Genomic DNA, 41889 nt, shown 5'->3' with positions numbered 1-41889 from the left:
GCCTTGTTGATGCGCAGGCCGGACGAGAGACGCTCGAACGAGCTCGCCTGGTTGGCCTGGTTGGTCGCCAGGTTGTTGTACGCGTTGAGCGCGGCGACGTTGGTGTTGATGCGAAGACTCATGGTGTTTGCCTCCCAAACTTGAGTCTCAGGTGCCCGGGGTTGGGCTGACCGACCCTTCCTTGGGTCGGACGTCTATTGAATCGGCAGAGCGGCGGCTGACTTGAGCGGTTATGAGCTCGAATGTCAGCGGCTCAGCCCGCCGAGACGGCGCGCAGGACGACGGGGACGCGGGTCTCACCCAGCGCCGTCGTGGCCTGCAGCCGGTGGGCCAGCGTCGATCGCGAGGCGACCGCCGCGGTGTAGGCCTCGCGCGCCGCGGTGGCGCGCTTGCGCTGCTGCGGAACCTCGACGCGGGCCGGCAGCTCGCCGCTGTCGTGGCCGCGCATGCCGTCACGCAGGTAGGCGAGGGCCTCGGAGCGCAGCTGCGACACCCGCGACTCGGTGACCCCGAGCTCGGCGGCGATGTCGGCCATCTTGCGCTCGGCGAAGAAGTACTGCTCGACGACGGTGCGCAGCCGCTCGGGCAGTTCGGCGACGGCGTCACGCAGGTAGCCGATCTGCTCGCGGCGGACGAGCAGGCCCTCGGGGCCCTCGTTCGCGGAGGGCAGCAGGCCGGCGTCGTCGTCGGTCGTGAGACCCTGCAGGCTCAGCACGGACGCGCGCTGGACATCGGCGTCGACGTGGTCGAGATCCTCGACCGTGACGCCCATCGCCGAGGCGATCTCGCTCTTGTCGGGGGTGCGGCCGAGGCGGGCGGCCATCGTGTTGCGGACGCTCTCGACCTCGCGGGCCTTGCCCCGGACGGCGCGGCTGGCCCAGTCCATCGTGCGGAGCTGGTCGGTCAGCGCGCCACGGATGCGGAAGGCGGCGAAGCGGGCGAAGGGAACACCGCGCTCGGGGTCGAAGCTGCGGGCGCTCAGCACGAGGGCGAGCATGCCGGCCGACACCAGGTCGTCGCGGTTGACGTGCGAGGGAAGCCGGTTCATCAGCTCGCGGACGAGGTGCCCGACGAGCGGGATGTGCGACTCGACGAGAGCGTCGTCGTTCGCGACCTCGGTGGCGATCGTTGCTGCGGTCACGGGGAACCTCCGGGCAATGAGCCGCCCGGGATCCGAGGGCCGGACCGGGCTGCGTGTGATCCCCCACGGACCAGTGCAAGTGGTGCTGGTGCTGCGCCCGGCACCCCTGCCGAACCCGCCGTGTGAAGCTGGCGTGAGGTAATAAGTACACGAGTCTCGAATGACTTGACAAGAACTTCACAGAGGTCGGGACCTTGGTCCCGAACCGGACTCCGGACTCGGTCGTTGGCGAGCACGACCCCTACGTCCGCATTCGTCGTCCGCCACCGGCCGCCGGACTCTGTATCTCCCCGACGCGCGCGCGTGACGGTCAGGTTTCTAAGGTCGCCCGCCTTCGTGCCGATTACTGGGGCATGCGACAGCTGGTTCGAGGAGTCCCGATGGCAGATGTATCGGCGATGTGCGCGGCGGTGTCCGCAACGCTGTGGCTGCAACGCGAGAGCCTCGAGGAGCTGCTGTTCAAACTCGTCGAGGAGCAGCTCGTCGTGTCGACCGGCGCCACGCGCTGGCTGCACCGCGCGGACGGCGAAGTGAGGGCCAGCATGGAGCGCATGCAGTCGGGCGAGGTGATGCGTGCGGTCGAGGTGCAGGTGCTGACCGCCTCCCTGGAGCTCGACGACGACGCCAGCCTGGCGGACATCGCCGACGCCGCCCCCGAGCCGTGGTCGACGCTGCTGCACGAGCACCGCGCCGCCCTGCGCGACCTCGCCTTCGAGGTGAAGGGCGTGGCGGCCGAGAACAGTCGGCTGCTTGAGGCCGGCGCCAAGGCGGTGCGCCAGACGCTCGACACCATCACCTCGACGGTCACCACGTACGACCGCGCCGGCGGCAGCGTGCGGAACCTGCGCGGGCCGATCCTCCTGGACGAGCAGGCGTAGGCATGGGCTCGACCTTCGGCGGGATCAGCAACGCGTCGACCGCGATGGGCGTCGCCCGGTACGGGCTCGACGTCATCCAGCAGAACATCTCCAACGCCACGACCCCCGGCTACACCCGCCAGAGCGCGCAGCAGGCGACGGTGGACTCCGCGACGGGCGTGCCGAGCATCTTCACCAAGCCGGCCGGCATGGGTGGGGTCATGATCAGCGGGACGGCTCGCATGATGGACCCGGTCATGACCGCCCGCGCTCGCACCGAGCAGGCCCGCAGCGCGCAGGCCGACACGACGGCCGGCGGCCTGTCCAACATCGAGAACCTGTTCCCCGAACCGAGCAACACCGGACTGTCCGAGCAGCTCAACGACTTCTGGAACGCGTGGGGCACCGTCTCGAGCAATCCCGGCGCCGTTGCTCCGCGCGCGGTGCTCCTCAACAAGGCGGCGACGGTCGCCTCGACCCTGAATGCCGTGAGCACCTCGCTGTCCGGGCTGGCGGCGAGCACGACGCAGTCGCTCACCAACGACGTCACCTCGGCGAACACCGCAGCGACGCAACTGGCCACCATCAACGGCCAGATCGCCATCGCCAGCGCCACCGGGGCGAGCGCCAATGCGCTGCTCGATCAGCGCGACGCCCTGCTGACGAGTCTGAGCACCCTCGTCGGCGGAGTCGCCACGATCAACGTCAACGGCACGGCCGACGTCCTCGTCGGCGGCCAGTCGCTCGTCGCCGGGGTGACCACGACCCCGATGAGCGTCGGCGCCGGTCCGGTCCTGTCGGTGGGCGCGACCGCGGTCGCCCTCACCGGCGGCAGCGCGGCCGCCGAGGTCACCTCGCTCACCACGACGATCCCGAACGTGCAGGCCCAGCTCGACGCCGTCGCCAACCGGCTGTCGGCCACGGTCAACAGCGGCCAGGCCGCCGCGTTCGACCTGTACGGCAACCCCGGCGCCGTGATGTTCAGCGGCACCGGCGCGGCCGGGCTCACCGTGGCCATCACCGACCCGAAGACGATCGCCGCGGCGGCGACCCCGGGCACCACCCTCGACGGAACGGCGGCCCTCACGATGTCCGGATCCGGCAGGCAGGCCGGGGGGCCGGACTCGCTGTACACCACCCTCGTCGCCGGCGTCGGCTCGGCCAGCGCGCTCGCCCAGCAGCAGCAGACGACGCAGGACGCGGTCACCAGCAACGTGCTGCAGTTGCAGAACTCCGTCTCCGGCGTGAACACCGACGAGGAAGTCAGCAACATGCTGACCTACCAGCACGCCTACAGCGCCGCGTCCCGCGTGCTGACGACGCTCGACAGCATGCTGGACACCCTGATCAACCACACCGGATTGGTGGGGCAGGCATGAGCATGCGCGTCACCGACACCTCGGCGAGCCTGCGCTCGCTGGCGAACCTGCAGTCGACCGGCTCGCGGCTGGCCGACCTGCAGGCGCAGATGTCCTCGGGCAACCAGATCACCAAGCCGTCGGACAACCCGTCCGGCACGGTGCGGGCGCTGGAACTGCGCGGCGACCTGAAGCGGAACACCCAGTACAACGCCGCGGCCACCGACGCGATCGGGTGGCTGTCGGCGGCCGACGCCGCGTACTCCCAGGTCGTCAACCTGACGCAGAACGCGCGCACCCTTGTCGTCAAGGGGTTGAACAACGGCGCGAGCACCGGCACCTCGGCCGGCGCGCTGGCCGACCAGATCGACGCCATCCGGACCTCACTGATCAGCATCGCGAACACCGCCTACAACGGCCGGCCGGTCTTCGGCGGGACCACGACGGGCGCGATCGCGTACGACCCGGCCGGGAACTACGTCGGCGACAACGGAACCGTCTCGCGCACGGTCGGTGACCAGAACACCGTCCAGATCAACCAGAACGGTCCCTCGATCTTCGGTCCACCCGGCAACGACCTGTTCGCCCGGCTCGCCACCATTTCGACGACCCTGCGCACCAACCCGTCCGCCCTCGGGCCGCAGCTCTCCGCGCTCGACACGGCCCTGTCGTCCATCAGCGACGCGCAGGCGGTCGAGGGCGCCACCTACCAGCGGGTGCAGATCGCCCAGTCGACGCAGCAGTCGACCTCGACGGCGCTGCAGACCCAGCTCTCCGGCATCCAGGACATCGACCTGGCCGACATGGCGATCAAGGTCTCGACCGCGAACGTCACCTACCAGGCCGCCCTGCAGACGACGGCGAGCATCCGCCAGATGTCGCTGCTGAACTTCCTCCGCTGAACCCGCACCGAACCAAGGGAACCCGATGAGTGTCATGACCCAGACCGACCAGCGCATCCGCCTCGTCGAGCCGCTGCCCGGATTCAGCGACGAGACCGACTACACCCTGGACCCGATCGACGAGGCCGGCCTGTTGTGGTCGATGCGCTCCGTCCACGACCCGGGCCTGCGCTTCGTGCTCACCCCGGCCGCGGTGTTCTTCCCCGACTACCTGCCCGATCTCGCCGGCGCGCTGGAGAACACGCTCGGTAGCGACGAGGTCGACCTGCTGCTCGTCCTGACCGTCGGTTCGACCCTGTCGGACGCCACCGCGAACCTGCGCGCACCCATCGTCTTCGCCCCGCGGACGCGCCGCGCCGTGCAGGTCGTTCTCGACGACGCCAGCCTGTCGATGCGCCAACCCCTGGTGACTCTCTAGTCTTTGCTGGTGCTGATCCTCACTCGCCGCGTGGGCGAGAACGTCATCGTCGGCGACGACATCGTGATCTCGGTGCTCGAGGTCCGCGGCGATGCCGTGCGCCTCGGCATCCAGGCGCCCCGTTCGGTGGCCGTGCATCGCGAAGAGGTGTGGCTGGAGCTCCAGCAGGCGAACGCCCGATCGGCCTCGCCGGCCGACGCCGCCGTCACCGAGCTCGGGGCCGCCGTCGGCGATCTCGTCCCGAAGAAGCCACGCCCGCAGACCGACCCTCCGGCTGAGAACCAGGAGTGAGGGTGGTGCGCTCGCACCATTGCCCGACACTGCCGCTGATGTAAAGTCTCCGTATGGCGGGGGATACGCCTCTCGAAGGGACCCCCCGTGCCTCTCAGTTCCCGAACCGCCCGCGTGGCCGTGGCCGCGAGCACCTCGCTCGCCCTGGCCCTGACCGCGCCCGTCGCCGCCGAGGCCGCGCGGCGCCCGTCGCACCACCCGGCCACCCGCACCTTCGTCGCCCACGGTGTCGTCGTGAGGCACACCGGCGCGACGATGACCGTGCTGGCCACCGACGTCCGCTCCGGACGCAGCGTCGTGCGCAACCGCACCCTCACCGTCAGCCTGCCCTCGCGCGCCAGCACCGCCGGCCGCCTGGTCGCCCGCAAGATGCGCGGCCTGGCCAACGGCGACCGGGTCACCGTCACCGGAGTCGTCACGGGACAGGGCCGCAGCACCCGCTTCCAGGTCGGCGACATGGGCCACCTGGCCTCGGCCTTCCACTCCTACATCGGCGTCATCAGCGCGGTCTCCGGCAGCCTGCTGACCGTGCACAAGGGCACCGTCCCGAGCGACGACGCCAACGAGAACGACAACGGCTCGTTCACCGTCGACGACTCCACCGCGAACGTCCTCGTCGACCTCGCCGCCGGCACCCCGGCCGTCGGCCAGTCGGTGCTCGTGCTCGGCTCCTCGGTGAACGACGTCGTCGTCGCCACCTCGGTCTTCGCCTTCTCGACCCCGCCGGACGTGCTGCGCGGCCGCGTCTCGGCCGTCAACGGCACGACGGTGACGGTCGGTGGCGAGGAGGATGCCCAGACCCAGGTCGACCTGAGCTCGACCACCCTCATCGTCGACGGCGTCTCGAACAGCACGCCCGCCCAGGTGACGGTCGGCGCGAAGCTCGTCGCCCTCGGCTGGACCAACGACGCCGGCGTGTTCGTCCCCGTGCTGGCGGTGGCCTTCAGCCACACCTGCGACAGCCACCACCACGGCGACGGCGGGCACAGCGAGGACGGCCCCGGTTCGCCCGGTGACGGCGGCTCGGGCAGCGGCGGCTCGGGCAGCGGCGGCTCGCCCGGCGCCTGACACGACGCACGACGAGGGCACCGTCCGGTTCGCCGGGCGGTGCCCTCCGGCGTGTCCTGGCGCCGCACCTCGGCACCCCCGCGTCGTCCGGGCGGTCGTGGGGTATCGGGGTCACCTCACAGCCCGCTGCCGGGCGCCGGGGTTATCGCTGCGCGGAGGACGGGAACAGTTCAGGTGTCATCCCTGCACTCCCCCGGTGCACTCCCGTCCTTGGAGCCCTTCGATGAAATGCCGTTACTGTCGCCGGACTCTTCGCCTCATCCCTCATTCCGCGGTCGAGATCGAGCCGCACTGCGAGCGTCGCGGTTGCGTCTGGTGCGGTGAGTGCGCGCGCGGCGAGACGTCGTTGTCGCCCGTTCGGGCGACCGGTCGCGGTCGACGCGCCGCCTGACTCAGGTGCGGGCGGGCCGCCGATCGCCGTCCACGTAGTCGCGCAACCGCTGCGGCACCCCCAGCACCACACTGTTCGACCCGCGGGAGAGCTGCACGCCCCGCTCCACCCAGTCCAGCGCCCAGCCGTGCAGATCGATGAGGTGGCTCAGCGCCATGAGGATCGCGGTCTCGCGCTCGTCGCGTGACCAGTCGAGCCGGTCGCTCTCCAGTTCTACGCGCTTCGCGAGTTCCACCGGGTCGAGCGCGGAGTACTCGCGGATCCGTTCGTCGAGCGCGAGCACCACCGGCGCCAGGTAGAGGTCGGACAGGTCGCGCGGAACCGTGGCCATGGCGGGCTCCCCTCTGAACCGGGTCGGCTGACCCCCTCCACCGTCGCGCGGCGCCGGTCCGGGGTGCAGGGCTGAACGGCCCGACCGCCCCGGTACCAACGGATGGGTTTGTAGGGTTCGCCCATGCTGCTGCGTGACATCCCCGTCCCGACGACGCCGGCGGCCACGGCGGCCGTCGAGGTCGTGACCCGCTTCTCGCCGCCGGCCCTCGTCCACCACTGCCGCCGCTCCTACGTCTTCGCCGCCGCTCTGGGAGCGCAGCGCGGCGTCGCGCTCGACCACGAGTTGCTCTTCGTGGCGACGATGCTGCACGACCTCGGGCTCGAGGCGCCGTTCGACAGCCACACCCTTCCGTTCGAGCGGGCCGGCGGCGACCTCGCGTGGGTCTTCACAGCGGGGGCCGGTTGGCCCGACGAGCGCCGGGCGCGCGCCGGGGAGATCATCGTCGACCACATGCGCGACGACGTCGATCCCGCGGTCGACCCCGAGGGTCAACTGCTCGCCCTCGCGACGGGCCTCGACATCTCCGGCCGCGCCCCCGAACTGTGGCCGGAGGAGTTGCTGGCCGAGGCGGTCGCGACGTGGCCGCGGCTCGATCTCGCCGCCCGCTTCACCGCCTGCTTCACCGACCAGGCCGCGCGCAAGCCCGACAGTGCCGCCGGCGCCTCGGTGCGCAGCGGTATCGCCGAGCGGATGGCGACGAACCCCCTGGAAGCGCGGTGAACCACCAGTTCACGACCCAGACGGTGTGGACGGGGAACACCGGCAGCGGCACCTCGACCTACCGCGCCTACGAGCGCAGTCACGAGGTCACCAGCGGGAGCAAGGCGGCGATCGCCGGCTCGTCCGCCCCCGCGTTCCGCGGCGACGCCGCGCGCTGGAATCCCGAGGAGCTCGTGACCGCGGCCCTCGCGAACTGCCACATGCTGGCGTTCCTGCACCTGGCCGCCGACGCCGGCGTGGTCGTCGTCGCCTATCGCGACGAAGCGAGCGGATCGATGACGCAGACGCCGGGCGGCGGCGGGCACATGACCGAGGTCGTGCTGCGCCCTGAGGTCACCGTCCGCGACGCCGAGAGCGTCGACCACTGCGCCGCCCTGCACGACAAGGCGCACGAGCTGTGCTTCGTCGCCGCGTCGGTGGCGTTCCCGGTGCGGCACGAGGCCACGGTGCGGGTCAGAGGCTGACCGCGCACGCGTCGAAGAAGTCGTCGCCGGTCGTGAGCGCCGTCAGCACCTGGGCCGGCACCGGCGCGTCGGTGGTCACGATCATGACCGCGCTCTCGTCGACGTCGTCGTCGCGCCGCCGCCCGACCGCGGCCGACACGATGTTGACGCCGGCGTCGCCGACGGCCATCCCGACGCGGCCGAGCATGCCGGGGCGGTCGAGATAGCGGAACACCGCGAGGTGCCGTTCGAGCTGGACGTTGAACCGCGCGCCCCACGCCTCGAGCAGGTGCGGGCGGTTGCGCCGGCCGAGCACCGTGCCCACGACCCGCGTCGTCTCGTCACCGCTGCGCAACGACACCCGGACGAGGTCGGTGAAATCGTGCGCCACCGGGATGTTGCGCTCGCTGACGACGATGCCGCGTTCGTGGGCCAGGGTCAGCGCGTTGACGTCGTTGACCGCCTCCTCGGTGTGCCCGCCGAGCAGGCCCTTGACGACCTGGATGGTCAGCAGCCGGCTGTCCCGCTCGGCGATGCGGCCGAGGTACTCGACCTCGACCGCGTCGACCGACGTGCCGGGCGCGGTGGCGGCGACGATGCGGCCCAGGCTGACGCACAGGCCGACGAACGGCCCGAGCGCGGCGAGGTCGTCGGCCTTGATCGCCGGCACGTTCACCGCGGTGGTGACCGCGCCGCCGGTGAGCGCGGCGACGAGCTGCTCGGCGGCCTGGTAGCCGGCGCGGTCGGTGGCCTCGGCCGTCGAGGCGCCCAGGTGGGGCGTGACGACCACGTTCGGGTAGCCGAACAACGGGTGGTCGGTGACCGGCTCGCGGCGGAACACGTCGAGGGCGGCCCCGGCGACCTTGCCCGAGTCGAGCGCGGCCTGCAGGTCGGCGTCGACGACCAGCGGGCCGCGGGCGACGTTGAGGATGCGCACGCCGTCCTTCATCCGGGCGAACGCCGCGGCGTCGAGGAACCCCTCCGTCTCGACCGTCTTCGGCAGGTGCACGGTGATGAAGTCGGCGGCGGCGTAGACCTGTTCGGGCGTCGCGGCCCGCTCGACGCCGAGCTCGCGGAAACGCTCCTCGCTCAGGTAGACGTCGAAGGCGACCACCTTCATCCCGAAACCGCGGGCGCGCTGCGCGACGAGCTGCCCGATGCGGCCGAAACCGAGGATGCCGAGCGTCTTCTCGTGCAGCTCGACGCCGCTGAACTTCGCGCGCTCCCACCGGCCGCCGATGAGCGAGGCGTGCGCCTGCGGCACGTTGCGGGCGAGCGCGAGCAGCAGCGCCATGGTGTGCTCGGCCGCGGTGATCACGTTCGACTGCGGCGCGTTCGCGACGACGACGCCCTGCCGCGTCGCGGCGTCGGCGTCGACGTTGTCGACGCCCACCCCGGCGCGGGCGACGGCCTTGAGCCGGTCGGCCTTGGCCAGCAGGTCGGCATCGACCTGGGTCGCCGAGCGGATCAGGATGCCGTCGAAGTCGGCGATGCGCCGCTCGAGCTCGGCGCGGTCCCAGCCCGTCCCGACCTCGACGTCGAGACCGGCCGCGCGCAGCAGCTCGACACCGGGGTCACCGATCTCCTCCGCGACCAGCACCCTCATGAGGTGGCGGCCACGATCCAGTCGATGCACGCGGTCAGGGCCTCGACGTCGGCCGGCTCGATCGCCGGGAACATCCCGATGCGCAGCTGGTTGCGACCGAGCTTGCGGTACGGCTCGGTGTCGACGATCCCGTTGGCCCGCAAGGTCTTGGCGATCGCGGCCGCGTCCACGCCCTCGTCGAAGTCGATGGTGCCGACGACGAGCGAGCGGTGCGCAGGTGCGGCGACGAACGGCGTCGCGAACTCCGACGCCTCGGCCCAGCCGTAGAGGTGGTCGGACGACGCCCGGGTGCGGCCGACGCAGAAGTCGAGCCCGCCGTTGGTCAGCATCCAGTCGAGCTGGTCGGCCAGCAGCAGCAGCGTGGCGAGCGCGGGCGTGTTGTAGGTCTGGTCGAGGCGGGAGTTGTCGAGCGCGGTCGTGAGCGCCATCGACTGCGGGATCCACCGGTCGATCGCGGCGCCGACCTCGGCGATCCGCTCGAGGGCGGCCGGGCTCGCCATCGCCAGCCACAGCCCGCCGTCGGAGCCGAACGACTTCTGCGGCGCGAAGTAGTAGACGTCGGACTGCGCGAGGTCGACCGGCAGGCCGCCGGCGCCGGACGTCGCGTCGATGAGGACGAGCGCGTCGCCGGCGTCGGCGGGGCGCCGGACGTCGATCATCACGCCGGTCGAGGTCTCGTTGTGCGGCCAGGCGATCGCGTCGACGTCCGGGTCACCGACCGGAACCGGGGCCGTCCCCGGCTCGGACTTCACCACGATCGGGTCGTCGAGGAACGGCGCACCGGCCGTGACGCTCGCGAACTTCTGGGAGAACTCGCCGCACGTGACGTGCAGGGAGCGGCGGCGCACCAGCCCGGCCGCCGCGGCGTCCCAGAAGCCGGTCGAGCCGCCGTTGCCGAGCAGCACCTCGTAACCGTCCGGCGCCGAGAAGAGGTCGCGCAGCCCGTCCCGCACCCGGCGCACGACCGCGCGCACCGGGGCCTGCCGGTGCGAGGTGCCCATCAGGTCGTGGCGGGCGGCGAGGCGCTCGAGGGCCTCGGGCCGCACCTTCGACGGTCCGCAGCCGAAGCGGCCGTCGGCCGGCTTCAGGTGTTCGGGGATCTGCAGGGTGGTGTCGATCAGGGTCACGGGGCGAGCTCTCTACGCGTCGGACTCGGGACGACGCCCACCGTAGACGACCCGGGGCGCCGCGCTCATCGCAGTTCAGTCGAGCAGCGCGCGCAACTCGGCCATCGCCACCGCGGGATCGACCACCTTGACCGTGGCCAGGCCGAGGGCCCGCGCCGGTTTGAGATTGATACCGAGATCGTCGAGCAGCACGGTCGCGTCCGGCGCCGTCCCGAGGCGGGCGCAGGCGAGCGGGTAGATCTCCGGGTCGGGCTTGCGCACCCCGAGGACACACGACTCGAGCACCACGTCGAACTCGTCGTGGACCCAGGCGTTGCCCGGCCGCGAGTCCATCGGTGCGATGTTGTTGGTCAGCAGCCCGACGCGCCGGCCCTCGGCCCGGCACGCCCGCACAGCGGCCAGCACCTCCGGCCGCGCATCGTCGATGGTCGACGGCAGGTCGCGCAACGACTGGAGGACGGCCGCGGCGTCGACGGCGTGCCCGAGATCGTCGCCCTCCGCGGCGAATCGCTCGACGAACTCGTCGAGGTCGATGTGGCCGCGCTCGAGCCGGGCCCACGCGTTCGTGTCCGGGTCGCGGGAGTTGATCGCGCGCACCGCACCGGCCATGGAGGCGAAGGCGGCGAAGGGCGAGTCGACGACGACTCCCCCGAAGTCGAACAGCACTCCGTCGATGCGCGTCATGGGGCCAGCCTGTCAGGTCCGTACGATCCGGGCAGTGACCGACTACACGAGCATCACCTACGACGTCAGCGACCGCATCCTCACCATCACCCTGGATCGGCCGGACGCGCTGAACGCCTTCACCGTGACGATGGCCGAGGAGCTGATCGACGCGTTCCGCCGGGCGAGCGGTGACGACGAGGTCGGCGCCGTCGTCGTCACCGGCGCGGGCCGGGCGTTCTGCGCCGGCATGGACCTCACCGCCGAGGGCAACGTGTTCGGGCTGGACGAGACGCTCGAACCGACGCTCGACGACATGGCGGTCGAGCGCCTCGACGACCCGGTCATCCGCGACGGCCTGCGCGACACCGGCGGGCGCGTCACCCTGGCGATCTACGACTGCACCAAGCCGGTCATCGCCGCGATCAACGGCGCCGCCGTCGGCATCGGCGCGACGATGACCCTGGCCATGGATGTGCGGCTCGCGTCGGAGAGGGCTCGGATCGGCTTCGTGTTCGGCCGCATCGGCATCACGCCCGAGGCCTGCTCGACCTGGTTCCTGCCCCGCATCGTCGGCATCTCGCAGGCGCTCGAGTGGACCTACACGGCCGACATCCTGAGCGCCGACGAGGCGCTCGCCGGCCGTCTGGTGAAGTCGGTTCACGCCCCTGACGAACTGCTGCCGGCTGCCTACGCGTTGGCGCACCGCTTCGTCGACGGCCGCTCGGCGGTGGGCATCGCCCTGACCCGGCAGATGATGTACCGCAACAGCGCCGCCGCCCACCCACTGGTCGCCCACCAGGTCGACTCCCTCGCGATCTACTACCAGAGCCGGCAGGACGGCCGCGAGGGCGTGCAGGCCTTCCGCGAGAAGCGCCCGGCCGAGTTCACGTCCCGCGTCTCGACCGACCTGCCGCCGTTCTACCCCTGGCAGCCACCGTCGCCGTAGAACCCGTCGGCGCCGGCTTCGTCCCGCGTTCACCGGCGGGCCACCGAACCCACTCGCCCAACGACTTCACTGGCGGCCGGATCGTGCCGATACGTCAGTGGTGAGCCGAGGGTTGCAGTGGTCATGACCAGGGTGCGGCGCGGGATCGCTCGCGCCGCGGCGCTGACGTTCGTCGCGACGACCTCGCTCGTCCTCATGGCGACCGCCGCCGGTGCCCGCAGCGGCACCTGGGGCGCGGCCCACTCGGCCTATCTCGACGGGCTCGTCTGCTCGGCGGGCATCCGGACCGCGCCGCTGGCGGCCTGGGACTTCGGCACCGGCGCGCCGGCATTCCTCACCACACCGGTCACGTCCGACGGCGTCACCGATTCCGCCGCCCTGCCCTTCGCCTCGCCCGGCCCGCAGGACGTCTCACCCGTGCTGCCGGGCGACCTCGGCTTCACCACCGCGTCCGACATCGCGACGTACGCCCGGCTGCTCGACCGCTTCGGCACCGGCCCGGCCGGTCAGGTCGCGGGCGTGGCCCGCGCGGTCATGGTGCACACCGCGACCGACGCCCCGGACTGTGCCGGCACCGCCGACGCGGCCGGCCTGCTCGACCGGGCCGGGGCGGCCGCCGGTCCCTACTCGATCGCGGTGACGACCACGCCCCGGCTGGTCGTGCCGGGCACCACGGCCACCATCACCGCGACGGTGACGGGTGGCTCCGGGGCACCCGCCCCGGGGATCCCGGTGACGTTCGCCGCGACCGGCCTCACCCTCGACGGGCGGCCCGCCGTCACCGACCCCGCCGGGCAGGCCCACGTGTCGGTCACCACCCCGACCGGCAGCGGCAGCAGCGGCCCGTTCGACGTCACGGCCTCGGTCCGGGCACCGGTCGGCCTCGTCCGCATCAGCACGACCACGGCCCCCACCGCCACCGACCCCGGCGGCGCCACCGCCGAGGCGATCGCCCCGGCCGCCCCCGAGACGGTGGCCGCGCACGGCAGCGTGGCCGTTGATCCCAGCGCCGACCCGACGATCACGGCCGGCTTCGACGCCGGGGCGGTCGCCGTCGGCCACCCGGTGATCCCGCACGCCGTCGTGCACGGCCTGCGCGGGCACACCGGCACCGTCGATCTCACCGTGCTGGGGCCGGTGCCGCCCGACGCGCACGGGCAGTGCGGCGCGGCGACGTTCGACGCGTCCTCGCCGGCCGCCTACACCACCGACCCGATCGCAACCGTCGGCGACCGCACCGTCAACGGCACGCCCTGGACCCCCGAGCAGCCCGGCTGCTACGCCGCGCGGGCCGTCGTCACCACCGTCGACGCCGTCCCCGAGGTCACCGCCACGTCGAAGGCGGCCGGTGCCGCGCTGGCCGTCATCGCCGCCACGCTCACCCTCGCCCCGCCGCACCCGGTCGTCGGCGCCGGACCGGCGACGGTCGTGGCCACGGCGGCCCGGGTCGGCGACGCCGGCCACCAGCTGTGGGCCCGTCTCGACGGCCCGGTCACGCCCGGCGCCGGCGGCTCGTGCGCAACGGTCGGCTGGAGCGGCGCCACCCGCTCGGCCCGCATCGACGCGGTCGCCACCGGCACGCAGCCGGCAACGCTGCAGAGCGCCCCGATGAGCACCCCGGGCTGCTACCGCTGGATCGCCACCCTGCTGGTCGACCTCGACAGCACGACGGTGCCGGTCGACGCGGTGTCGCCGGGGGTTCTGCTGGTGCGCCCGCAGCTCGCGGTCACCAGCGATCGCACGTGGACGGTCAGCCCGGGTGCCGTCGCCGCGCACGTCTCGGTCACGGGCACCTATGGACGGCCGGTGCACGTGAGCGTGCAGCTGCGTTACGCGGCCCGCCCCGACACCGGCTGCCGCGCCGCCACGTGGAACCAGGCGCCGCTCAGCCGCCCCGGTACGGCCTACGCGGTCTCGGCGGTCGGGCTGCCGGTCGCGGTCGAGTCCGGGCCGACGTCACGCACCGGCTGCTACCTGCCGGTGGCGACCCTCGTGCTCGACGCCAACCCCGCCGTGACGGTCACCAGCACGCCGGCCCCGGCCGACAACGCCGTGCTCGCCGGGCTCGGCGACCAGCAGCGGGCGGCGCTGGTGACCTACCGGCTGCGGCCGACGTCCTCGAGCCCGCTGCTCGTGACCGGCGCCGTCGTCGCGATCGTCCAGCTGGTCGTCATCGTCGCGATCGTCGTCGTGGCCCGCGCGTGGCACGTTCGCGACGAGCGCGACTGAGCTTCAGCCGAGCTGCCAGCTCCGCTTGGACAGCCCGAACCAGAACCCGTCCACGACCGAGTCGACCTCGGCCGCGTCGCCGGCCGCGCCGAGCGACACGAACAGCGGGGCGAAGTGCTCGGTGCGCGGGTGGGCGAGGTGCCCGGCCGGCGCCTTGTCGAGGAAGTCGACGAGCGCGTCGAGATCGCGTCGGGCCATCGTCTCGGCCGCCCACGCGTCGAACTCGGTCGACCAGCTCGGCGGGTCGTAGTCCGGTCCGAGCGAGGGGTTGAACGCCGCGAGGTTGTGCGTGGTGAATCCGCTGCCGACGATCAGCACGCCCTCCTCCCGCAGCGGGGCGAGCCGGCGGCCGAGCCCGACGAGCGTGGCGGGGTCGAGCGTCGGCAGGGAGAGCTGCAGCACCGGCACGTCGGCCTCGGGGTACATCTCGACGAGCGGGACGTACGCGCCGTGGTCGAGCCCGCGGTCGGCGTGCTGGTGCACCGGCCGGCCCGGGGCGTCGAGCAGCTTCGCCACCGATGCAGCCAGCTCGGGCGCCCCCGGGGCGGCGTAGGTGACGTCGTAGTACCGCTTCGGGAAGCCCCAGAAGTCGTGGACGAGCGGCACCGGGGTCGTGGCGCTGACCGACACCGGCGCCTCCTCCCAGTGCGCCGACACCATCAGGATCGAGCGCGGCTTCGGCAGCGCGGCCGACCAGTCCGCGAGCTGGCGGGTCCAGCGGCGGTCGTCGGCGAGCGGCGGGGCACCGTGGCTCAGGTAGAGCACGGGCATCGTGGTCATACCGGCTGCTCCTCGGTCGTGGGGTCGTCGGCGACCCGGTGGGCGACCGTCCCGAGCCACGTGGCGAGCACCCGGGCCGTGGCGGGCGAGAGCGCGTGCCCCGCCTGGTCGCGGTGCGCGGTGGTCGTGGCCCCGGAGGGTCCGGTCAGATAACGCCAGGTGGCGTCGAGAAGTTCAGCCGGGATGACGGTGTCGTGCTCGCCCTGGGCGACCAGGACGGGCACGCCCGCGAGGCGGGCCCGCGTCGTCGGCACGCCGGCGTCGAAGGGCAGCGTGCCGTAGAGGATCGCCGCACCGGCGAAGCGGAGCGGATCGGCCGGCACCAGGCCGCCGGCGAAGGCGGCGCCGCCGCTGAAGCCGACCAGGATCACCCGGCGACCCAGCGGGGCGACGGTGTCGAGCCAGCGGTGGAACCAGGCCATGGTCGCGGCGAGCGACGCGGCGACCGGCCGGCCGATGCCGCGGTTGGCGAACCAGGCGTACCCGCTGCCCTCGCTGATCGGGGCCCGCACGGCGGCCCAGGCCACGCTCTCGGGCAGCAGGGCCGACAGCCCGGCGATCCCGTTCTCGTCGGCCCCGCGACCGTGCAGCAGCACGACGAGCGGGGCATCCGGGTGGGGGGATCCGCCGGTGCGAACCACCGGCGAACCGAACGTGGGATCAGGCATGACGACTCCATCTCGTGACGACGGGGTCGAGCCTACTCGATTTGGTTGAACTCTCAACCAAATGTGATGCGGTCGGTCAGCGGGGGTGCTCCGCCGCCGTGACCTCGGCGGCGTGCTCGACGACGGCCGGGTCGGCCGGGCGGGCCTGGCCGTAGAGGTACCAGTAGGCGCCGGCGACGAACAGCCCGGCGCCGACGGCGTTGCCCAGGAAGGCGAAGACCAGGTTGAGCACCATCTGTGTGGCCGTCGTGCCGCCGGCGTGCTCGAACATGGCGAGCGGCAGGAAGAACATGTTGGCGACGACGTGGTCGAAGCCGAGGGCGACGAAGGCGGTGATCGGGAACAGGATCGCCAGGATCTTGCCCGACACCGACGTGGCGGCGAGGGCGAGCCAGATGGCGAGGCAGACCAGCCAGTTGCAGCCGATCGCGCGCAGGAACTGTTCCATGTGCGTCTCGGTCGCCGACTTGCCGAGCGCGATGGCGTCGAGGCGCGTCCACGCGGCACCGGCCGTGCCCTTGGCCCCCTCCTTGATGACGCCGGTCTTGTCGGCGAGCACGTAGGCGACGAACAGGGAGCCGGCGAAGTTGCCGATCGTGACCCAGAGCCAGTTCACCAGCATCTTCGCGGCCGTCACCTTCTTGGCGAAGACGGCCAGCGGCACGAGGGCCATGTTGCCGGTGAGCAGTTCGGCGCCGCCGATGACGACCAGGATGAGTCCGAGGCTGAACACCAGCCCGGTGAACAGCGTGGTGAGGCCACCCCACGTCTTCGGGTCGAGGCCGGACGACACGACGATGGCCATCAGGCCACCGAAGGCGATGTAGGCGCCGGCGAGGAAGCCGCCGACCAGGGCCTTCCCGGGGCCGAGCCCGGCCTTCAGGGTGCCGGCGGCCACGGCTGCCTCGGCGATCTCCGGCGGGGTCTTCACGGTCATGATCGTCTCCCGGGCACTCGGCGCAAGGTCACGACCCACGGACGGACCACGTCATCGCGACATTCCGTACCCGATCCGACACCCTGTGAAACGCCGAAGTGCGCCCAACCCGCGCTTAGATGATCGGATGGGCGTCGAGGAGTGGCTGCTGACCCCGGCGGGACGCGACAACCCCGCGACGAGGGTGGATCGACGGCACCGCGACGGGCGGGCGTTCACCGCCGGCAACGACGTCCGCCCGCTCGTCCACGGCGGCAGCTACTTCCCGGAGCTGTTGCGGTGCGTGCGCCAGCAGCGAGCCGGCGACCTGCTCGTGTTCACCGACTGGCGGGGCGACCCCGACGAGCGCCTGCTCGGGGCCGGCACGGAGATTTCGGCCGTGTTCGCCGAGGCGGCGTCCCGAGGTGTGATCGTCAAGGGGCTCATCTGGCGATCGCACCTCGATCGTCTCGCGTTCAGCGAGCAGCAGAACCGTCACCTCGGTGAGGAGATCGAGGCGCACGGCGGCGAGTGCCTGCTCGACATGCGGGTCCGCGCGGGCGGGTCGCACCATCAGAAGTTCGTCGTGCTGCGTCACCCCGGCCGGCCCGAGCTCGACGTCGCGTTCGTGGGGGGCATCGACCTGTGCCACAGCCGCAACGACACGGCAGCGCACCACGGCGATCCGCAGCCGCAACCGATCGCCCCGGTCTACGGCCCGACGCCGGCCTGGCACGACATCCAGCTGGCCGTGCGCGGGCCGGCGGTCGGTGACCTGGAGACGGTGTTCCGCGAGCGGTGGGAGGATCCGCAGCCGCTGACCCGCAATCCGGTCGACCGGCTGAGCGAGCTGGCGCGCCGCGACGACCACCGGGCCGGACCGCTGCCGGAGCAGCTGCCCGATCCCGCGCCCCGCGGCACCTCCCTCGTGCAGGTGCTGCGCACCTATCCGCGGCTCGGGCTCGGCCGGGCGTACCCGTTCGCCCCGAACGGCGAGCGCAGCGTCGCCCGCGCCTACACGCGGGTGCTCGAGCGGGCCCACGGCCTGGTGTACGTCGAGGACCAGTACTTCTGGTCCTCGGAGGTCGTGGGGTGTTTTGCCCGAGCCCTGGCCGCCGATCCGCAGCTGCGGCTGATCGTGGTCATCCCCCACCATCCGGATCAGAGCGGTCGCTTGGCCTTGCCGATGAACCTCGTCGGACGCCAGGACGCCCTCGACGACGTTCGCGCCGCGGGCGGTGACCGGGTCGCGGTGTACGGGGTGGAGAACCACGCCGGTACCCCGGTCTACGTGCACGCCAAGGTCTGCGTGGTCGACGACGTGTGGGCGTCGGTGGGCTCGGACAACATCAACCGGCGCTCGTGGACGCACGATTCCGAGCTGTCGTGCGCCGTGATCGACGAGGAGTTCGACGACCGCGAACCTCGCGTGGTCGACCGTTTCGACCACGGCGCCCGCCGCTTCGCCCGCGACCTGCGGCTGCAGCTCGCCCGCGAGCACCTGGACCGCGCGCCGGACGACGACGGCGATCTCGTCGGACCGGTCGACGCATTCCGCGCCTTCGCCGAGAGTGCGGCCCGCCTGCAGGCCTGGTACGACGCCGGACGCCGCGGCGATCGGCCGCCCGGACGTCTGCGCCCCTACGTACTCCCCCGGCTGTCGCGAGCGACCCGGAGCTGGGCCCGTCCGCTGTACCGGGCCCTGGCCGACCCGGACGGCCGGCCCCGCGGGTTGCGGCACGGAGACCGGTTCTGACCATGCCGCCGGCCGCGTGATCGTCCCGCCGTTTGCGGGCGGCTACCGGCGGCTGAGCAGCATGACCGGGATGACGCGCTCGGTCTGCTGCTCGTACTCGGCGAAGCCGGGGTAGCGCTTCTTCTGCTCCTCCCACACCGGCTCCCGCTCCCCGGCGGCGAGCTCGCGGGCCTCGACGTCGATGTGCTCGGTGCCGATCTCGATCGACGCCTCGGGGTTCGCGACGAGGTTGTGGTACCAGGCCGGATGGATGTCGCGGCCGGCGTAGGAGGCGAAGACGGCCCAGCTGCCGCCGACCTGCAGGTACATCATCGGGCTGACGCGTTCCTGCCCGCTCTTCGCGCCGGTGCTGTGCAGCAGGAGCAGGGGGGCGCCTTCGAAGTTGCCGCCGACCCGGCCCTCGTTCGCACGGAACTCGGCGATGATCTTGTCGTTCCAGTTGTCCGCCATGAACGGCATCGTAGGTGTGATTGCATTCCGGAGTGGCTGCGACCGATCGTCCGAACGTGCTGATCTACACCGACGGCGCGTGCAAGGGCAATCCCGGCCCGGGCGGCTGGGGCGTCTGGCTGCGCAGCGGCGACCACGCCCGCGAGCTGTCCGGCGGCGAGCTGCTGACGACGAACCAGCGCATGGAGCTCACCGCCGCGATCCAGGCCCTGACCGCGCTCACCCGGCCCTGCGACGTCGTGCTCTACACCGACAGCACCTACGTGCTGAAGGGCATCACCGAATGGATCCACGGGTGGAAGCGCAACGGCTGGAAGAACTCGGCCAAGAAGCCGGTCGCCAACGCCGACCTCTGGCAGGCCCTCGACGCCGCCCGCACGCCGCACGACATCGACTGGCGCTGGGTCAAGGGCCACTCGGGCGACGAGGGCAACGAGCGGGCCGACGAGCTCGCCAATGCCGGCGTCGCGGCCGCGCTCGCCGGCGCGAGCTGATCAGAGCCCGGCCGCGCGCAGCAGGGCGTCCGGGGCGCGCTGCGCCGGGTCCTCGGGGACGAGCACGAAGCGCAGGCCGAGGGCGGTGGCACCGCCGTCGTTCACCTCGTTGTCCCCGACCATGACCGTGCCGCCGGCCGCGACGCCGAGCTCGTCGAGGGCGAGCCGGAAGATGGCCGGGTCGGGTTTGAGGACCCCCCGCTCGTCGGAGAGCACGAGCACGTCGATCAGGTCGGCGACGCCGTGGTGCGCGAGCACCGGCCGCGGGTTCCAGCCGATGTTGCTCACCACCGCGACCGGCACGCCGCGCTGGCGCAGGCGGCGCAGCACCGGCACCGTGTCGGGATAGGGACTCCACGCCTCGGCCGCGACTCCGCGCTCGTACAGGGCGTGGGCCTGCTCCTCGCTCAGCCCGGCGTGGCGGGCCATCCCCGAGTACGCGGCCCGGTGGGCGGCGGCCGACAGGTCACGCCGCTCCCAGACGTCGCGCATCGCCTCGGGCAGGCCGTCCGGCACACCGCTGCCGTTGATCGCGCCCCAGCGCGCGAGGTCGGGCGCGCGGTGCAGGTGCTCGACGCCCAGCGCGGCCCGCACCGCCTCGGCGGCCGACTCGACGTGGAACAGCGTCCCGGAGAAGTCGAACAGCACGGCGGTCGGGGCATCCACGCGCCCGACCCTATGCGGCGTCGCGTAACCGCTGGCGCCGCCTCGATAGGTTGGGCCGGTGAACCGAGTCCTCCCCGTCACGCTGTCCGGTACCCGAGTCGAGCTGCGCCCGCTGGAGGCCGACGACCGCGACGGCCTCGCGGCGGCGTCGAGCGACGGCGAGCTGTGGAATCTGCAGTACACCAAGGTGCCGCACCCCGACGGCATGGCCGAGGCGATCGGTCGGTACCACGCGATGCGCGACGCCGGCACGATGGTGCCGTTCACGGTGCGGCGCCGCGACACCGGCGCGATCGTCGGCATCACGACCTACTGCAACATCGACCAGCTGACGCCCCGCGTCGAGATCGGCTACACCTGGTACGCGACATCGGTGCAGCGCACCGGCATCAACGCCGAGTGCAAGCGCCTGCTCCTCGCGCACGCCTTCGAGTCGCTGGGCTGCATCGCCGTCGAGTTCCGCACCCACTGGCTCAACCACCGGTCCCGCGGCGCCATCGCCCGGCTCGGGGCCAAGCAGGACGGCGTGCTGCGCAGCCATCAGCTGATGGAGGACGGCGCGCTGCGCGACACGGTCGTGTTCTCGATCATCGCCTGCGAATGGCCGGCCGTGCGGGCCGAGCTGGATCGCCGCCTCTCCCGTTGACGGCCGACCGAAAAGCGAAAGATCATCGTCGGCGCGCGACAAATGACCCCGCGAACGTCATGATGAGTCGATGACGGGGGCGCTGGACACCGACGGTGCCGGTGCCGCGGCGCCGATCCGCATCCTCATCGTTGACGACCACGAGATGTTCGCGTCAAGCCTGTCGAAGATGCTCAGCGACGAGGACGACCTCGACGTCGTCGGCGAGGTCGGCACGCTGAAGGCGGCGCTGGATCTCGCCGCGGTCACCAAGCCCGACGTGATCCTGCTCGACCACCGGCTGCCCGACGGCGACGGCATCGGCATCATCGGCGACCTTCTCGAGCTCGACCCGGCCCCCCAAGTCGTGATGCTCACCGCAAGCACCGCCGATCACGTGCTCATCGCGGCCATGGAAGGCGGCGCGGCCGGCTTCATCGACAAGACCCGCTCCCTGTCGGACGTCATGGCCGCCGTGCGCTCGGCCGCCGCGGGCGAGGCGCTGGTCAGCCCGCGCCTGCTGGCCCGGCTGCTCCCCCGGCTGCGGCGCCACGAGGCCGACCCGATGTGGTCGCTGACCGAGCGCGAGCGCGAGGTGCTCAAGTGCCTGGCCGAGGGCCAGTCCAACGCCGAGATCGCGCGGACCCTGACCCTGAGCGTGCACACCGTGCGCAACCACGTGGCCAACCTGTCGACCAAGCTCGGCGCGCACAGCAAGCTCGAGGTGCTGGCGATCGCGATCCGCGAAGGACTCGTCACCACCTGAGCGCGGCGGGTCGCCGACCGCGCTCCCGGGCCGGGATGATGCACTGGCGGAAACGGGATCATCCTCAGGTCGGAGAGAGCAGATGCACCACAGGCTCGCGGTCATCGTGGCGACGACAGCGCTGCTCGGGGGTGCGCTCGTCGCGGTACCGCCGGCGACCGCAGCGGCCCCGACCCCGACGGTCACGTCGGTCGCACCCCGGCACGGCTCGCTCGCCGGCGGCACGCGGGTGCGTATCACCGGCTCCGCGTTCTCGGCCGCGTCGCAGGTGATGTTCGGCTCGCTCGCCGCCGCCTCGGTGCACGTCTCGTCCAGCACGCTGCTCTACGCGGTGACGCCGGCCCACCGGTCGAGCCGGGTCGACGTGCGGGTCCGCACGGCCGGCGGCCTCTCCGCCCCGCACTACGCCGACAGTTTCTTCTACTCGCCGGCGCCGCAGGTGGTGCTCGATCCCGGCCACGACGGCGGCAACGCGTCCCACCCGTCGATCGTCAACCGCCTTGTCTATGCCGGGTACGGCCGCTACAAGGCGTGCAACACCTCCGGCACCGCCACCGACGCGGGTTACCCCGAGCACGCCTTCACCTGGGACGTGACCCTCCGGGTGCGCCGGATCCTGCTCGCGCACGGCATCGAGGTCGTACTGACGCGCAGCACCGACACCGGGGTCGGGCCGTGTGTCAACGTCCGTGCCGCCATCGAGAGCCGGCGGGGCACCGCGGTCTCGGTCGCCATCCACGCCGACGGCGCTCCGTCGTCCGGGCACGGTTTCCACGTGAACGAGGACAGCCGCCTGCCCGAGCACGCCACGACGTCGACCCGTACGCACTCGCGCTGGGTGTCGGAGTTCCTGCACGACGCGCTCGTCCGCGGCTCCGGGCTCGTGCCGTCGACCTACCTCGGCACCAACGGCTACGTGTACCGCAGCGACCTTGCCGGGCTGAACCTGACGACCTCGCCCACCGCCTTCCTCGAGCTCGGCAACATGCGCAACCCCGGCGACGCCGCCCGCCTGTCGTCCCCCACCGGACGCCAGCGCATCGCGAGCGCGGTGGCCACCGGCCTGCTCGCCTACCTCGGGTGGTGAGAGTGGCCGATCCCCGGTTCGTGCGCCGTCACCGGCGCCGCGCCACGGCCGCGCTGACCTCCACGCTGCTCGGTGGCGCCGCGGCCCTGGCCGTCGCGCCGCCGGCCGGCGCCGCGACCATCCTCGACAACGTCACCGCCGCCGTCCGCTACGCGACGGCTGCGGGCATGTCGACCGGGATCGCCGTCCTCGACACGCGGACCGGACGCACGTACAGCGCCGGCAATGCGACGAAGCGCTACTCCGGCGCCTCGGTCGTCAAGACCCTCATTGCCACCCGCCTGCTGCTGACCGGCCGGATGAGCGGCCCGAACGCCTCGCTGGCCTGGCGGATGATCACGCGCTCGGACAACGACGCGGCGTGGGACCTCTACCCCACGGTCGGCGGCGACGCCCTGCTGCCGTGGCTCGCCGCGCACTACCGCATCGCCGGGCTCGGCGCCCGGCCGACGATGCCGGGCACCTGGGGCAGCACCCAGCTGACCGCGATCGGGGTGGCCCGCTTCTACGCCGCGGTGGTGAAGGACCGCAGGGTCTGGCCGTGGCTCGGGTCGGCGATGCACCACTACGCCGCCCGCTCCAGCGAGGGCGAGCCGAACGCGTGGGGCCTGGCCGTGGCCGCACCCTCCGTCGCGCTGAAGAACGGGTGGGCGACGAACCGCGACGTACTGCACCCGTCCAACGCCAACATCAACTCCACCGGGGTCGTGCAGGGCGACCGGTTCGCGGTCGCGCTCCTCGCCGAGGGACCGCCCGCGATGTACTACGCCAAGGGCGAGGCGGTCGTCAGCCGGGCGGCCCAGCTGCTCATGCCGGGCGGCCGCCTCGATCCCCCGCCGGTGGTCAGCGGGCTGTCCACCCACTCGGGCAACGCGCTCGGGCACACCCCCGTCACCATCGCCGGCACCGGCTTCGCCCACGTGGCCGAGGTCGTGTTCGGCGGGGTGCGGGCGCCGTCGCTCACCGTGGTGTCGTCGACCCGCATCGTGGTGACGACGCCGCCGCACGCCGCCGGCCCGGTCTACGTCCAGGTCGTGTCGGCCCAGGGCAGCTCGCTGCCCGACCCGGCCGGCCGCTTCACCTTCGTTTCCCCGACCAACCCCTGACATCGCCCCACCCAACCCTGACGGAGGCCCCCATGCCCGACGAGAGCCCGATCGACGAGTTCCTGGCGACGGTGCGCCGCTTCATCCGGGGTCAGGTCGTGCCCCTGGAGGCGCAGATCGACGAGACCGACGAGATTCCCGAGTCGATCCGCAAGACCGTCCGCGACCTGGGTCTGTACGGCTTCGCCATCCCCGAGGAGCACGGCGGCCTCGGGCTGTCGATGGTCGACGAGGTGCGGCTGGTCTTCGAACTGGGGTACACGACCCCGGCCCTGCGCTCGCTCGTCGGCACCAACAACGGCATCGCCGGCCACACCCTGATGACCGGCGGGTCGGACGAGCAGCGGGCCGAGTGGCTGCCCAAGCTCGCCTCGGGCGAGATCGTCGCGTCCTTCGCGTTGACCGAGGAGAGCGCCGGCTCCGACCCGTCCCGGCTGCGGACGGCGGCCCGGCGGGACGGCGACGGGTGGGTGATCAACGGTGCGAAGCGCTACATCACCAACGCGCCGAGCGCCGACGTGTTCATGGTCTACGCGCGCACCGATCCCGACGCCGCTCCGGCCAAGGGCATCTCGACCTTCCTGGTGCCGAGCAGCACGCCCGGGCTGACCGTCGGGCCGCGGGACCACAAGATGGGTCAGCTCGGCGCGTGGACGGCCGACGTCCACCTCGACGACGTCCGGGTGCCCGACTCGGCGATGATCGGCGGCCCGGCCGGGCTCGACTCCGGCTACCTGACCGCAATGCAGAGCCTGGCCCACGGTCGCATCGGCATCGCGGCGCTGTGCGTCGGCATGGCCGAGCGGCTCGTGGACGAGACGGTGTCCTACGCCGCCACCCGCGAGCAGGGCGGCAGCGTCATCGGCGAGTACCAGCTGATCCAGGGCCTGGTCGCCGACACCGTCACCGACTACCGCGCCGCTCGCAGCCTCGTCCTCGACGTCGCCCGCGACTTCGACGCCGGCACCGACCAGCGCATGGGACCGGCCTGCGCGAAGCTGTTCGCCTCCGAGGCGGTCGGGCGCATCGCCGACCGGGCCGTGCAGGTGCACGGCGGGGCGGGCTACATGCGGGGCGTGGCCGTCGAGCGGTTCTACCGCGACGCCCGGCTGTTCCGCATCTACGAGGGGACGAGCCAGATCCAGCAGGTGATCATCGCGAAGCAGGCGCTGCGCGGCGCGCGCTGAGCCGCCGCCACACCGGCGGCGCGGCGCTGAGCAGCAGGACGAGCACCACGGCGGCGACGATGCCCTGCCACGGCTCGGGGAAGATCGACCGGCCGGCCAGCCCGATCGCGGCGTAGACGGCCGCCCACAGCGCCGCCGCGGCGAGATCGGCGCTGACGTAGCGCCGGAACGAGTACCCGCCGAGCGCGGCGCCGAGCAGCACCGGCACGCGCCCCCCGGGCACCAGCCGGGACAGCAGCAGGGTTCGCAGTTCGCGCTGCTCGATCTGCAACCGGAACCGGTCGAGCGCGTCGGCCCGCGCGTCGTCGCGCAGCCACCGCACCCGGCGGGCCAGACCGTCACCGGCCAGACGCAGGACGGCGTAGGTGACGAGGTCGCCGACGTAGGCGCCGGCCGCACCGACGAGCACGACGACCGGCAGCAGCACGAGGTGGTCCGACGAGGCGAGCACCGCGGCGACGCTCACCGCCGCCCCGGTCGGCACCACCGGCACGACCGCCCCGAACGCGACCACGCCGAACAGCCCGGCCAGGTAGGCGATGTCGAAGCCGTTCACAGCGTGACCGCCCTGCCCGGGGCGAGCACGTGCGCGATCGCGTCGACGTCCGATTGCCGCAGGGCCGTGGCGAAGCGGTCGCCGGGGCGGCGGAACTTGTGCTCGAACTGACCGGTCGACAGGTGCCGCAGCCCGGCCGGCCAGAACGTGCCGTAGTGCACCGGCACGGCGTCGTGGGCGCCGACGCGGCCCACGGCCTCGGCCGCCTGCTCGGGGTCGAGGTGGTGCGGCCCGAGCGTCGGGCCCCAGCCGCCGACCGGCACGACCGCGACGTCGACCGGGCCGATCGCGTCGAGCCCGTCGAACAGCCCGGTGTCGCCGGCGAACCACACCGACCGGTCGTCGCGGCGCAGCACGTAGCCGAGGGCGGGGGCGTGGAAGCGCGAGACCCCGTGGCGCCGGCCGTCGTGGTGCGCCGGCACCGCGGTGATCTCCACGTCGCCGACGCGCACCGACTCCCCCGCCTCCACCTCCTCGACGCGGGTGGCCAGTTCGGGCGCGGCGCGGGCGAGCAGCCGGGCCGCGCCGGCGGGAGCGATGATGCGAGTCGGGGCCGCGAGCATCCGCAGGGACGGCACGTGCAGGTGGTCGGCGTGCAGGTGCGACACGAGCACGACGTCGGCCCCGACCGACTCGGGTGGCGGCGGCGCGGACCCGTGCCGGCGCAGGTGGGCGATCCGCTCGGTGAGCACCGGGTCGGTGAGCACCCGCACCGCCCCGAGCTCGATCGTCGTGGTGGCATGCCCCCACCAGCTGATCCTCACGTCGGCACCGGTGCGGGCTCGCCCGCGCGGATCGGGGTGTCGCCCGGGCGCAGCCCGAGCGTGCGCAACCGTTCGAGCAGGGCAGCGTGCACCTGCTCGCCCGACAGCGCCCCGCCGTGGTGCGGGCCCGCCGGCAGCGCCGGCCAGCTGCTCGGCACCAGCAGCACGGCCGCCGTCTGGTCGCCACCGAGCCCGCCGTGCGAGCCCACGAGTTCCTCGAACGCGGCGACCTCGCCGGTGCCGGCGTCGAAGCGGCCGAGCGCGACGATGTCGCCGACGTGGTCGCGGGCGTCGAGCGCGTAGAGGTCGCGCGCGGCATCAGGGCCGTACGCGATCAGCGGGTCGTCACCCTCACCACCAACGGCACCGTCGGCGGTCAGCACCCGCCGGCCGCGCGCGCCGATGGCGAGCAGACCGTCGCCCGAACGCACCATCACGACGCCGATGCCGGGATGGGTCGCGAGTCCGGTCACGAGCCCGGGCCGGTCGGTCTCGATGGTGTCGAGCCCGGCCCGGCCCGCGTGCCCGGGCAGGTAGATGTGGGCGAGGCTGCCCGCCGCGGAGACCACCGGCGCTCCGGCGGCGCGCGCGACCGGAGGCTTCGGCCCGAGGGCGACGCTCAGCTGCTCGCGTCCGGTGCCCGGCGCCGCACGCCGGGCGCGGCGCCTCGCCAGGCTGCCGATGCCCGCCCCGGCCGAGCGGGCCGCGCTGGTGAGCAGCAGGTTCGCGGTGCCGTAGCGCTCGGGCTCGTCGTCTCCGGCGCGGCCCGCGGTCGCGTCGTCGTCGGGGTCGGGGTCGACGGTCAGCGCGGCCACGACCTCCTCGACCGTCCGCCCGTCGAGGTGCGCGAACGGCTCGCCCTGCGCCTGCCCGTGATCGGAGACGACGACGATCTCGTAGCGCCGGTTCGTCTCGGCCGCGACCTCCTCGAGGAAGCGCAGAACGCGGTCGAGGCCGTCGAGCGAGCGCATCGACTCGGGGCGGCTGGGACCGGCGTGGTGGGCGATCTCGTCGTAGTCGACGAAGTCGACGAACACGACCGGCCGGCCGGCCGCCATCTGCTCGGCGACGATCGAGACGTTGAGGTCGTGCAGCAGCGACGTCGTGAGCGCGCGCAGCAGGGCGAACACGCGGCTGCGCCCGACCCGTGGCCGCACGTCGCGGCGGCGCTGTCGTCGGGCCTGGTAGCGCTCGAGGACGACCTGGCCGGCGAACACGACCGTGGCCCGCAGGAAGCCGCTCGAGGACGCCGCGAACGACGCGAAGCCGCGGTCGGAGCGGTCGGGCAGGCGGGCGTCGCTCATCGTCAGGATCCGGGTCGGGGCGTCGCCGGAGAACAGGTTCGAGACGCTGACGCCGCCGTCGGCGAGCAACCCCCGGCCGGTCGAGATGCGCTGCTGGATCAGTTGGGCGTCGGCCGGCCGGTTGGCCACGAGGTGCTGGCCGCTCTCCTTCTCGTACCAGCGGAACGACGGGACGGCGCGACAGTCGCCGTGCAGCAGCACGGCCTGGCCGGCCGGGGTGGTCGCCGGGAGGCCGGTGTGCCACCCGTACCCGCGATGGGTGCCGTCGCGCAGCCACCGCGACAGTGTCGGCACCGCGCCGCCGACCACGGCCTGCCGCAGCAGCGCCTGCCCGACCCCGTCGAGCTGGACGATCACCAGCCCGGGCTCGCCCTGCGCGCAGTCGGGATCGGCCCGCCGCCGGTGCGCGATGCGCACCACCCGCCCGAGCACCTGGCCGAGGAAGACGTCCTGGCTGCCGGCGTCGAGCAGCCAGTTCACCGCCGCGGCGATGACGGCAGCGAGCCAGGCCGCCCCGACGACGCGGGAGAACGTCGAGATGTGGACGTCGGGCGCGATGCTGATCGCGACCGCGAGCACGACGCCCTGGGCGAAGACGCCGACGAGCAGCAGCCCGAACGAGCCGAGCAGGACGGTGAGCCCGAGCAGCAGCGGCCGCAGCACCAGCCCGACGCCGAACACGACGAGCACCAGCACGACCACCGCGAACGGACCGGTCGACTGGCGTCCGGGCAGCACGTACAGCGTGACGCCGAGGGCGACGAACGACGTCGCCATCGAGCGCAGCAGGCCGACGAGCGTGGCCCCGGTCGGGCGCCACGACATCACCAACCGGCGACCGATCGCGATCCGTCGCCGCACCGACCGGTTGATCAAATCCCCGGGCTCCTCGAGGTTGCGTCCGCTCTCCCGTCGAGGTTACTGACCGGCCCGGCGGCGCCCCTCGTCGAAGAAGTCCCACACGTCGTCGATGGTGGCGAGCTCGGCCATCGGCGCCGCGCGACCGAACGGCGCGTTCCAGTACGGGTCGTCGGGAACCGGGTCGACACCGACGTAGGCGTAGGGCTCGGCGAGGTCGGCGTCGCCGGGCGAGACGCCGAAGTTCACCTCGCCGACCCGCACGCCGACATCGAAGTGCTCGGGCCACAGCACCGGCTCGACGCCGGGGGCGAGCAACCGCAGGGCGGCGTCACCGCGGGCGTAGGCGTCGGCGATGAGCCGGGCCGCGCCGGGGTCGACCTCGAGCACGTCGTCCGGCCCGAGCCCGCCGCCGTCGCCGTACACGCCGGCCGGGGCCCCGACCTCGACCCCGCAGGCCGCGGCCAGCTCGCGGGCCGTGCGACCGCTGATCGGGTGCACCGTCGCGCCGTGCACGACGGTGTCGCCGACGACGGCCAGCGCCGGCTCGGCCCAGGTGCGGAATCCGCCGGGCGCGACCCGCAGCCTGATCGTCCCGCTCGCGCGGTACTGCGGCCCGGCCAGCACGTGCTCGGCCACCGCATGCAGGGCGCGGCGGGTGCGCCCGATGCCGTCGTCGGTCATCACGTCTCCTTCTCCGGCCGGTCCGCCCGCCACGACCGGAAGGCGTCCCGGAGCTGATCGCGCGACTGCGGCGAGATGGGGTCCAGCGTGACGCGTCCGAGCAGCCGGGACGACACCCGGATCTGGTCGAGGTAGCGGGCGCAGCCGGGACACACCGCGACATGCTGGTCGAAGCGGGCTCGCGCGTCCGCGGCCAAGCGGTCCTCGAGGTACTCGGTCACGAGTTCGACGAACTCGCGACACGTGATGCCGCCGAAGTCCACGCCGTCCCACGTGCTCATCGGCCTGCGCTCGCTGCGCTCGGTCCGGCCGCCGAAGGACTTCTGTGCCCGTGATTCCCCCCGCCGGCGTCGCTCATGACGCCCGCCCGAAGTAGCCCGCGAGCGCCTCGCGGATGCGGGCCCGGCCGCGGTGCAGCAGCACGCGCTGGTTGGCCGCGGTGAGCTCGAGCAGCGCGCACACCTCGTCGGAGTCGTAGCCCTCGACGTCACGCAACGAGACGACGATCCGCTGCTGCTCGGGCAGCCGGTCGAGCTCGCGCCGCACGAGGTCGAGCGCCTCGCCCGACAGCAGCCGGCGCTCGGGCGAATCGCGCCACGGCATGGGGAAGCGCACCCAGTGCCCGGGCCATTCCTCCCCGGCGCCCTGGAAGCGATCCGGGCGCACCCCGGGCTCGTCGCGGAGGTCGACCGGCGTGCTGCGCTTCTCGCGCACCCCGCGCGTCTTCGCGATGTTGACCAGGACGCGGAACAGCCACGTGCGCAGGCTCGAGCGCCCCTCGAACCCGTCGATGCCCTTGAGCAGCGCGAGCCAGGTGTCCTGGACGACGTCCTCGGCCACCTCGCGGGAGGCGACGTGGGCGCGCGCGACGGCGAGCATCGACGGGCTGTGACGGTCGACCAACTCGACGAACGCCCGCTCGTCGCCCGACCGCAGCCGGTCGACCAGGTCGTCGTCGGGACTGCTCACCGGCACCTCCGGCGCCCACCGTATGGGCGGCGGGGCCGGGCGCAGAAGGACCGGGAGCGGGCTGTACGCAACGCGTAATGCGTCGATCAGCGGTACTCGGGGTTCTCGTAGTCGAAGCGACATCCGGCATCCCACTCCGAACGCTGGTTCCCGTGCGCCGGGATGCCCCCGGCATCCTTGAGCAGCCGGGCGAGGTGGATGAGGTTCCACGTCATGAACGTGGTGTTGCGGTTGGTGAAGTCGTTCTCCGGGCCGCCCGATCCGGGATCGAGGTAGGACGGCCCCGGACCGGCCTCGCCGATCCAGCCGGCGTCGGCCTGCGGCGGGATCGTGTAGCCGATGTGCTGCAACGTGTAGAGAACGTTCATCGCGCAGTGCTTGATGCCGTCCTCGTTGCCGGTGATGAAGCAGCCGGCGACCCGGCCGTAGTAGAGGTACTGGCCGGCGCCGTTGAGCAGGTGCGAGCCGCCGTAGAGCCGCTCGTGCACCTGCTTCATGATCGAGCTGTTGTCGCCGAGCCAGATCGGGCCGGCCAGCACGAGGATGTCGGCGGCCAGCACCTTCTCGAAGATCGCGGGCCAGTCGTCGGTGGCCGCGCCGTGCTCGCGCATGTCGGGCCAGACGCCGGTGGCGATGTCGTGGTCGATCGCCCGCACGATGTCCACGCCGATGCCGTGCTCGCGCATGATGTGCGCGCTCGCGTCGACCAGGCCTTGGGTGTTGCTCGGCTCGGGCGAGCGCTTGAGCGTGCAGTTGATGAACAGCGCCCTGAGGTCGCTGTAGTCGGGCAGGGTCGTCATCGTGGGGCCTTTCGGTGTGGAGGGTGCGGGGTCGAACTGGTCACGGCGCTCGACCCGCGATGCCGGTGGCGCCGCAGATCCGGGCGTAGTCGGCCCAGTCAGGGTCGTGCGGGGTGGTGGGCCAGACCGGCCGGCCGGCCGCGAACTGCGCGGCCGTCGGCCTCGACCGCGCGCACGCGTCCCTCGTCCGGGAGGTCGCCGTCCGCCACCCGGTGCCAGGTCGATGCCATGACCGCTCCCCGCTCGTCGTGCCGTCTCGCAGCACAGTGCGTTCGGGGTGGCGCAGCGTTACACGCCTCGGGTCAGGCGGTCCGCGCGACCCCGAGCGAGACGGCGCCGGAGAATCTGGGTCCGTCGAGGTAGAACCTGTCGAGCTCGGTGATCTCGAAGCCGGCGCCGATCACCAGCTCGACGATGGGGCGGGAGAACGTGCAGCCGCCGGCCAGGCGCCTCTCGATCGGGTCGAGACGGTGCTGCCAGCGCTGCACCTTCGGATCGGGGGCGAGGCCGTGTTCGAGGAAGTGCAGCGTCGCGCCCGGCCGCAGCACGCGGCGCATCTCGTGCAGCGCGGCGGTCACGTCGGGGATGGTGCACAGCGTCCACGTCGACAGCGCGGCGTCGAAGGTGTCGTCGCCGAAGGGCAGCGCCTGCCCGTCGAGCCCGGCGCGGCGCACCGGCATGCTCGCGGCGGCCACCCGGCCCGCGGCCAGCTTCCAGGCGAGCTCCGACGGCTCGATGACCGTCGCCCGCGTGACCGCGTCGGGGTAGTGGGCCACGTTCAGCCCGGAGCCGAACCCGATCTCGATGATGTCCCCGGCCAGCCCCGCGCAGGCGCGTTCGCGCAGCCGGCGCATCGACTTCATCCCGCACGTCCTGTCGATGATGCGCGGCAGGATCCGTTCGGCGTACAACCCCACGGCCAGCTCCCGGCGGTCAGTCCAGGCGGAACCGCGACGATAGCGCGTATCGCAGCAGCACGACGTCGCCTGTGCGTCGCACGTCGGCCGGCGTGGCCCCGACCTGGCCGATGGACCCGTTCCGGGACCGGCTCCTCGCGGCCTACCGCTGGTCGGCCGCAGCCGGGGCGGCGCGGCGGTCGCGGGTGCTCGTCGCGACCACCGCGCCGGTCCCGTCCGGCCCCACCAGTGTGACGAGGTCGGCCGCGCTGCGGCATCCCGCATCGGATCGACGTTCAACATCAACTCGGACCACGGGCATTGGTGCACCAGCACTACCTCGGCGGTTCGGGGCCGTCCGGGTCACGGTATTTTCCTCGGGTGACTGCCGACGCCGGGGACCCGACCCCGACCGAAGTCCTGATCATCGACGACCACCGGATGCTGGCCGAGGCGCTCGCCATCGTGCTCGACAGCGAGGACGATCTGCACGTGGTCGGCGTGGCCGCCAGCCTGGCCGAGGGGCTCAAGGTGGTCCGCTCGCGGCGCGTCGACGTCGTGCTGCTCGACTACCGGCTGCCCGATGCGAGCGGGCTCGACGGCGTCGCGATGATCCGCGAGATCTCGCCCGACGCGGCCGTCATCATGATCACCGCGGTCGAGGACGAGGGCCTGCTGCTCGCCGCCGTCGAGGCCGGGTGCGCCGGTTTCGTCGCCAAGTCGGCCGACCTGCGCCAGATCCACGTGGCGGTCAAGCACGCCGCCGCCGGCGAGGCGGCGATCCAGCCCAAGCTGCTGGCCAGCCTGCTCGGCCGACTCGCCCGGCGCCGCTCGGAACTGCCGCACGACCTCACCCCGCGCGAGCGTGAGGTGCTCGTGCACATCAGCCAGGGGCTGAGCAACGCCGAGATCGCCGAGCGTCTGGTGCTGTCGGTCAACACGATCCGCAACCACGTCCAGTCGCTGCTCGGCAAGCTGGGCGCGCACTCGAAGCTCGAGGCCGCCGCCATCGGCGTCCGCGAGGGCCTGATCGACCCGCACAGCCGGCTCGGCACCGACGCGCGCCCGCGCTGACTCCCCGCCGTCGCGGCGCTGGTTCATTTGAACCACGCGGCCTGATCCCGCGTGATCTTTCCCGCCCCCGAGGCCGCTGACGACGATGGGCCCACGGATCCGTCCGAGGGGAGTACACGCTGACCACCCTGCGGATAGTGCTGGCCGACGACGATCAGTCGGTCCGCGCCGCCGTCGCCGACGAGCTCGACAGCGACGGCCGGTTCACGGTGGTCGCCGAGGCCGCGACGGCCGACGACGCCGTCATCCACGCCGAGGCCCAGCGGCCCGACGTCGTCCTGCTCGACGTCCGGATGCCCGGCGGCGGGGTCGACGCCGCCCGGCGCATCTTCGACCTCTCCGGCCCGACCACGGTGGCCGTGCTCTCCGGGAGCCTGGACGGCCCGACCGTCGGCGCGCTGCTCCGGCACGGGGTGCGCGGCATGTTCCTCAAGGGCCACGCCGGCCCGTCCCTGGCCGAGGACCTGTTCCGGTGCCACGCCGGCGAGGTCATCCTGTCGACCCCCGCCGCCGCCGCCGCGGTGCGGGCGCTGATCGCCGCCGACTGATCCGGGTCCACCGTTTAGGCTTCCGCGCGGGAGGCCGGAGATGACCACGGAATCGGCACGCGCCGTCGACATCGAGGAAGCGCTGCGCCGCGCCGGCGACGGCGTGGTCATCCTCGACCGCGACTGGGTCTGCGTGTTCGCCAACCCCGCTGCCGCCCGGCTCGTCGGCCTCTCCCTCGACCGGCTGGTCGGCCACCACTCGTGGGAGGACTTCCCGTTCCTGGTCGGCACCGACGTCTACCAGGCCTACCTGCAGGCGATGTCCGTGCAGCGGGTGCAGCAGTTCGACGAGTACTTCCCGGGCCTGGACGTCTGGTGCGAGGTGCGGGCCTACCCCTCGCCCGAGGGCCTCACCGTCGTCTTCCGCGACATCACCCGGGACCGGCGCTCGCGCGACGAGCGCCTGCGGGCCGAGAGCGACGCCGCGGCGAACCACGCCGACCGCGCCCTGTTCGAGGCCGTCGTCGAGGCCTCCCCCGACTTCGTCGGCATGGCCGAGATCGACGGCGCGGTCCGCTACGTCAACCCGGCCGGACGGGCGTTGACCGGGGCCGGCGACGCGGACGACCTGTCCTACCTGCAGGTCCGCGACTTCCAGACCGACGCCGGGCGCAGGGTCTTCCAGGAGGACCGGCTGCCCGCGCTCACCGGCGGCCAGCGCATCTGGGTCGGGCCGTCCGAGCTGCCGCGCCTCGACGGCGGCGCGCCCGTACCGGTCAGGCTGTCGGCGTTCCTGATCGCCGATCCGGCCTCGGGCGAACCGTCGTTCCTGGCGACCATCCAGCGCGATGCCCGCCCCCAACTCGCCGTCGCCGAGCGGCTGCGCGCCGCGGCGGAGGACCGGCGCGCCCTGCTCGACCGGGTCGTCGCGGTGCAGGAGAGCCAGCGCAGCCGCATCGCCGACGACATCCACGATGACCCGGTGCAGGCCCTGGCCGCGATCGACCTCCGGCTCGGCATCGTCGAGCGCACGGTCCGCGCCGACGCCCCCGAGTTCGTCGACCAGGTCGCGGCCGTCCGGCAGTCGGTCACCGACGCGTCCGACCGGTTGCGCCACCTGCTGCGCGAGCTCGAGGCGCCCCCGCTGGACACCAGCCTCCTCGACGGCATCCATGCGGTCGTCGGCCGCGCCCTCTACGGCTCGCAGGTGCGCAGCGAAGTCGTCGGCGACCCCGCCGTGACGCTGCCGGACCCCGAACGGATCCAGGCGCTGCGCGGGGTGCGCGGCGCTGTGCTCGCCTGCCGCCTGCACGGCGACGTGCGGTCGGTGACGGTCCGCGTGGCCGAGGCGGACGACGGGGTGGTGATCGACGTCCAGGACGACCGGTCAGGGCCCACCCCGGAGCCGGAAGGGGACGGTGATCGGGTGCGCCTGGCCGCGGAACTCGTCGGCGGCTGGTGCCGGATCGACGACACGGCCGCCGGTCGGTCGGTGCGACTCTGGTTCCCCAGACTGTGAGCGACGAAGAAGCGGACGGGAAAGCACAGGCTTCGCCAGGCGCACCCTTTCCAGCGCCGGTGAACGGGCCGACCACCTACGGCAGCCCCGATCTCGCGGCCGCCCTGCGCCGGGTGACCGACGGGATCGCCTCGGTGAACGCCGACTGGCGTTGCTCCTACATCAACGACGTCGGCGCCGCGATGATCGGACGCACGCCGTCCGAGGTCATCGGCCGCGACATCTGGACGATCTTTCCCGAGGCCCTCGGCACGGCGTTCGAGACCGCGTTCACCGACGCGCTGCGGCACCAGCAGGCGGTGGAGTTCGAGGAGTACCTCGAGCCCGTCGGCCGCTGGTTCTCACTGAGGGTCTTCCCGTCGCACGACGCGATCACCCTCTACTTCCGCGACGTCACCGAGGTGCGGGCGGCCGAGGCGGCCCAGCAGCAGGCCGCCCGCGAACTGGCCGAGGCCTACGCGCAGCGCGCGCGGTTCCGCGCCCTGCTCGACGCGTCCGAGGACTACATCGGCATCGCCGATCTCGAGGGCCGCGCGCTGTATCTGAACCCGGGCGGGCGCGCGCTCGTCGGTTTGTCCCCCGAAAGCGACATCCGCACGCTCACGATCCGCGACCTGCTGCCGCCGCAGTGGGTGGAGCAGGCCATGACCGTCGAGGTGCCGGCGATCCGGCGTGACGGCTCGTGGTCGGGCGAGCACGAGTTGCTCGACCACCGCGGCGGGCCGCCGATCCCGGTGCGGGTGTCCAGCTTCCTGCTGCGCGACCCCGACACCGGGCGGCCGGTCGCGCTCGCGACCGTCCAGCGCGACATCCGCGACGAGCGCGCGGCCAACGAGCGCCTGCGCCGCGTCGCCGAACAGCGCCGACTGCTCGCGGCCCGGCTGGTCGCCGAGCACGACGACGAGCGGGCCCGCATCGCCGCCGAGGTGCAGGCCGACGCCGTCGAGCGGATGACCGACCTGAGCAGCGAGTTCGAGCAGTTGCAGCAGCAGTTGCAGGGCGCGGTGCCCGAGCTCGAGGAGACGATGGGGCAGCTCGGCGACGCGCTCGCCGGCACGATCGAGCGGCTGCGCGACCTGCTGTTCGACCTCGAACCCGACGACGTCGAACGCTCCCTCGCCGACGGGCTACGCACCGTGATCGCGCACGTTTTCGAGCACGCGCCGGTGCACTGCGAGCTGACCCCGGCGGCCGCGGCCGACCTGGCGCCCCAGCAACGCTCGCACGCGCTGCGGATCGCCCGCGAGGCGCTGAACAACGCCCGCGCGCACGCTCGGGCGAGCCGGCTCGAGGTCAGCGCCGTGGCCCGCGACGGCGGGGTCGAGGTGTCGGTCGTCGACGACGGTGTCGGGTTCGATCCCGCCCGCGAGTCCCGACCGGGCCACCGCGGCCTCGTCGCCATGCGCGACCGTGCCGAGATCGCCGGCGGTCGGTTCGAGGTGCGGCCCGCACCACCGCACGGCACCGCGGTCGTCTTCTGGCTGCCGGCCGAGCCGCCCGACCCGCGCTGAGGCCGGTCAGCGTCCGGATTCGACGCGGGTCTTCAGGCCGTCGGTCGCGGCCGTCACCGCCCGGCTCATGACGCGACGCACGATGATGCCGGGCATCGGGACGATCGGATCGATGGTGAGTTCGTAGCGCACGTGCGAGCCGTGCCGCCCGTCCTTGGTGATGACGTAGCTGCCGTGCTGGTTCTTCTGCTGACCCGACGACACGAGCGTCCAGCTCAGCCCGTCGGCGCGCCAGTCGTAGTCGAGAACCTGCTCGTCCGACAGGCCGGCGGCCGCCACGGTCATCGTCGCCCGCTTCGGACGCCCGTGCGGATCGACGTCCTGGATGCGAGCGCGGCGGTGCACCGACGACCACGACGGGTAGTGCTCGAGATCGGCGAGGACGTCGAGGATCTCGGCCGGGGTCGCCTCGATGTCGACGGTTGCGTTGACGGTGGCCATGCCCCGATCCCACTCCCGCCGCCGGTTGCCCGGCAGTGCCGCACGGCCCGTTCGCCCCGGGACGGGATATGCCGGCTACCTGACGATCCGCGCGCGCAGGCGCAGGGTCGACAGCGCGAGCAGCGCGACGGCCATGCCGGCCAGCACGAGCAGCGGCCGGGCGATGCTGGCCAGGTCACCGCCGCGCGAGAGCAGGGTCGTCCACGCGTCCACGGCCCACGCGTGCGGCACGACGTGCCCGACCGTACGCATCAGCGGCGTCACGATCTCGAGCGGCCACATGCAGCCGCCGAGCATGCCGAACGCGATACCGATCGCCGGACCGATCGCACCGGCCTGCTCGGGCGTGCGGAAGACGGTTCCGCTCAGCACGCCCGCGCCGGTGCCGACGAGCGCCCACACCACGACCAGGGTCGCCGCCGCGACGGGGTCGCCCCAGTGCACCCCGAACACCACCGCCCCGATGCCGACGATGAGCAGCGACTGCAGCAGCGCGAGCACCAGCGCCGCGAGCGTCTCGCCCAGCACGATCGTCCGGGCCGTGATCGGGGCCGCCATCGCACGGTCGTGGATGCCGAGCTGGCGGGCCTGGATGATCGCGGCGCCGCCGGCGAGCGCGTTGATGAACACGAACAGCACGAGCATGGTCGGGGCCGAGTAGCTGAAGCCGGCGGGCAGGGTCGAGGCACCGGTGTCGACGAGGGTGGTGTGCACGCCGACGACGGTGGTGCCCGGCTGCAAGGCGGTGGCGCGGGCCAGGCTCGCCCCGAACCCGCTGCCGTTCTGGACGCTCGCGAAGTGCGCGGCCTGCACGCGCGCCGCCTGCCGCCCCACGACCGCGGAGATCGCCGCCCCGACGGCCTGCTGATCGCTGCTCTGCACGCTCGTCAGCAGCCCGATCTGCTGGGGCCGCCCGGCCGCGAGGGCCGTGTCGTAGCCGCGTGGCAGCACGACGAGGGCGACGAGCTCCCCCCGGCGCAGCCCGGTGCGGGCCGCCGCGGCATCGGTGTAGGTCGTCGTCGTCAGCGTCGGGTCGTGCCCGAGCTCCTCGGCCAGCTGGGTCGCGAGCGGTCCGCTGCCGTCGGGGACGACCACCCCGACGCGCAGCTTGTCGAAGCCGCGGGCGGTCAGGCCGATGATCAGGATGACCACGACCGGCAGCACGACGACGAAGAACATGGCGGTGCGATCGCGGACGAGACGGCGCAGGGCAGCGGCGGTGACCGCCAGGGGCGCCGGGGTCGTCACGACGACACCGGCCGGCGGGCAAGCAGCGCGACGGCACCGGCGACCACGGCCGTGAACGCGAGGATCGCGAGGACGGGTTGCACCGCGGCCGAGGCGCCCGCCCCGCTCTGCAGATCGACGAAGCCGCGCATCGCCCAGCCGTTCGGCGTCAGCAACGCCAGCCGCCGCAGCAACTCCGGCGAGGACGACACGAAGACGAAGTTGCCGCCGAGCAGCACCAGCGCGAACGTGACGGTGGAGGCCACGCCGTCGGCCTGCCGTTCCGAACGCGCGAGGGCGGCGACGAGCGCGGTGAGCGCCGCCGCGGCCAGCACGATCGCGAACACCAGCGCCGCCGCGGCGGGCAGCGGACCCCACTGGGCGTCGAAGAACACGCTGGTCACGACGGCCATGGTGAGCAGGCTGGCCAGCCCGAAGACCAGCGTCGACAGCGCCTTGCCCGCCAGCACCTCGGCCGGGCGCACCGGGGCGGCGAGCATGCGGTCGAGGTTGCCGCTGCGCCGCTCGAGCCAGTAGCTGCGCGCCCCGAAGCCGATGCCGAAGAACATGAAGAAGATGCCCATGGACGGCGCGTAGTAGCTGATCGCGGTCAGCCGCTTGGCCCCGATGTCACCGGAGCGGGTCGAGACGGGCAGGCGCAGTCGCGCGCTCGCCGCGATCAGGTGCGCCGTCCGGGCCGCGCTGGTGCCGGTGGCGAGCGCGGTCAGCACGGACAGCCGATCGGCGTTCACCTGGGCGGCGAACGACTCGGCGAGGGCCGCGCTCACCTCGCGGGCGATCGCCTGGTCGGAGCTGCCGAGCACCTCGATGCGCGCCGTCGCGGTGCCGTGGGCTGCCGGGGTGAAGCCGAGCGGCAGGACGAACGCCGCGCCCAGCTTCTTGTCGTGCACCAGCCGGCGGGCTTCGGCCGGGGTGGCGACCGATCGCACCGTCACGACGTCGGAGAGATCAGGGCTGCGCAGCATGGCGACGAAGGCCGCACCCAGCTCGTGCCGGTCCTGATCGACCACACCGACCGTCGTGTGGAACGACCCGGCGCTGCCGAAGGCCGCGCTCATCACCGTCGCGATGAGCAGCGGGGCGAGGATGCCGAGGACGAGCGCCGAGCGGTCCCGCACCCGCTGGCGCAGGTCCTTGCGCGCGATCACGAGCGCGGCGTTCATTCGCGCAGCGCCGTCCCGGTGAGGTGCAGGAACACCGACTCCAGATCGGGCTCGGAGACCTCGATGCTGCGCACCACCGCGTCCAGGTCGGCGGTGGCGGCGAGCAGGCGGGGCAGCAGCTCGTTGCCGTCCTGCACGATCAGCTGGGCGCCGTCGGCGGTGCGGTTCGCGGTGGCCACACCCGGCACGCCGCGGCACGCGCGCACGAGGGCGTCGACGTCACCGGTGACCACCAGGTCGATGCGGTCGCGCTCGCCGACCCGGGCCACGAGCTCGCGCCGCGTCCCCTCCGCCACGAGCCGGCCGCGGTCGATGATGCCGACGCGATCGCAGAGCCGCTCGGCCTCCTCCATGTAGTGCGTGGTGTACAGGACGGCCAGCCCCTCGGCCCCGAAGGCCCGCACGCTCGTCATGATCGCGTGGCGGCTCTGCGGGTCGACCCCGACCGTCGGCTCGTCGAGCACGAGCAGGGTGGGCGAGTGCACCAGCCCGGCCCCGATGTTGAGCCGCCGCCGCATGCCGCCGGACATGTCCTCGACCCGGTCGTCGCGGCGGTCGCGCAGATCGATGAGCTCGAGCACCTCGTCCACCCGCCGGGCCAGCGCGCGCGACCCGAGCCCGTAGAGCCGGCCGAAGAAGACCAGGTTCTCCCGCGCGGTCAGATCCGGGTAGAGCGCGATGTCCTGGGGCACGTAGCCGATCAGGGCCCGCGCCCGGCGCCCGCGTCGTCCGTCGAGATCGACCCAGCCGGTGTCGGGCCGCAGCAGCCCGCAGATCATCCGGATCGTGGTCGTCTTGCCGGCGCCGTTCGGCCCGAGCAACCCGTAGGTCTCGCCCGCCGCGATCGTCAGGCTGACGTCGTCGACGGCCACGCGGTCCCCGAAGTGGCGCGACAGGTTGCGGCAGGTGAGCAGGGTGCGCCGGACGGACGAGGGGGTCGCCCGGGTCGCGGCGGACACGGTCATGGCCGCGATCGTGCTCGCCCGGCCGACCCCGTCCCAGGGCCGCTGGCCTCCCGGCGACCGGGACGTTCGACCGCGGTCGGGCCGGGCACGAGGATCAGACCGCGGACTCCGTGGCTCGCGCGGGGCGGGCGATGCGCAGGCGCAGCACGCGCTCGCTGTCGCGGGCCTCGCGCAGGTCGCGCAGCCGCCCGGTGAGCAGCATCGTGAGCGTGATGAGGCCGACCACCTCGTGCGGGCGGTGCCGGTCGACGACCGGCATCCGGTCCACCGCCCGATCGGCCATCCGGGTGGCGACGGTCCGCAGCGTCTCGTCCGGGTGCGCGGTCACCACCTCGCGGTGACCGAGGTCGGTGACCACGATGTCGCCCTTCCCGTCGTGCACGGCCGTCTCGAGCTGCGTCCGGGTCACCACGCCGACCATCCCGGCGTCGTCGTCGATGACCGGGTAGAGCATCTGCCGCCGGGCGGTGACCGTGTCGGGGCTGTTCCCGGAGATCGACGCGAGCGCCTCCTCGGCGAGGAGATGCGATTCGAAGCTGAGCAGGTCGGTGTCCATGACCTCGCCCGCGAACAGGATCTCCAGCGGGTCGACGTCGTACTCGCGCGTCAGGTGGTAGCCGCGCCGCGCGATCTTCTCGGTGAGCACCGAGCGCCTCAGCAGCAGCACCGACACGGCGTACGCGCTCGACGCGCCGATGATGAGCGGCAGCAGCGCGTCGTAGCGATGGGTGAGTTCGAGCGCGAACACGACGCCGGTGAAGGGCGAGCGCATGACTCCGCCCAGCACGCCCGCCAGCCCGACGAGGGCCCAGAAGCCGGGGCCGACCGCGGGGAAGACGTGGGCCTCGAGCGTGCCGAGCGCGCCACCGATCATGAACATCGGCGCCAGCACGCCGCCGGAGGTCCCCGAGCCGAGCGACAGCGACCAGATGAGGGTCTTGACGATCAGGATGCCGACGACGAGGCCGATGCCGATCGAACCGTCGAGCTCGGCGGCGATGACGTTGTAGCCGACGCCGAGCGCCTGGGGCACGACGAGTCCGCCGAGACCGATGATCAGCCCGCCGATCGCGGGCCACCACATCCAGTGGATCGGCAGGCGGCGGAAGGCGTCCTCGGCGGCGTAGACCAGGACGGTCGCGACCAGCGCCAGTAGCCCGGCGACGATCCCGGAGACCAGGCACAGCGCGTAGGTGCCGGCGTCGATGCGCAGCGCGCCGGGTGCCGGGAACAGCGCTCCGGCGCCGAGCAGTGGTTGCCGCACGATCGCCGCCAGGGCCACCGCGGCGGCGACCGGCACGTAGCTGCGGGGGCGCCACTCGAAGAGCAGCAGTTCGACGGCGAGCATCAGCGCGGCGAACGGCGAGTTGAAGGTGGCGGCCATACCCGCTGCCGCCCCGGCGACGAGCAGGGTCTTGCGCTCGTCGGCCGTCAGTCGCAGGAACTGCGCGAACAGCGATCCGATCGCACCGCCGGTCATGATGATCGGCCCCTCGGCGCCGAACGGTCCGCCGGTACCGATCGCGATCGCCGACGACACCGGCTTGAGCAGTGCGACCCGCGGCTGCACCTTGCTCCCGCCCAGCAGGATCGCTTCGATCGCCTCGGGCATGCCGTGCCCGCGGATCTTCTCCGAGCCGTAGCGGGCCAT

The 41889-nt window shown here is 72.8% G+C and carries 45 protein-coding genes and 1 pseudogene; 21 read left to right on the top strand and 25 right to left on the bottom strand.

Annotated elements, in window-relative coordinates; all coding sequences use genetic code 11:
• Window positions 1-122: pseudogene (locus tag VGN18_RS21150) on the bottom strand (flagellin); the annotation flags it as partial.
• Between the two features lie 131 nt (window positions 123-253).
• Window positions 254-1141: a FliA/WhiG family RNA polymerase sigma factor gene (locus VGN18_RS18780; protein WP_327541253.1), complete on the bottom strand. Its 888-nt coding sequence runs from the start codon at window positions 1139-1141 to the stop codon at window positions 254-256.
• 380 nt (window positions 1142-1521) lie between these two features.
• Here VGN18_RS18780 and VGN18_RS18775 point away from each other — a divergent pair, with 380 nt between their 5' ends.
• The 6 genes from VGN18_RS18775 to VGN18_RS18750 all read left to right on the top strand — a co-directional run bounded on the left by VGN18_RS18775 (window position 1522) and on the right by VGN18_RS18750 (window position 6035).
• Window positions 1522-2019 carry a flagellar protein FlgN gene (locus VGN18_RS18775; protein ID WP_327541252.1) on the top strand — a complete coding sequence of 166 codons (498 nt, stop codon included), beginning with the start codon at window positions 1522-1524 and terminating at the stop codon, window positions 2017-2019.
• A gap of 2 nt (window positions 2020-2021) precedes the next feature.
• On the top strand, window positions 2022-3377 hold the full coding sequence (gene flgK / locus VGN18_RS18770) for a flagellar hook-associated protein FlgK (RefSeq protein WP_327541251.1): 1356 nt from the start codon (window positions 2022-2024) through the stop codon (window positions 3375-3377).
• Complete coding sequence (gene flgL / locus VGN18_RS18765) at window positions 3374-4258, top strand: flagellar hook-associated protein FlgL (protein WP_327541250.1); 885 nt, start codon at window positions 3374-3376, stop codon at window positions 4256-4258. The genes flgK and flgL overlap by 4 nt, the downstream gene beginning before the upstream one ends.
• Window positions 4259-4292: 34 nt before the next feature.
• Window positions 4293-4676 carry a flagellar assembly protein FliW gene (gene fliW / locus VGN18_RS18760; RefSeq protein ID WP_327541249.1) on the top strand — a complete coding sequence of 128 codons (384 nt, stop codon included), beginning with the start codon at window positions 4293-4295 and terminating at the stop codon, window positions 4674-4676.
• A 9-nt stretch (window positions 4677-4685) separates the two neighbouring features.
• On the top strand, window positions 4686-4967 hold the full coding sequence (gene csrA / locus VGN18_RS18755) for a carbon storage regulator CsrA (RefSeq protein ID WP_327541248.1): 282 nt from the start codon (window positions 4686-4688) through the stop codon (window positions 4965-4967).
• A gap of 87 nt (window positions 4968-5054) precedes the next feature.
• Complete coding sequence (locus VGN18_RS18750; protein ID WP_327541247.1) at window positions 5055-6035, top strand: hypothetical protein; 981 nt, start codon at window positions 5055-5057, stop codon at window positions 6033-6035.
• 392 nt (window positions 6036-6427) lie between these two features.
• On the opposite strand, the gene VGN18_RS18745 is transcribed toward VGN18_RS18750, so the two are convergent.
• Window positions 6428-6757, bottom strand: a complete 330-nt coding sequence (locus tag VGN18_RS18745) for a hypothetical protein (protein WP_327541246.1) — start codon at window positions 6755-6757, stop codon at window positions 6428-6430.
• Window positions 6758-6880: 123 nt separating this feature from the next.
• On the opposite strand from VGN18_RS18745, the gene VGN18_RS18740 reads away from it, so the two are divergent.
• Both VGN18_RS18740 and VGN18_RS18735 read left to right on the top strand, forming a co-directional pair.
• Window positions 6881-7480 carry a hypothetical protein gene (locus VGN18_RS18740; protein WP_327541245.1) on the top strand — a complete coding sequence of 200 codons (600 nt, stop codon included), beginning with the start codon at window positions 6881-6883 and terminating at the stop codon, window positions 7478-7480.
• Complete coding sequence (locus tag VGN18_RS18735; protein ID WP_327541244.1) at window positions 7477-7944, top strand: OsmC family protein; 468 nt, start codon at window positions 7477-7479, stop codon at window positions 7942-7944. Before VGN18_RS18740 ends, VGN18_RS18735 begins: the two co-directional genes overlap by 4 nt.
• Here the strand turns inward: VGN18_RS18735 and serA are convergent.
• The 3 genes from serA to VGN18_RS18720 form a co-directional block, all read right to left on the bottom strand.
• On the bottom strand, window positions 7934-9529 hold the full coding sequence (gene serA, locus VGN18_RS18730) for a phosphoglycerate dehydrogenase (protein ID WP_327541243.1): 1596 nt from the start codon (window positions 9527-9529) through the stop codon (window positions 7934-7936). The genes VGN18_RS18735 and serA overlap by 11 nt on opposite strands.
• Window positions 9526-10650 (bottom strand): phosphoserine transaminase, encoded by a 1125-nt coding sequence (gene serC, locus VGN18_RS18725; RefSeq protein ID WP_414655073.1) that lies wholly within the window; start codon window positions 10648-10650, stop codon window positions 9526-9528. The genes serA and serC overlap by 4 nt, the downstream gene beginning before the upstream one ends.
• An 81-nt stretch (window positions 10651-10731) precedes the next feature.
• Window positions 10732-11340: an HAD-IA family hydrolase gene (locus VGN18_RS18720; RefSeq protein ID WP_327541241.1), complete on the bottom strand. Its 609-nt coding sequence runs from the start codon at window positions 11338-11340 to the stop codon at window positions 10732-10734.
• Between VGN18_RS18720 and VGN18_RS18715 the strand changes: the two genes are divergently transcribed.
• Together VGN18_RS18715 and VGN18_RS18710 are read left to right on the top strand one after the other, a co-directional pair.
• On the top strand, window positions 11339-12268 hold the full coding sequence (locus VGN18_RS18715) for a crotonase/enoyl-CoA hydratase family protein (RefSeq protein WP_349259969.1): 930 nt from the start codon (window positions 11339-11341) through the stop codon (window positions 12266-12268). The two genes, VGN18_RS18720 and VGN18_RS18715, sit on opposite strands and share 2 nt — an antisense overlap.
• Window positions 12269-12391: 123 nt before the next feature.
• Complete coding sequence (locus tag VGN18_RS18710) at window positions 12392-14497, top strand: hypothetical protein (RefSeq protein ID WP_327541239.1); 2106 nt, start codon at window positions 12392-12394, stop codon at window positions 14495-14497.
• A gap of 3 nt (window positions 14498-14500) precedes the next feature.
• On the opposite strand, the gene VGN18_RS18705 is transcribed toward VGN18_RS18710, so the two are convergent.
• The 3 genes from VGN18_RS18705 to VGN18_RS18695 all read right to left on the bottom strand — a co-directional run bounded on the left by VGN18_RS18705 (window position 14501) and on the right by VGN18_RS18695 (window position 16882).
• A complete protein-coding gene (locus tag VGN18_RS18705; protein WP_327541238.1) occupies window positions 14501-15277 on the bottom strand; it encodes a class III extradiol ring-cleavage dioxygenase in 777 nt (258 codons plus the stop codon).
• Window positions 15274-15945 carry a dienelactone hydrolase family protein gene (locus VGN18_RS18700; protein ID WP_327541237.1) on the bottom strand — a complete coding sequence of 224 codons (672 nt, stop codon included), beginning with the start codon at window positions 15943-15945 and terminating at the stop codon, window positions 15274-15276. Before VGN18_RS18700 ends, VGN18_RS18705 begins: the two co-directional genes overlap by 4 nt.
• A 76-nt stretch (window positions 15946-16021) precedes the next feature.
• Window positions 16022-16882 carry a formate/nitrite transporter family protein gene (locus tag VGN18_RS18695; RefSeq protein WP_327541236.1) on the bottom strand — a complete coding sequence of 287 codons (861 nt, stop codon included), beginning with the start codon at window positions 16880-16882 and terminating at the stop codon, window positions 16022-16024.
• Window positions 16883-17009: 127 nt separating this feature from the next.
• Here VGN18_RS18695 and VGN18_RS18690 point away from each other — a divergent pair, with 127 nt between their 5' ends.
• Complete coding sequence (locus VGN18_RS18690) at window positions 17010-18617, top strand: phospholipase D family protein (protein ID WP_327541235.1); 1608 nt, start codon at window positions 17010-17012, stop codon at window positions 18615-18617.
• A gap of 42 nt (window positions 18618-18659) precedes the next feature.
• Here the strand turns inward: VGN18_RS18690 and VGN18_RS18685 are convergent, their stop codons facing one another.
• Window positions 18660-19067, bottom strand: a complete 408-nt coding sequence (locus tag VGN18_RS18685) for a nitroreductase family deazaflavin-dependent oxidoreductase (protein WP_327541234.1) — start codon at window positions 19065-19067, stop codon at window positions 18660-18662.
• A 32-nt stretch (window positions 19068-19099) separates the two neighbouring features.
• Between VGN18_RS18685 and rnhA the strand changes: the two genes are divergently transcribed.
• On the top strand, window positions 19100-19561 hold the full coding sequence (gene rnhA, locus VGN18_RS18680; RefSeq protein ID WP_327541233.1) for a ribonuclease HI: 462 nt from the start codon (window positions 19100-19102) through the stop codon (window positions 19559-19561).
• Here rnhA and VGN18_RS18675 read toward each other — a convergent pair whose 3' ends face one another.
• Window positions 19562-20227 carry an HAD family hydrolase gene (locus tag VGN18_RS18675; protein ID WP_327541232.1) on the bottom strand — a complete coding sequence of 222 codons (666 nt, stop codon included), beginning with the start codon at window positions 20225-20227 and terminating at the stop codon, window positions 19562-19564.
• Window positions 20228-20285: 58 nt separating this feature from the next.
• Between VGN18_RS18675 and VGN18_RS18670 the strand changes: the two genes are divergently transcribed.
• The 5 genes from VGN18_RS18670 to VGN18_RS18650 all read left to right on the top strand — a co-directional run bounded on the left by VGN18_RS18670 (window position 20286) and on the right by VGN18_RS18650 (window position 24998).
• Window positions 20286-20873, top strand: coding sequence for a GNAT family protein (locus VGN18_RS18670; RefSeq protein ID WP_327541231.1), 588 nt, complete (start codon window positions 20286-20288; stop codon window positions 20871-20873).
• A gap of 70 nt (window positions 20874-20943) precedes the next feature.
• On the top strand, window positions 20944-21618 hold the full coding sequence (locus VGN18_RS18665; RefSeq protein ID WP_327541230.1) for a response regulator transcription factor: 675 nt from the start codon (window positions 20944-20946) through the stop codon (window positions 21616-21618).
• A gap of 82 nt (window positions 21619-21700) precedes the next feature.
• Entirely contained in the window at window positions 21701-22705 is a 1005-nt protein-coding gene (locus VGN18_RS18660; RefSeq protein ID WP_327541229.1) for an N-acetylmuramoyl-L-alanine amidase, read from the top strand.
• A 2-nt stretch (window positions 22706-22707) separates the two neighbouring features.
• Window positions 22708-23811: an IPT/TIG domain-containing protein gene (locus VGN18_RS18655; protein ID WP_327541228.1), complete on the top strand. Its 1104-nt coding sequence runs from the start codon at window positions 22708-22710 to the stop codon at window positions 23809-23811.
• A gap of 32 nt (window positions 23812-23843) precedes the next feature.
• Complete coding sequence (locus tag VGN18_RS18650; protein ID WP_327541227.1) at window positions 23844-24998, top strand: acyl-CoA dehydrogenase family protein; 1155 nt, start codon at window positions 23844-23846, stop codon at window positions 24996-24998.
• On the opposite strand, the gene VGN18_RS18645 is transcribed toward VGN18_RS18650, so the two are convergent.
• The 9 genes from VGN18_RS18645 to VGN18_RS18605 form a co-directional block, all read right to left on the bottom strand.
• Window positions 24964-25554: a DedA family protein gene (locus VGN18_RS18645; RefSeq protein ID WP_327541226.1), complete on the bottom strand. Its 591-nt coding sequence runs from the start codon at window positions 25552-25554 to the stop codon at window positions 24964-24966. The genes VGN18_RS18650 and VGN18_RS18645 overlap by 35 nt on opposite strands.
• A complete protein-coding gene (locus VGN18_RS18640) occupies window positions 25551-26318 on the bottom strand; it encodes an MBL fold metallo-hydrolase (RefSeq protein ID WP_327541225.1) in 768 nt (255 codons plus the stop codon). Before VGN18_RS18640 ends, VGN18_RS18645 begins: the two co-directional genes overlap by 4 nt.
• The gene (locus VGN18_RS18635) at window positions 26315-28483 is read right to left on the bottom strand and encodes an alkaline phosphatase family protein (protein ID WP_327541224.1); all 2169 of its coding nucleotides are present in this window, start codon (window positions 28481-28483) and stop codon (window positions 26315-26317) included. The genes VGN18_RS18640 and VGN18_RS18635 overlap by 4 nt, the downstream gene beginning before the upstream one ends.
• A gap of 57 nt (window positions 28484-28540) precedes the next feature.
• On the bottom strand, window positions 28541-29164 hold the full coding sequence (locus VGN18_RS18630) for a hypothetical protein (protein ID WP_327541223.1): 624 nt from the start codon (window positions 29162-29164) through the stop codon (window positions 28541-28543).
• A complete protein-coding gene (locus tag VGN18_RS18625; protein ID WP_327541222.1) occupies window positions 29164-29445 on the bottom strand; it encodes an anti-sigma factor family protein in 282 nt (93 codons plus the stop codon). Before VGN18_RS18625 ends, VGN18_RS18630 begins: the two co-directional genes overlap by 1 nt.
• A gap of 73 nt (window positions 29446-29518) precedes the next feature.
• Window positions 29519-30133, bottom strand: a complete 615-nt coding sequence (locus tag VGN18_RS18620) for an RNA polymerase sigma factor (protein ID WP_327541221.1) — start codon at window positions 30131-30133, stop codon at window positions 29519-29521.
• Window positions 30134-30219: 86 nt separating this feature from the next.
• On the bottom strand, window positions 30220-30924 hold the full coding sequence (locus VGN18_RS18615; RefSeq protein WP_414655072.1) for a flavodoxin family protein: 705 nt from the start codon (window positions 30922-30924) through the stop codon (window positions 30220-30222).
• A 107-nt stretch (window positions 30925-31031) separates the two neighbouring features.
• Window positions 31032-31163, bottom strand: a complete 132-nt coding sequence (locus tag VGN18_RS18610) for a hypothetical protein (RefSeq protein ID WP_327541219.1) — start codon at window positions 31161-31163, stop codon at window positions 31032-31034.
• A gap of 72 nt (window positions 31164-31235) precedes the next feature.
• Window positions 31236-31850, bottom strand: coding sequence for a class I SAM-dependent methyltransferase (locus VGN18_RS18605; RefSeq protein ID WP_327541218.1), 615 nt, complete (start codon window positions 31848-31850; stop codon window positions 31236-31238).
• A gap of 360 nt (window positions 31851-32210) precedes the next feature.
• Between VGN18_RS18605 and VGN18_RS18600 the strand changes: the two genes are divergently transcribed.
• From VGN18_RS18600 to VGN18_RS18585, 4 genes are all read left to right on the top strand, one after another.
• On the top strand, window positions 32211-32903 hold the full coding sequence (locus VGN18_RS18600; RefSeq protein WP_327541217.1) for a response regulator transcription factor: 693 nt from the start codon (window positions 32211-32213) through the stop codon (window positions 32901-32903).
• 137 nt (window positions 32904-33040) lie between these two features.
• Entirely contained in the window at window positions 33041-33451 is a 411-nt protein-coding gene (locus VGN18_RS18595; protein WP_327541216.1) for a response regulator transcription factor, read from the top strand.
• 40 nt (window positions 33452-33491) lie between these two features.
• Window positions 33492-34910, top strand: a complete 1419-nt coding sequence (locus tag VGN18_RS18590) for a PAS domain-containing sensor histidine kinase (protein WP_327541215.1) — start codon at window positions 33492-33494, stop codon at window positions 34908-34910.
• A 59-nt stretch (window positions 34911-34969) separates the two neighbouring features.
• The gene (locus VGN18_RS18585) at window positions 34970-36421 is read left to right on the top strand and encodes a PAS domain-containing sensor histidine kinase (RefSeq protein WP_327541214.1); all 1452 of its coding nucleotides are present in this window, start codon (window positions 34970-34972) and stop codon (window positions 36419-36421) included.
• Window positions 36422-36427: 6 nt separating this feature from the next.
• On the opposite strand, the gene VGN18_RS18580 is transcribed toward VGN18_RS18585, so the two are convergent.
• The 5 genes from VGN18_RS18580 to VGN18_RS18560 all read right to left on the bottom strand — a co-directional run.
• Window positions 36428-36862 carry an SRPBCC family protein gene (locus VGN18_RS18580; protein ID WP_327541213.1) on the bottom strand — a complete coding sequence of 145 codons (435 nt, stop codon included), beginning with the start codon at window positions 36860-36862 and terminating at the stop codon, window positions 36428-36430.
• Window positions 36863-36937: 75 nt separating this feature from the next.
• Window positions 36938-38110, bottom strand: a complete 1173-nt coding sequence (locus VGN18_RS18575; RefSeq protein WP_327541212.1) for an ABC transporter permease — start codon at window positions 38108-38110, stop codon at window positions 36938-36940.
• A complete protein-coding gene (locus VGN18_RS18570) occupies window positions 38107-39273 on the bottom strand; it encodes an ABC transporter permease (RefSeq protein WP_327541211.1) in 1167 nt (388 codons plus the stop codon). Before VGN18_RS18570 ends, VGN18_RS18575 begins: the two co-directional genes overlap by 4 nt.
• Window positions 39270-40238 (bottom strand): ABC transporter ATP-binding protein, encoded by a 969-nt coding sequence (locus VGN18_RS18565; protein ID WP_327541210.1) that lies wholly within the window; start codon window positions 40236-40238, stop codon window positions 39270-39272. The genes VGN18_RS18570 and VGN18_RS18565 overlap by 4 nt, the downstream gene beginning before the upstream one ends.
• 94 nt (window positions 40239-40332) lie before the next feature.
• Window positions 40333-41889: chloride channel protein (locus VGN18_RS18560; RefSeq protein WP_327541209.1), on the bottom strand; the 1557-nt coding region annotated here is incomplete at its 5' end.

The organism is Jatrophihabitans sp., assembly GCF_036000465.1.
GTDB lineage: Bacteria > Actinomycetota > Actinomycetes > Mycobacteriales > Jatrophihabitantaceae > Jatrophihabitans.
Note: the sequence above shows the minus strand (reverse complement) of the source record. Positions and strands in the feature narration are given on the sequence as shown.

Coding starts and splice junctions, on each gene's coding strand:
- VGN18_RS18775 (WP_327541252.1), top strand. CDS start 1,522: ATGGCAGATGTATCGGCGATGTGCGCGGCGGTGTCCGCAACGCTGTGG.
- flgK (WP_327541251.1), top strand. CDS start 2,022: ATGGGCTCGACCTTCGGCGGGATCAGCAACGCGTCGACCGCGATGGGC.
- flgL (WP_327541250.1), top strand. CDS start 3,374: ATGAGCATGCGCGTCACCGACACCTCGGCGAGCCTGCGCTCGCTGGCG.
- fliW (WP_327541249.1), top strand. CDS start 4,293: ATGACCCAGACCGACCAGCGCATCCGCCTCGTCGAGCCGCTGCCCGGA.
- VGN18_RS18745 (WP_327541246.1), bottom strand. CDS start 6,757: ATGGCCACGGTTCCGCGCGACCTGTCCGACCTCTACCTGGCGCCGGTG.
- VGN18_RS18740 (WP_327541245.1), top strand. CDS start 6,881: ATGCTGCTGCGTGACATCCCCGTCCCGACGACGCCGGCGGCCACGGCG.
- serA (WP_327541243.1), bottom strand. CDS start 9,529: ATGAGGGTGCTGGTCGCGGAGGAGATCGGTGACCCCGGTGTCGAGCTG.
- VGN18_RS18715 (WP_349259969.1), top strand. CDS start 11,339: ATGGGGCCAGCCTGTCAGGTCCGTACGATCCGGGCAGTGACCGACTAC.
- VGN18_RS18720 (WP_327541241.1), bottom strand. CDS start 11,340: ATGACGCGCATCGACGGAGTGCTGTTCGACTTCGGGGGAGTCGTCGTC.
- VGN18_RS18710 (WP_327541239.1), top strand. CDS start 12,392: ATGACCAGGGTGCGGCGCGGGATCGCTCGCGCCGCGGCGCTGACGTTC.
- VGN18_RS18705 (WP_327541238.1), bottom strand. CDS start 15,277: ATGACCACGATGCCCGTGCTCTACCTGAGCCACGGTGCCCCGCCGCTC.
- VGN18_RS18700 (WP_327541237.1), bottom strand. CDS start 15,945: ATGCCTGATCCCACGTTCGGTTCGCCGGTGGTTCGCACCGGCGGATCC.
- VGN18_RS18695 (WP_327541236.1), bottom strand. CDS start 16,882: ATGACCGTGAAGACCCCGCCGGAGATCGCCGAGGCAGCCGTGGCCGCC.
- VGN18_RS18690 (WP_327541235.1), top strand. CDS start 17,010: ATGGGCGTCGAGGAGTGGCTGCTGACCCCGGCGGGACGCGACAACCCC.
- VGN18_RS18685 (WP_327541234.1), bottom strand. CDS start 19,067: ATGGCGGACAACTGGAACGACAAGATCATCGCCGAGTTCCGTGCGAAC.
- VGN18_RS18665 (WP_327541230.1), top strand. CDS start 20,944: ATGACGGGGGCGCTGGACACCGACGGTGCCGGTGCCGCGGCGCCGATC.
- VGN18_RS18660 (WP_327541229.1), top strand. CDS start 21,701: ATGCACCACAGGCTCGCGGTCATCGTGGCGACGACAGCGCTGCTCGGG.
- VGN18_RS18650 (WP_327541227.1), top strand. CDS start 23,844: ATGCCCGACGAGAGCCCGATCGACGAGTTCCTGGCGACGGTGCGCCGC.
- VGN18_RS18630 (WP_327541223.1), bottom strand. CDS start 29,164: ATGACCGACGACGGCATCGGGCGCACCCGCCGCGCCCTGCATGCGGTG.
- VGN18_RS18625 (WP_327541222.1), bottom strand. CDS start 29,445: ATGAGCACGTGGGACGGCGTGGACTTCGGCGGCATCACGTGTCGCGAG.
- VGN18_RS18610 (WP_327541219.1), bottom strand. CDS start 31,163: ATGGCATCGACCTGGCACCGGGTGGCGGACGGCGACCTCCCGGACGAG.
- VGN18_RS18590 (WP_327541215.1), top strand. CDS start 33,492: ATGACCACGGAATCGGCACGCGCCGTCGACATCGAGGAAGCGCTGCGC.
- VGN18_RS18580 (WP_327541213.1), bottom strand. CDS start 36,862: ATGGCCACCGTCAACGCAACCGTCGACATCGAGGCGACCCCGGCCGAG.
- VGN18_RS18570 (WP_327541211.1), bottom strand. CDS start 39,273: ATGAACGCCGCGCTCGTGATCGCGCGCAAGGACCTGCGCCAGCGGGTG.
- VGN18_RS18565 (WP_327541210.1), bottom strand. CDS start 40,238: ATGACCGTGTCCGCCGCGACCCGGGCGACCCCCTCGTCCGTCCGGCGC.